General features: G+C 46.3%; 45 protein-coding genes (2 of these 45 only partly in view). 26 read left to right on the top strand and 19 right to left on the bottom strand.

Annotated elements, in window-relative coordinates; translation table 11 throughout:
- From DFR42_RS02630 to DFR42_RS02640, 3 genes are all read left to right on the top strand, one after another.
- A protein-coding gene (locus DFR42_RS02630) for a YciI family protein (RefSeq protein ID WP_110253384.1) crosses the window boundary here: on the top strand, window positions 1–113 show its end. 184 nt of this gene lie to the left of the window's left edge; only the last 113 of its 297 coding nucleotides appear in the window; its start codon lies beyond the left edge, outside the window; its stop codon occupies window positions 111–113.
- Complete coding sequence (locus DFR42_RS02635; protein ID WP_110253385.1) at window positions 110–718, top strand: DNA-3-methyladenine glycosylase I; 609 nt, start codon at window positions 110–112, stop codon at window positions 716–718. Before DFR42_RS02630 ends, DFR42_RS02635 begins: the two co-directional genes overlap by 4 nt.
- Before the next feature lie 222 nt (window positions 719–940).
- A complete protein-coding gene (locus DFR42_RS02640; RefSeq protein ID WP_110253386.1) occupies window positions 941–1,492 on the top strand; it encodes a 3'-5' exonuclease family protein in 552 nt (183 codons plus the stop codon).
- A gap of 490 nt (window positions 1,493–1,982) precedes the next feature.
- Here DFR42_RS02640 and DFR42_RS02645 read toward each other — a convergent pair whose 3' ends face one another.
- The 3 genes from DFR42_RS02645 to DFR42_RS02655 all read right to left on the bottom strand — a co-directional run bounded on the left by DFR42_RS02645 (window position 1,983) and on the right by DFR42_RS02655 (window position 3,928).
- Complete coding sequence (locus tag DFR42_RS02645) at window positions 1,983–2,567, bottom strand: hypothetical protein (protein ID WP_110253387.1); 585 nt, start codon at window positions 2,565–2,567, stop codon at window positions 1,983–1,985.
- A 142-nt stretch (window positions 2,568–2,709) separates the two neighbouring features.
- The gene (locus tag DFR42_RS02650; RefSeq protein ID WP_170133394.1) at window positions 2,710–3,072 is read right to left on the bottom strand and encodes a helix-turn-helix domain-containing protein; all 363 of its coding nucleotides are present in this window, start codon (window positions 3,070–3,072) and stop codon (window positions 2,710–2,712) included.
- 76 nt (window positions 3,073–3,148) lie between these two features.
- Entirely contained in the window at window positions 3,149–3,928 is a 780-nt protein-coding gene (locus DFR42_RS02655; RefSeq protein WP_110253389.1) for a metallophosphoesterase, read from the bottom strand.
- A gap of 536 nt (window positions 3,929–4,464) precedes the next feature.
- On the opposite strand from DFR42_RS02655, the gene DFR42_RS02660 reads away from it, so the two are divergent.
- Entirely contained in the window at window positions 4,465–4,671 is a 207-nt protein-coding gene (locus DFR42_RS02660; protein ID WP_110253390.1) for a hypothetical protein, read from the top strand.
- Between the two features lie 234 nt (window positions 4,672–4,905).
- Here DFR42_RS02660 and DFR42_RS02665 read toward each other — a convergent pair whose 3' ends face one another.
- From DFR42_RS02665 to imuA, 3 genes are read right to left on the bottom strand one after another with little or no spacing between them, the layout of a single operon-like run.
- A complete protein-coding gene (locus DFR42_RS02665) occupies window positions 4,906–8,049 on the bottom strand; it encodes an error-prone DNA polymerase (protein WP_110253391.1) in 3,144 nt (1,047 codons plus the stop codon).
- A 5-nt stretch (window positions 8,050–8,054) separates the two neighbouring features.
- Window positions 8,055–9,521, bottom strand: coding sequence for a Y-family DNA polymerase (locus DFR42_RS02670; RefSeq protein ID WP_110253392.1), 1,467 nt, complete (start codon window positions 9,519–9,521; stop codon window positions 8,055–8,057).
- Complete coding sequence (gene imuA / locus DFR42_RS02675) at window positions 9,454–10,188, bottom strand: translesion DNA synthesis-associated protein ImuA (RefSeq protein WP_110253393.1); 735 nt, start codon at window positions 10,186–10,188, stop codon at window positions 9,454–9,456. The genes DFR42_RS02670 and imuA overlap by 68 nt, the downstream gene beginning before the upstream one ends.
- Before the next feature lie 443 nt (window positions 10,189–10,631).
- Between imuA and DFR42_RS02680 the strand changes: the two genes are divergently transcribed.
- Window positions 10,632–12,296 carry a hypothetical protein gene (locus DFR42_RS02680; protein WP_110253394.1) on the top strand — a complete coding sequence of 555 codons (1,665 nt, stop codon included), beginning with the start codon at window positions 10,632–10,634 and terminating at the stop codon, window positions 12,294–12,296.
- Between the two features lie 121 nt (window positions 12,297–12,417).
- Here the strand turns inward: DFR42_RS02680 and DFR42_RS02685 are convergent, their stop codons facing one another.
- On the bottom strand, window positions 12,418–12,867 hold the full coding sequence (locus tag DFR42_RS02685) for a hypothetical protein (protein ID WP_110253395.1): 450 nt from the start codon (window positions 12,865–12,867) through the stop codon (window positions 12,418–12,420).
- 760 nt (window positions 12,868–13,627) lie between these two features.
- On the opposite strand from DFR42_RS02685, the gene DFR42_RS02695 reads away from it, so the two are divergent.
- On the top strand, window positions 13,628–13,954 hold the full coding sequence (locus tag DFR42_RS02695; protein WP_211324120.1) for a helix-turn-helix domain-containing protein: 327 nt from the start codon (window positions 13,628–13,630) through the stop codon (window positions 13,952–13,954).
- 800 nt (window positions 13,955–14,754) lie between these two features.
- Window positions 14,755–15,456 (top strand): hypothetical protein, encoded by a 702-nt coding sequence (locus DFR42_RS02700; RefSeq protein ID WP_146218775.1) that lies wholly within the window; start codon window positions 14,755–14,757, stop codon window positions 15,454–15,456.
- Window positions 15,457–15,576: 120 nt separating this feature from the next.
- On the opposite strand, the gene DFR42_RS02705 is transcribed toward DFR42_RS02700, so the two are convergent.
- Window positions 15,577–16,029, bottom strand: a complete 453-nt coding sequence (locus DFR42_RS02705; RefSeq protein WP_110253399.1) for an HAD domain-containing protein — start codon at window positions 16,027–16,029, stop codon at window positions 15,577–15,579.
- A gap of 1,124 nt (window positions 16,030–17,153) precedes the next feature.
- On the opposite strand from DFR42_RS02705, the gene DFR42_RS02715 reads away from it, so the two are divergent.
- Both DFR42_RS02715 and DFR42_RS02720 read left to right on the top strand, forming a co-directional pair.
- The gene (locus tag DFR42_RS02715; RefSeq protein ID WP_146218776.1) at window positions 17,154–20,798 is read left to right on the top strand and encodes a TniB family NTP-binding protein; all 3,645 of its coding nucleotides are present in this window, start codon (window positions 17,154–17,156) and stop codon (window positions 20,796–20,798) included.
- Window positions 20,799–20,920: 122 nt separating this feature from the next.
- Window positions 20,921–22,414, top strand: a complete 1,494-nt coding sequence (locus DFR42_RS02720) for a hypothetical protein (protein ID WP_110253402.1) — start codon at window positions 20,921–20,923, stop codon at window positions 22,412–22,414.
- Between the two features lie 224 nt (window positions 22,415–22,638).
- On the opposite strand, the gene DFR42_RS02725 is transcribed toward DFR42_RS02720, so the two are convergent.
- Entirely contained in the window at window positions 22,639–27,555 is a 4,917-nt protein-coding gene (locus DFR42_RS02725; RefSeq protein ID WP_110253403.1) for an NACHT domain-containing protein, read from the bottom strand.
- 458 nt (window positions 27,556–28,013) lie between these two features.
- On the opposite strand from DFR42_RS02725, the gene DFR42_RS02730 reads away from it, so the two are divergent.
- Window positions 28,014–29,555, top strand: a complete 1,542-nt coding sequence (locus DFR42_RS02730; RefSeq protein ID WP_110253404.1) for a bifunctional GNAT family N-acetyltransferase/class I SAM-dependent methyltransferase — start codon at window positions 28,014–28,016, stop codon at window positions 29,553–29,555.
- Window positions 29,556–29,822: 267 nt separating this feature from the next.
- Here the strand turns inward: DFR42_RS02730 and DFR42_RS02735 are convergent, their stop codons facing one another.
- The gene (locus DFR42_RS02735) at window positions 29,823–30,140 is read right to left on the bottom strand and encodes a PHP domain-containing protein (protein WP_342766837.1); all 318 of its coding nucleotides are present in this window, start codon (window positions 30,138–30,140) and stop codon (window positions 29,823–29,825) included.
- Window positions 30,141–30,989: 849 nt separating this feature from the next.
- Between DFR42_RS02735 and DFR42_RS02745 the strand changes: the two genes are divergently transcribed.
- From DFR42_RS02745 to DFR42_RS02755, 3 genes are all read left to right on the top strand, one after another.
- Complete coding sequence (locus DFR42_RS02745) at window positions 30,990–31,325, top strand: DUF3800 domain-containing protein (RefSeq protein ID WP_170133395.1); 336 nt, start codon at window positions 30,990–30,992, stop codon at window positions 31,323–31,325.
- Window positions 31,326–31,721: 396 nt separating this feature from the next.
- Window positions 31,722–33,863, top strand: a complete 2,142-nt coding sequence (locus DFR42_RS02750) for a cytochrome P450 family protein (RefSeq protein WP_110253407.1) — start codon at window positions 31,722–31,724, stop codon at window positions 33,861–33,863.
- On the top strand, window positions 33,863–34,807 hold the full coding sequence (locus tag DFR42_RS02755) for a hypothetical protein (protein ID WP_110253408.1): 945 nt from the start codon (window positions 33,863–33,865) through the stop codon (window positions 34,805–34,807). The genes DFR42_RS02750 and DFR42_RS02755 overlap by 1 nt, the downstream gene beginning before the upstream one ends.
- Before the next feature lie 194 nt (window positions 34,808–35,001).
- Here DFR42_RS02755 and DFR42_RS02760 read toward each other — a convergent pair whose 3' ends face one another.
- From DFR42_RS02760 to DFR42_RS02785, 8 genes are all read right to left on the bottom strand, one after another.
- A complete protein-coding gene (locus tag DFR42_RS02760; protein WP_110253409.1) occupies window positions 35,002–38,304 on the bottom strand; it encodes an ATP-binding protein in 3,303 nt (1,100 codons plus the stop codon).
- Between the two features lie 9 nt (window positions 38,305–38,313).
- Window positions 38,314–39,075 carry a DUF6602 domain-containing protein gene (locus tag DFR42_RS02765; RefSeq protein ID WP_110253410.1) on the bottom strand — a complete coding sequence of 254 codons (762 nt, stop codon included), beginning with the start codon at window positions 39,073–39,075 and terminating at the stop codon, window positions 38,314–38,316.
- Between the two features lie 583 nt (window positions 39,076–39,658).
- Entirely contained in the window at window positions 39,659–40,078 is a 420-nt protein-coding gene (locus DFR42_RS02770) for a DDE-type integrase/transposase/recombinase (protein WP_245936804.1), read from the bottom strand.
- Window positions 39,987–40,313 (bottom strand): helix-turn-helix domain-containing protein, encoded by a 327-nt coding sequence (locus DFR42_RS29470; RefSeq protein WP_211324189.1) that lies wholly within the window; start codon window positions 40,311–40,313, stop codon window positions 39,987–39,989. Before DFR42_RS29470 ends, DFR42_RS02770 begins: the two co-directional genes overlap by 92 nt.
- A gap of 446 nt (window positions 40,314–40,759) precedes the next feature.
- The gene (locus tag DFR42_RS02775; RefSeq protein ID WP_110253412.1) at window positions 40,760–41,305 is read right to left on the bottom strand and encodes a hypothetical protein; all 546 of its coding nucleotides are present in this window, start codon (window positions 41,303–41,305) and stop codon (window positions 40,760–40,762) included.
- Window positions 41,306–41,414: 109 nt separating this feature from the next.
- Window positions 41,415–41,684, bottom strand: a complete 270-nt coding sequence (locus DFR42_RS29090; RefSeq protein WP_170133397.1) for a hypothetical protein — start codon at window positions 41,682–41,684, stop codon at window positions 41,415–41,417.
- A 3-nt stretch (window positions 41,685–41,687) separates the two neighbouring features.
- Window positions 41,688–43,577, bottom strand: a complete 1,890-nt coding sequence (feoB, locus tag DFR42_RS02780) for a ferrous iron transporter B (RefSeq protein WP_245936805.1) — start codon at window positions 43,575–43,577, stop codon at window positions 41,688–41,690.
- The gene (locus tag DFR42_RS02785) at window positions 43,577–43,903 is read right to left on the bottom strand and encodes a FeoA family protein (protein ID WP_110253413.1); all 327 of its coding nucleotides are present in this window, start codon (window positions 43,901–43,903) and stop codon (window positions 43,577–43,579) included. The genes feoB and DFR42_RS02785 overlap by 1 nt, the downstream gene beginning before the upstream one ends.
- Before the next feature lie 262 nt (window positions 43,904–44,165).
- Between DFR42_RS02785 and DFR42_RS02790 the strand changes: the two genes are divergently transcribed.
- On the top strand, window positions 44,166–45,161 hold the full coding sequence (locus DFR42_RS02790) for a bifunctional helix-turn-helix transcriptional regulator/GNAT family N-acetyltransferase (RefSeq protein WP_110253414.1): 996 nt from the start codon (window positions 44,166–44,168) through the stop codon (window positions 45,159–45,161).
- Window positions 45,162–45,191: 30 nt separating this feature from the next.
- Here the strand turns inward: DFR42_RS02790 and DFR42_RS02795 are convergent, their stop codons facing one another.
- The gene (locus DFR42_RS02795; RefSeq protein WP_110253415.1) at window positions 45,192–45,698 is read right to left on the bottom strand and encodes a DUF1579 domain-containing protein; all 507 of its coding nucleotides are present in this window, start codon (window positions 45,696–45,698) and stop codon (window positions 45,192–45,194) included.
- A 99-nt stretch (window positions 45,699–45,797) separates the two neighbouring features.
- Between DFR42_RS02795 and DFR42_RS02800 the strand changes: the two genes are divergently transcribed.
- The 12 genes from DFR42_RS02800 to DFR42_RS02855 form a co-directional block, all read left to right on the top strand.
- Entirely contained in the window at window positions 45,798–46,763 is a 966-nt protein-coding gene (locus tag DFR42_RS02800) for a helix-turn-helix transcriptional regulator (RefSeq protein WP_110253416.1), read from the top strand.
- Window positions 46,764–46,855: 92 nt separating this feature from the next.
- Complete coding sequence (locus DFR42_RS02805) at window positions 46,856–47,173, top strand: hypothetical protein (protein WP_110253417.1); 318 nt, start codon at window positions 46,856–46,858, stop codon at window positions 47,171–47,173.
- A 449-nt stretch (window positions 47,174–47,622) separates the two neighbouring features.
- Window positions 47,623–47,856, top strand: coding sequence for a hypothetical protein (locus tag DFR42_RS02810; protein WP_110253418.1), 234 nt, complete (start codon window positions 47,623–47,625; stop codon window positions 47,854–47,856).
- Window positions 47,857–48,055: 199 nt separating this feature from the next.
- Window positions 48,056–48,616, top strand: a complete 561-nt coding sequence (locus tag DFR42_RS02815) for an HNH endonuclease (protein WP_110253419.1) — start codon at window positions 48,056–48,058, stop codon at window positions 48,614–48,616.
- 238 nt (window positions 48,617–48,854) lie between these two features.
- Complete coding sequence (hmpA, locus tag DFR42_RS02820; RefSeq protein WP_110253420.1) at window positions 48,855–50,072, top strand: NO-inducible flavohemoprotein; 1,218 nt, start codon at window positions 48,855–48,857, stop codon at window positions 50,070–50,072.
- A 120-nt stretch (window positions 50,073–50,192) separates the two neighbouring features.
- Window positions 50,193–50,672, top strand: coding sequence for an RrF2 family transcriptional regulator (locus DFR42_RS02825; RefSeq protein WP_110254205.1), 480 nt, complete (start codon window positions 50,193–50,195; stop codon window positions 50,670–50,672).
- 241 nt (window positions 50,673–50,913) lie between these two features.
- Entirely contained in the window at window positions 50,914–52,548 is a 1,635-nt protein-coding gene (locus tag DFR42_RS02830) for a response regulator (RefSeq protein WP_245936806.1), read from the top strand.
- A 79-nt stretch (window positions 52,549–52,627) separates the two neighbouring features.
- Window positions 52,628–53,323: a methyltransferase gene (locus DFR42_RS02835; protein WP_110253421.1), complete on the top strand. Its 696-nt coding sequence runs from the start codon at window positions 52,628–52,630 to the stop codon at window positions 53,321–53,323.
- Window positions 53,324–53,325: 2 nt separating this feature from the next.
- Window positions 53,326–54,561: a sulfotransferase gene (locus DFR42_RS02840; RefSeq protein ID WP_245936807.1), complete on the top strand. Its 1,236-nt coding sequence runs from the start codon at window positions 53,326–53,328 to the stop codon at window positions 54,559–54,561.
- Window positions 54,558–55,373 (top strand): arginase family protein, encoded by an 816-nt coding sequence (locus DFR42_RS02845; RefSeq protein ID WP_110253423.1) that lies wholly within the window; start codon window positions 54,558–54,560, stop codon window positions 55,371–55,373. The genes DFR42_RS02840 and DFR42_RS02845 overlap by 4 nt, the downstream gene beginning before the upstream one ends.
- Window positions 55,374–55,527: 154 nt before the next feature.
- A complete protein-coding gene (locus DFR42_RS02850) occupies window positions 55,528–56,571 on the top strand; it encodes an ABC transporter substrate-binding protein (protein WP_110253424.1) in 1,044 nt (347 codons plus the stop codon).
- 9 nt (window positions 56,572–56,580) lie between these two features.
- Window positions 56,581–57,671, top strand: partial view of a response regulator gene (locus DFR42_RS02855; RefSeq protein WP_170133398.1) — the beginning only. Its footprint extends 1,432 nt past the window's final position; the window shows 1,091 of its 2,523 coding nt (coding positions 1–1,091); it begins with the start codon at window positions 56,581–56,583; the stop codon falls past the right edge of the window.

The raw sequence follows: 57,671 nt of genomic DNA on the forward strand, positions 1-57,671 counted from the left end.
GCCTTAACCAGGATCCTTTTGTTATTCATGGCATTGTGACGGTCCAGATTATTGAGATCACCCCGTCCAAGACGGATCCGCGCATGGCATTCTTGCTGGAGAGCGTGGCATGAGCCAAATGTTTCTGGGTGCTGACGGACTTCCGCGTTGTAAGTGGTGCGGTGCTGCGCCTGAATTTCTTGAATATCATGACAAAGAGTGGGGCTTCCCGGTCTCGGATGATTTCAGGTTGTTTGAAAAAATTTGCCTGGAAGGATTTCAGTCTGGGCTGAGCTGGCGAACAATTCTTGCTAAACGCGAAAATTTTCGGGCCGCCTTTCTCGGGTTTGATTTTAACAAGGTGGCTTGCTTTGATGAGCAAGATGTGGCACGTCTGCTTCAAAACGAGGGCATCATACGGCACCGGGGGAAAATTGAGGCAACCGTCCACAACGCAGCACGTGCCCAGGCACTGATACAAGAAACTGGTTCACTTGCGGCCTTCTTTTGGCGTTACGAACCGGATGCGTTGGAACTGTCTGCGCCACAAACTGCGTCGACCTCCGCTGAGTCGATTACTTTGTCCAAGGAACTGAAAAAACGCGGCTGGAAGTTTGTTGGACCGACTACAGTCTATGCATTCATGCAAGCCATGGGCTTGATTAACGATCATGTTGCAGAATGTGTGACCCGGCTAACAGTCGAACAAGAGCGGGCTAAATTCAAGAGGCCATGCTGACTCAGGGAGGCTGGCCTTGAAATCAATCGCCAGGTTGACTGGGATAGAAGGCTGGCTAACCGATAATACTTTTGAATTTTACCAAGTATTTAAGGGCGTTATTCATATTTCTTTTAGATACAATGGCAATTGAAATTGCTTTTATTGTTCTATGGATTTTTGGCTGGGAAATCGTTACCACGCCAATTAAAGCGTTCAACGAAATTGTTTTAAGGGGTTCAATTGCAAGAAATTTATATCAGTACAGATGTTGAGACTGACGGGCCAATTCCTGGCCCCAATTCCATGCTCAGTTTTGGTTCAGCCGCCTACACAGCAGATAAGAATTTGATTGGCACGTTCACCGCCAATTTGGAAACATTGCCTGATGCTTCCGCTGATCCCGGTACCGCAGCATGGTGGCTTACCCAACCAGATGCTTGGGCGGCTTGTCGGTCAAATCTCGAATCGCCGATAGTTGCGATGACTAGGTACGTTGCCTGGATCAAAACGCTGCCTGGCAAGCCAATTTTTGTAGCGTTCCCAGCGGGCTTTGATTTTATGTTCGTATATTGGTATTTGATCCGCTATGCTGGCGAGAGTCCATTCAGTTTTTCTGCTTTGGACATGAAGTCGTTTGCTATGGCACTCATGAAGTCAGATTTCAAGAAAAGCGCGAAAAAATATATGCCTAAAGCCTGGTTTGATGATTTGCCTCATACGCATATTGCGCTTGACGATGCAATTGAACAAGGAGCCTTGTTCTGCAATATGCTGAAAGAAAACAGAAAGTAAAGCGCTGTTTTGATCTGAGCTAGTGCCAGAAAAGAAGAAAGCTCCCAGATAGTACCTGGGAGCTTTCGTCATACACGAGTTTTCTCTTGGTTATTCCACTCCAGGTGGAACCACAAGTATTATTTGTGGTGGCGTTTAGCTTGTTTCGATTCTCGCTAGCAGCTAAACCTTCCCGATGTTCCGGACTTTGGCAGGCTGTCGGCAAAAGACCTATGCGGCTTAAGTGGTGCAATCATAACCAGATTCGATCAGGCTTGCTAGTCTCTGCGGTTTCGAAAAGCCGATTTTTACGGTTTTTGTTTCTGATTCCCGATCAGTGTTTTCGCCATTTCTGTATTTTGCCAAGTGTATTTAAATCCGCTCGGTTCCTTTACCATCAATATTGCACATATCAAATTGCTTCACCCTTTAGTCCCAGACCAGGTTGCCATTTGATTTTTGCTAGTTGTGAAAGCAGCTTGGACATCGATACCTTAGACACTCAAGATTTTTATTTCGTCGTTAGTGCCAGCAATTTTTGCTTATATTTATTATCAAGATAAAAACCACCCTGACTGCAAGTCTCTACAGCAATCTTTACGGCTTCAGCACAAAAATCTTTTGGATGCTTACTAATCATGGAATTTGCAGTATCGAGCGCAGACATCGTTGGTCCATAGTAAAGCGCCTTTTGTGCTCCGAGAATAGCATCCATTTGATTACTGTATTCTTGCAAGGAACATGCCCTTATACCCAAAAGCTGAATATCTTGCGATTTTGGTGTGATTGGCCTACATTCGTTACCCAAGTTGGCGAATGAATTCATCGCTTCTGCATGAGCATTTTTTAAACTTATGTCGAAAAACGGGCTCTCAAACAGCCATGATGTGAAGCCTAAGACAGTGATACACGCTACGGATATTTGAAAGTGTACTTCAAAAACCGAGTCAAAAAAGCCAGTGAGAACTGCCAAGGAAAGATGAACGGCTATCCATAAAAGCGTTGTCCCCCAAATGAAGTTTCCCTCAAAAAAAGTCATCACCGATAAAATAGTGCATCCTATAAAAACCACCGGCGCTACGTATACCCGAATCATAGATACCTCCCAATTTAAGCCGAAAAATGACTCGTAAAATATAAACTTGTTCACTACAAGTTTCGCTCATCAGGAAGAAACTCGTGTCCTTGAATCAAGTCGATGATGTGCTGCGTTGGCATGTCTTGTCTAAAACGGATGCTTAATCCGGGCTACTTTTGAGATTTGCATCTTTTTCGTTATGAGCTTGCTTTTTCTTTTGCCCTCGGGGAGTGCGAATCAGCAGCTTCGCATCCTGGAGTCGTTGGCCAGTCACGTCATTTGCTGCTACCAGATCGAAATCTTTATCCATACCCAGGATACGGAGAGCCCTGAGATACCTTCCAATGGAGATGGATGCATCTCCCTTCTCCAGTCGATTCAAGGTATCGCGTGAGGCATCCATGCGCTCGCAAAACAGTATTGTAGAAATCCCTCTGCGCAAACGGGCTTCTCTTAGACGCTGCCCAAAGTTCTTAAGCTGCAGTTCGGTGGATGGAAATGGACGTGGGGTTTTAGTTTTCATGTCCGATAATTTAGACAAAATTGTGTTTATTGTCCATTTAAACGGACATAAAAACATCGGTATGACATGAATACCCCTACAACTCTATGATGAGGCCGGGATCGAAGTTTGTATTTTCTGGTGAACCTGCTTTGGTCTTATATCCACATGGATTGCAAACCACACGGCAATCACCAATCTGATAATCGAAGGATTCGTGCATATGTCCATGTATCCACAGATCTGCTTGTGAAGCAATCTCGTCCAGATTTGACGCATAGGCAGCGGACACCATGTCCTGTGCATAGCGTTCAGATACTGATTTCATGGAGGGAGCCATATGTGTCACGACCACCGTTTTTCCAATAAAGGGTTCATCCAGTTTTTGTTTTAGCCAAGATTTATGCAGTGAGTGAAATTTTGCCGTGTCTGCCGACCTGAGCTTGCGATATCCTTCTCTGGCCAGCCTGATGCGCTTGTAGTCAACCATCACAGCTTCCGCCTCACGCATGGCTATTTGCCGATCGCCGTCACCAAATAGGCGGAAGTCTGTCCACATAGTCGCACCGAGAAAACGCACGTTCCCGAGTGCAAATTCATTGCAGTTCAAGAAATGCACATTGCCTGCAACTGCGCATGCAGCTTCAATATCTTCCTGTACATGGTCCAGATGTTTACCATATGCCTCGTGGTTGCCATGGACATAAAGCACAGGTATTCCGGCAAATACGCAGGCAGCCCACTCAACAGCTTTTGCTCCAGTGTCAATATCCCCGGCCAATACAACCACATCTGGACGACTGGCCGTTAGGTCAATCATTGGCGCTGCTTCACGCCACAACTCTCGGTGCAAATCTGATAAAGGCAAAATACGCATGGTAACTACTGATAACTTTCGATTCTGTATTATGACTAAAAAAATCCTTAAAGTGCTGAATCCAGACAATTGAAAATAAATTGCGCTATTTGGGAGTGTCTAGAGATATGTACAGGTGTTGTAATGAGAAGTAAGAAATTTGAATATTCGCTAAGACGCTACCTTAGTAATTATTTGCAAGGTGGCTGCAACAAATGTATGCTGATGCCATTGTTAGGTCTCCTGCAATTCGCGCATTTGTTGAGGATATGACCGAGATGTGGTCTTCAATCAGTTGGGCAGGCAGAGTAATCGGTAACTCTGAATAGTGGGGCAACGGATTAACGTTGGTGCTCTGAACCAACCTTGTTAAAAGGGAAGCTAAAGAGAGGCATCGGACACCTTAGGATCTGGCAAGTTCTTTTATAACGGCCGCTTGCGATAGCGGCCGTTTGTTTTGCTATCAAATCATACGTTTAGATACTCGCTGTTTTTAATGAAGAAGCCTATTGTTGATACGGCACGAGGATAGCGATATGCGATTGCGGAGATAAGAAATGAGTAAAGTTGATGCAAAAATCAGGCACATCACCAAGTCCGACGCAAACGTTTTTGCTGAACTTGGTTTTCCGCCCAATGAAGCTAAGCGTTATCTTGCAGAATCTCGTGCTCAGATCCAGCACACTCGTTGTACTCAAGATTCAGTCGCTGGAGAAGTCGATGCCATTGGCCACGAGATTATTATTCCAGATGAAATTCGATGACTGAAATTTTTTGTAAATGTCGCCTACAAAGAAAAATCCGCCTGCTAGCGGATTTTGTCCTTCACTAAGTTGAAACGCAGGAGGCTCTTAACCGTCGCGATGGCCAGTCCTGTCCGGGAAGTCCATCACCAAAGTGTGCCTATTATAAGCAAATTAAGTACACAAATCGATACTTTGAATTCAAGCTATCAAATTGCTTCACCTTTCAATTCAAGGAAACTTAAGCGGGTATCTCTAACAAAAGTCTCTGCTCTTCGTTTCCAATTCTCCCAGCATGTGCGTTAAATCGACCAGGTGCATGCCGATCAAATTTTTTACTCCTCCCCGTGCCTGCCATTGTCCATAGACACCCAGTAAAGAGGCACCGTAAATTTCCTTTCTGAATTTCTCAACGATAGACTGCCAACAAATGACATTGACAGTCCCGGTCTCGTCTTCAACGGTCAAAAAGACTACGCCCTTTGCCGTTTGGGGTCTCTGGCGGCAAATAACAATCCCACATCCACGTACGAATTTTCGGTCTTCACAAACATCGAGTACTTTTGCTGAAAGAAATTCCTGTTTCTTTAGCTTGGCACGCAACAGCGAAAGTGGATGCCGCCCCAAGGTCAGTCCAATGCTGCGGTAATCAGCAACAATCGTTTCACCTTCTGAGGGCGCTTCTAACTCTACGAGCTCTTCGGGAATAATGGCATCGCGCAGCAAGCCTTTGTCTGGGATACTGACAGTGGATTGCCACAATGCCTGGCGCCGGTTTCCAGAAAGTGGCTCCAAAGCATCGGCCGCAGCCAAGGCTTTGATGTTGTGACTATCCAATTTAGCTCTGCTGGAGAGATCTGCCACACTAGAGAATGGCCGAATGGCTCTGGCTTCCTCTATCCGCCAGGCGGCCTCGCGTTCCATCCCGCTGATCAGATTAAGCCCGAGTCTGACTGCTGGCTGGCCAGCCGGGTTTGGTTCTAGACTGGCGTCCCAATTGCTTATCGTCACATCTATCGGCCTGACAATTAGTCCATGGCGCTTGCCATCCTGGACAAGTGAAGATGGTGAATAAAATCCCAAAGGTTGACTATTTAAAAGGCCGCACAGAAATGCGGCAGGTTCATGGCACTTTAACCAGCAACTTGCATAGGCTAACAATGCAAAGGAGGCAGCATGCGATTCGGGAAATCCGTAGGACGCGAATCCTCGAATTTGACTGATGATGGACTCCGCGAATTCCGCCGTGTAACCGCGCTCACTCATGCCAGCTCTTAGCTTTGCGTCGAATTGCTCAAGATTTCCTTTCCGCTTCCATGCCGCCATGGCTCTGCGCAACTGATCAGCTTCGCCAGGCGAGAAACCGGCTGCCACCATTGCAATCTGCATGACCTGTTCCTGGAAAATAGGTATCCCCAATGTCCGTTCCAGTACTGCTTCCATTGCCGGGCTGGGATAGCTCACAGACTCTTCGCCAGTACGCCTGCTCAGATAGGGCTTGAGCATGCCACCTTCAATCGGGCCTGGGCGGATAATCGCTATTTCGATCACGAGGTCGTAAAAGGTTCTTGGCCGCATGCGGGGCAACATGCTCATTTGGGCACGACTTTCAATCTGGAACGTACCAACCGTGTCTGCATCGCAAATCATGTCGTAGGTCAGTGGATCTTCCGGAGGGATATCTGACAATTCAAAGCGCTCACCACGTTGCTCTGAGATGAGCTCCAGAGTCCGGCGTATGCAACTGAGCATGCCCAAGGCCAGGATGTCGATCTTGAGAAGTCCGACGGCATCAATATCGTCCTTATCCCACTGAATGACGCTACGGTCTTTCATCGCCGCATTCTCTACTGGCACCAAGCGACATAATTTTTCTTTTGAAATGACGAAGCCGCCTGGGTGCTGCGACATATGCCGCGGAAACATCATCATCTTATCGGCTATGTCAGACCATGTATTGGCGATGGGAGAGTCTGGATCAAAACTGCAGTCCTGCAGTCGTTGTCGCAGGTCGGCGCTGCCACCCCAACCATGCCTGGCCTTGGCCACTTTCTCGACAATCGACAGATCGACACCAAGTGCCTTGCCAACATCACGCAACACGCTTTTAGGACGGTAAGAAATCACTACTGCCGTCAGCGCTGCGTTCAATCTTCCATATTTTTGATAGATGTACTGGATGACTTCTTCCCGGCGCTGATGCTCAAAGTCCACATCTATGTCTGGGGGTTCATTTCGCTCGCGGGAAATGAAGCGTTCGAAGAGCATGGTGCCGCGAGCAGGGTCTACCTCTGTGATACCCAGGCAAAAGCAAACCGTGCTGTTGGCGGCGGAACCACGTCCCTGGCAGAGGATATTCTGACTGCGCGCAAAACGGACAATGTCATAGACTGACAGGAAATACGGTTCGTAGTTCAGATCTTCAATCAACTTCAGTTCATACTCCAATTGCGCTTGAACCGATTCAGGTATGCCCGCCGGAAAACGCCAGTGCGCACCTATGTAACTTTCCTTACGAAGATAGCTGGTAACAGTGTCCCCCTTAGGGACAAACTCTTCTGGGTATTGATACCGGAGTTCGTCTAATGTAAAAGTGCATCGCTGGGCGACCCGAATTGTTTCATCGAGCGCAGCCCGGTCGTAGAGATTTCCCAGGCGTAGACGTGAACGCAAATGTTGTTCGGCATTGGAAGCCAGGCGATATCCACATTCAGCAATTGGCAATTTATGCCGAATGGCCGTCATCGTGTCCTGCACTGGTTTATAGGATCTGACGTGCATACAAACGTCACCAGTGGCTACGATAGGCAGTCCATACATTTCAGACACAGCACGAATCACCTCGGTATGGCGGTCATCCATTGATCGATTATGCAAAGTCAGTGCGATGCGGGCGCGGCCTGGCGCCGTGTGCACCAACCAGGCCGCCTGAGGCGACAAGGTGTCGATATCGATTCCATATCCGGGTGCCAGGATTAACTGGCAGTCAGGCATGCCTTTTAGATGACTCAAGTCTCCCTTGGGATGTGCCAGATCTTCTGGCTTGATCAGATAACTGCCTTTTTTGATGCGAGTGCGACCAACTGTAATGAGCTCGCATAGATTTCCGTAGCCATTTTTATTTTTTGCCAAAACAATCAAATTGAATGGCGGGCTATGGTTTTCAGGGGTAACGATCATCTGGCTGCCGATAATCAAATGCAGGCCGTGCTTTTTTGCCTCGACGTGTGCTCGGACGACACCCGCGACACTACATTCGTCTGTAATTGCCAGCGCTTGGTAGCCTAACTTGACTGCACGCTGTACCAGGTCTTCCGGCGATGATGCCCCCTTGAGAAAACTGTAGTGGCTAAATGTCTGTAGCTCGGCATATGCCGGCAGGATGGATGGGATCGACATGGGAGTCAGGCAAAAAAACCATGTAAAAACCAGCGAGGATCGTTGGTACGTTCAAGATAGATCCAGTAGACGGTGTCATCCTGACCTTGCGCGACATAATAGTCCCGGGCCGTCATCACTTCATCAAACCAGCCACATTCAATCCGCTCGGGACCTTTGATGAGCTGCAGCGGTGAACTGTAAAACGGGCGATTGTCACGCATCAGCAACTGTATCGGATTTTTTAGCAACCAGGATGGCCGTTCAAGATCCAGCGAGTCTGACACCTGTTTGGGACGTTTATCGGTCGCGGGCACCCAGCAATTGGCCACCTCAGGGCGATGGTCTTCTTTCACGGACAGTGTCAGGACATTTTCTTTCCCGAGCCTGGCTGTGAGCAATTCCATCAATTTATTCAGATCTTCTTTCGTGCCGCCAGGCTCGGGAAATAAAGAATCGGTTGGCGGCTGCATGTCCGATACCTGCACGACTTCAAGTCGCAGCGCGATAACGGGGCCTATGAGCTCGATGCGCCCGAGTCTCTCCTTCAATAGTCGAAGCAAATGATCTTCATGCCAGACAGGTTCCGCTAGCGCCACTTCAAGCAAAGTCGGTGGGATCGCATACCGGCCGCGTTCATGCTCAAGAAACAGAGTAAACCGGGTTACCGCCTTTTGTAATGAGACAAGCCAGCCTATAAGTTGCGCGATCAGGCTATGGGCACCAAGCATCAATGCTTCAGCATGTTCAATTCTGTCGTGGGTCTCCACCCTGGCGGAAAATGTCAGTGGCGTTTTAATCCAATTAAAAAGCTCTGGTGCTAATCCATAGGCTTTGTCCAACTCCAGTATCAGTTGCTCGTTAGTGCGACGCTGCAAAGCTGCTCGGGGATACTGGCGCAACTGACCGACAGACTGGCATCCGATGCCCTGTAACCAATCTTGCAGCTTGCTTGAGCTTGGCAATAATCCGACTGGAAGCTTGTCGACGGCCCGTTTCATCGTATCTACCTTGATGGTCCTGCGCTGGCGTCGCCCCCTGGAGGCAGGGGCACGAGAGAGCAGCCAGGCAGCCATTGCGGTTGGGGCGCAAGCCAGGCGGCAAGTGAGACCTAAAGAATTCACGGATTGTCTGATCAGCCGGCAAATAGACGGATGCCCGCCAAAAAGTTTCAGGCTGGCCGTGACATCGAGCAAAATGCAGTTATCAGCGGCGTACGTCACTTCTGGGGTATATCTGAGTAAAGCGAGGCCCAGGGCTTCAAAAGCCAGGTTCTCGCGGTCTGGATCACGATCCAGCATGATGACACTTGGAGCGACTGCGGACACGCCACCGCGGCGCATATCAAACCCAACACCTAAAGCAACAGCCTGGCGGCTGGCAATCAGCACACGCTCTTTATCGATGACCGCATAGGGGCCAGGCTCAGACCAAGAGGGTCTGAGTGCTTCGAGCTGCAGATATCGAAGGCATAGGCTGATCCACGTGCGCATTGTTGTGATCCGGTAAATGTTTGCTGATGGGCATATCAGGTAAGGTTAAATAAAGAGACTTGTCTGAGTGAGGGCCCCGTCGCTTGATAATTTCTACATTGACTCCGCCGCGCGCCGGTCGCAACACCAGTCTGAGTGGTGCCGGAGATGTGTCCCGTTGAGCTGCCAGCGGTCGCAGCAAAAAGAAACAGGTGTCTGTTGTTTGCGCGGCCAAGTTCAGGCGGCGCAGCGCCTCAGCCCGAATATTGGTCTGCCATAGCATGACCGCACCGAAACATCCATTTTTGAGAACCTGTTCGGTCGTCCATAAAGCATCAGCCGTCGAAGAGCATTTCATCCAGAACAGTCTGTCATCAGCCAGTTCCCATCTTTGGAAAGCCAGGCCGTTGGGAATATGCGGCGGATGGATGAAGGCAATGCGTTGAGTTTTAGCGATTTCGGCCAAAACAGGTTTTAACAACTGAAGTTCACCTATGCCAGCTTGCACCAAGAGTAATTCGATCAGCGAAGATCTTGGCCAACCGGCATTTGGTAATTCTGCATCCAGATCATCAAATCCAGACGATGTTGTGGATGCTTTGTAAACGGCGATCTCATTTGCGCGCCATATTGCATGGGGCATTTTGCCAATAACGCTTGAGATGGATGATGAAGATGCCGCTGACATGGTTTTATTGCTATGAAGTTGAATTTAAAATGGATAAATACTGATTGCATGTACAGTATATGCATAGAAAATTCAAATGTCATCTTCATTTTAGCGATGATGCCTTAGTGCCAAGAAAGCTTATGTCACGATACTTTTTCTTTTTAAGCAAGAAAGAAGTGTATTTTTACAACGCTTTTTAAATTATCAAAAGAAGTAACTATATTTATAACTTTAAAATATGAAGGACGGTAGCATTCAAATGTTTACTTTCATTAAAAATTTAATATTGAACTAGATGCAGACGCGGAAATTGGAACAAGCGACATTTCAGTCCGGAACTCAGTATTAAAAATCACTTGATCGTATTCAAACTCAAATTAATTTTTGAAGATTTTGGGCCTATATGTATTTGAAGCTAGGGCGAGATTTTTGATCAGCAAAACAACGAGAGGAAATTGGAAATGATAAAAGCGCCAAGAGGTATCGCATTATTGCTAAGCACACTAGCCTTGATTTCGTTGCATTCTTTTGCGGGAGATGGAGAGGATCCAGAAGCACGGCCCCCAACCAGGATAGTGAATGCGCCGACTTTAGATTCAATTGGCGGTGACGCTGTCGAAGTTTTCTTTTCCAAGTCTACCGCAGATGGAAACAAAACCTTGTATTACACCAATCCCTTTTTTAAAGCCGATTTCGTTAAATTCAAAAGCGATGTTGCAAAGGCTTGTACGTCTGGTGTGGCCGCATCAACTGTCAAAACTGTTGGACTGCCCGTTGCGTTTTGGTCGAACAATTATAAAATTGAATTGGCATCAAAGCTGTCTGCCGAACTGGGTGTGCCGATAAATCCAAATTCAATATTAGTTTACCCGCACTTCCAAATAGTAATACGACTTGTCATCGACGAAAAAAGTCGGATTTTATGGAAAAATCCTTCAGATCCGATGAATCGCGAGGCAGCTATGCCAAACCGAACAACCGTTGGATTTTCCTCTGAAATAATTAATGTTCGTGGAAACTGTTCAGAGTTATTAGAAATCGGTCAAAATCCACAATGGATTAAGGCAGATATGTACTCGAAGAACGATACGGCCACGTTGGATATGGTCTCAATCAAATACGATTCTGTAATTGAGAACTTGACGTCTTTAGATGGAAGCATTGATTCCAGCCAGGGCGGTGGCATCGTTGTCTCCACCAGAAGCGAAGGCAACTATGGCCGGTCTGGATTTTCGTTGCTTGGACCAGCCAGCAAAAATACTGGAGGCGGCTCAACGACAAACTCGACTACTTCCACCGATACTAGAACCAGATTTGTAAGTGAGTCATTCGTCAATTCCGTAGCAAGAAAAGCAGCAACACAATTTCAGGCCACCAGTTTCATTGAAAGTACGATGATGTCAGTTGGCGAAGTAAGCGATAAATTGGCTAAATTTGTATTAGAGAACGCAGTGGAAGAAAAGGCAATAATCAAAAAAATAGGGGAAGATCAATGGGCGGTAATTGTCCAAGGTACGACCTACGCATTGCCAAAAGATTCTGTAGATATTTTAATGAGTGGCAAACCTGGCTTTAGATCGAAACTAGATGCTACCTCGGATATGTCACTTGACTACGAAGGCGTTAAAGCCGGAGAAAAGCGATCCGAGGGAGCCGAGTTTGATACCAAGGATGACATTAGTTGGAAATTTACAGGCAACGATTGGGTTCCTACTACAGTACGCCTACGAGTTGTCAATCTTTCGACGCTCAGGTTGAAAACTCAAGCAACAGAAAGTGTTGTTCGGATCGCTCGTAAAACTCACCTCATTGCAACTGAACTACGGCCAATCGGTAATGTCGCTACAGAATGGCGAACCTGGGCTCAGCGGACAGGTGCAGCTGAAAAAAGAATTGACGAACAAGTTACAGCCTTGGAAGTGGAGCGAGGACGACTGAAAGAATTAAACGACAAGTATGCTGCATTGACTACGAGATTAGCCCAAGCCGAAGGTAGGATAATTCCATTGGAGAATAAATTTAATGCTGATAATGAGCTAAATAAGAAAATTGCAGCTTGTGGGGCAAACGGTCCACGCTATTCCTGGAACCGTGGCGAATGTGTATACACACCTAGAGATAGGTGATTTTCAACGCTATTAAAATATGCCGTACCAAGTTTTTACAATCTACAGTAGTGCCTTAGCTGAAAAAAAGCCGTCTAACGGGCGGCTTTTCTGTCTCACGCAATTTTTAACTCATATCACACTACAAATATGCTTGCACTGAAAATCGGGATTGGAGCTCCAGTGCATCCTCTATATCCAAATTGAGCTTGGTTTCGATCAGATGGCGGCCATCCTTGAGCGTATATATTTGTACCCAAGGTTCTTTCTGGCCAAAATTTCCAAACTGAACATCTGACAATTCGTTTAACTGCCAGCCTGTAGATTTATTTAACCAGTCAGGCGAAAGTAGAGAAATCTGTGTCAATTCCAAGTTGGCGTCACTACGGATGAGCTTGCAAATTTTTTCCAAATCGGAAAAATTGCTGACTATTTTTCTTCCGGTGAGGCGAGAATACTCCTCGATCTGCACGTATTCAACAAAAAAGTAAGGGGCATTTAATTCCAAATCAACGCAAAGCCAGTTGTAAACGGGGGAATCTTTGGAAGGAAAAATATTACGTGCTAGGTAGGAATCGTTCGTTGTAATCATAGATGCTATCAGCTACTTCAATGTATCAATGCAATTTAAGTTATTTTGATTCAAATTCAAAAATACACAGTTGTGCTTATAAAATGTAAGGCAAAGGATAAGAAAATGTTTTTATCGCTTTGGAGTAGGCTTTCGAGATTTGTTTCTGAAATATCGAATGATTTTTCGAAAAACCAAAAACCAAAGACCAAAAATAAAAATACTGACAATAGTGTTAATGACATTAACCCCATTTAGATCGAAATTCGGAAATGCACGTTGAAAAAAAAATACACCAAGCAGATACCCTAATGCAATCAGGCAGATCCAACCAAAACCCGTAATCTCCCCCCCAGTCTCATACATCACGCCGCCGCAGATTCTGCACTGGTGCTGAGTTTTTGAATACCGCAGTTTTCCCAACAAAAATGGACTGTAATGATATAGGTGCGGTAAACCCTCATGCTTGCAGTAGGGGCATTCTATTGTATCCAAGCGAACCTCCTATTTCCTAGGAATTGAGTTATGGGTGAATTCAGTCTGCAAATGATGGATATACCTCCAAGCGGCGCGCATCAATTGAACATGCAACTCAGATAGCTGTTACGAATAGAAGCTAAGAACGAGTGCTTCCATAAAAAATGCTTAATCAACTTTATTTTAAAAATAAAATTGAAAAGTAAACCTTGTACGTCCATTTTATTAAATTATAAACGCAATAGGAAGTTTAAAGAAGCCCTCAATGTTGATTAACTATCAGCAGTCAACTTTGGAGGTTTACATGAAGGACGTTCGGCACCTGGTTGGAGAGCGCGTACAGATTCTGCGCAAGCGAAAGCTGCTTTCGCAGGAAGAACTGGCTGGAAAAATAGAAATAGACACAAAGTCGCTAAGCCGATTAGAAAGGGGCCTGCATTACCCATCGCTTGAGACTCTAGAACGAATTCGGAGCGAGCTGGGAGTGGAATTGAAGGACTTCTTTGATTTTGATGGAGAGCCATCAGCTGAAGAGCTGAGAGAGTTCTTGTTACGAACTGCTAGCAAGGCTGACTATGAGTTATTGGTGAAAATGAGCAACGCGGTTAAAGATGCGTTGAAAGACCACTAAACAATAGCACCATTGTCCCGCATAAATTCCATTAACGTGCCGCCACAAACCCGAAATCTGATTTGATCAAGTAAATTCATCCAAACGTGGAATGCGCAAATTAGCAATGACTAAGCTTTCGTATTCAATCTTGGTCCGACAGCAACTGGGGGACGAGTTAAAGCATTCACATGCCCGAAAGCAGCTCACCACAGACCGACGGTATCGAGTGTTGTACAGTTAGTCAGCAACAGGCATAGCCTATACGGAATGACTGCATATCTTAGTGTTCGTCAAATCACTCCAAAGCTTTTCTGTTCAGTTCGCTTGTGCAGGCTTACATAAGCCATTCACTTACACTTCATCCACGGACGCTCAGTAAAGTTTTCCGCAAAGCAGCTTGTGTCTATTGCCGAAATTCTAGTAACATCAAGTGTCTAAATTTTACTTCGACCAATGTCCGACGAAATCTATCACCGGCTTGCCACTGGCCAACCGAATCAAGACTTCCACACCGCACTTAGCCAGGTTTCGACTGGGGAAGTATGGGGCGGGGTTTCGATGTTTGGGAGCCGCTTCCCGACCGTTCGAGCTTTCAGAGGCCCATTGCCCGATGGAATGGATGGGGTTGAATTTTCGACACCTGTGCCGCCAACACCTGGTTCTTCGACTCCAACGGAAGTTTATTGGAAACTCCATGAGCAGAGCCCCAAAGTATTGCCATCATCCGACGGTGATTTCGCCCGGATCCGAGCGACAATACACAAGGTCCGCTATACCAAAGCGGGAAACCTAAGGCCTCGCTGTGAATGGATCCGATCATGAGCAAATCAAATTTCATGCTAGTTCCGCACGATATACCACCCGAAATAGTCGAGTGTCCACAAACTTTTCCGGACGTTGATCTATATCCAGCAATAACTTTCAAGGCATCGCGATCAAAGGTGGCAAAGGACTGCGGAGTAGTCAAGCAAAAAGACGAGCTAGGCATCTGCAGTGTCGCACAATTTAGGGTGATCCACACCTTGGTAATGCTCTATCAAAGCGCCTTTGATCCAAAGGATCACTGGACCGTTTTCGTGGACATGCATGAATGTGTAGGTAGCAAACAGGTTCCGACCCTTCTGGGCGCATCGGTGGTCCGTTACTTGACTGGAGGTGATGTCAAGCCAGATTGGCTCAATGAAGATGCTGATTCAGTATACCGCTCCAGACTTAGGAAATTATCTCTAATCGGCGAAACGATCGTCATGTCGGGCGTCACAACCAAAAATAAATCGTCGCCCTTGACAATAAGGACGACACGCCCGCTGCGCGAACCAACCTTCCAAATCTCAATGTTTGGGAAAGAGCCTAAATCTTTGCCTGGCAGGAAGTTGGCCGCAGCAAATGCCGCAAAAAAAGGCAAGGAAAAGGTCGCGACTCCCGTGAAAATTGCAGCGAATAAATCCATGGTATCCGCTCCAAAGATGGCCGCGGCCAAGGCAGCTGCACCTAGGAAAGCGCCACTATCAAAGAAATAGCGACTAGCAAATGACTAGCGATTTCAAAACGAGCATATCAAGTCCTGCTTTGTGCCAGTACTGCACAAAATACGGGTAGCACTTTAAACTATTATAACTAAGCACGGAACCGTAAATGCGCTAACTACGTGCTTTTTCAAATCTCAGTCGCAAATCTAGTTCTGCACACTCATCTAATCCTTTTGCAGGATTAGTTTTAACCAAATTCTGTAGAAATGGTTTAAAGAGATATGCCTTGTCATCAATGGCCACCCAGTCTTGCCAAGGTTCTCCGGAGTAACGTAGCCATCCCTCAATTTCCGCATGCCGTTTATATCCAATAACTTCCGTAATATCTGGAATGTCGTTCCATGCAGGAGTTACACCGATAATGCGAGCGCTGATATCGTCTGAAAAATACGATCTTATTTCAGATATTGAGCGACCTTCACGCCAGGTACTCGAAATGACAATCTGGACAGCCGGGTAATCTCGAAGAATTGCCTCAAGTCGAGGTAAACATGAAAATAGTTGAACCTCATTGTGGCAAGGCTCAGGATGCAGGACACCATCAAAATCCAAAAAGAGAATCATATGCCACTGCAAGTGAGTAATTGTCGGGGCGCGCATCCTACCTTATTTGAGCCGAAAATGAAACAGCAGATATTGGATTAAGCTGGGACGGTTCAGAATTTACCTAAATTTGAACTTCCAAATTACAATTTCGACGCAATGGTAAGTTCGTGGTGAAATTCAGGGGTTGCATAATTTTTCGAGGGTGAAGAAAGTCTTAAAAGTAGACGCCACAACCAAGATGTACGAGTCATTCGAACCGTAACAATAGACCCAGGAATACGACCGTGGATTAACTCTGTGAACTGTTGGAGCCTTGCAGAATCGTTTAAATGAACGGATGCAAATTTTATACTGTCGTATCCTCGCGCAAGAACGTCTTCAGTGAAATCGACAGTTTCCCTTAACAGTTTGCGGGAAATTCTGACAGACCGTAAGTGATGCTTTTGCGGATTACAAAACCTTAAGACTATATTTACCAATATTGCTAGCAGCCGATGGTGAATAGTAACTTGCCCAGGATTTTCAGATGTAGAGCGATGCCAAGGAAAAGTAATAAGTAAAATTCTCCTAGACGGCCGATACGAACGTAAGCAACCTAGAAAATAAATTACTAAAGGCAGCATAGATAGACCAACATTGATTAGAAATCTGTCCCCATATGAGTTAACAATTAAAGATAAAGTGATTAGATATAGCATCAACGGGATTAGAATATGACCGACTATACCCAAACGGCTGCGAAAATAAAATTTTGATGGCACAGCAAAATCTCCAAATCGAGTAACGTCCAAATAATAATGGAAGTGTTTAAGACTAGGTAAATTTCAGTTTCACCTAACTGATAAGTTAAAAGAAACAATAAAATAATTTCGATTGTTGATTTTATTTTAATTAAATACATAACTAAAAAATCGACAATCAATAGAACTATTGAATAATGAAATTCCTTGTAGAAACCTTAAAGTAAAGTTGAACATAAAAATTTAACCTGCTTTCACGTTCAAATCAAAATCAAATTTCTACTGCCATTTAAGGGGGATTTTTTGAAACACTCATTGGTAAATATCGCCCCCGAAGTAATCGAGACCCTAAATCCTACAAACGGAATTTTACTAATGCGAAATCTGTTGTGGAGCGAGGCGATGCGTCAAAAAATTCCGCTTCATAACGTAATCATCTCATCAGATATTAACGTGTCCGATGGCGGTATTGATGCAAGCGTCAATACGCAAGACAGTCATGCATCGATCCTGTTGCGGGGAAACTCTTATTATCAGGTAAAAACGGGGAAATCTTTTAAACCATGGCAAGAAGCTCAAATTTCAAAAGAGCTTTTTGGCAAAAAACCTGTTGCACAAGAAAATCTCGGCACTGCTGTTCTGAATTGCTTGGAAACTGGCGCTACATATGTAATGGTAACAATGGGCCACGATCTGACGACCCAACAAATAACTCAAGCAAAGAAATTATTAGCAAATTTTTTTGAGAAATGTGGATTTGCTAAAGCAAATATAGAGGTTTTTGGAATAACCCAAATAATAAGCCAGCTAGTAATTCATCCATCACTCTGCCTGGATCTAAATGGGCTGGGTGATCTAATGTTTCAGTCTACGTCTTCCTGGCAGCGCAATTCGGATATGACGGCGGATATCGCGCTGGGAGATTCACAAGAAGAGTTTTTATTTGATCTGGAACGTAACCTGAATGACGAAGCAATTCAACATATACGAGTTGTAGGTGAACCAGGTATTGGTAAGACCAGATTGGTATTAGAAGCAGTGCTGAAAAATCCAAAATTTTCGTCGGATGCAATCTATATAAGGCAAGCCAGTGATTTTCAAAGCAGCTCCTTATTTAACGAGTTGTTGAAACAAGGACGGCAATATTCTGTGCTGTTGGTGATTGATGAATGTGATGACGCGGATCGAATCACAATATGGCGGGCGCTAAAAGGTCGAGAATCAATCAAATTGCTAACGATTGACCATGGTCCAGAAGCGAGTAGCGGGTCAGGAATGGAAACATTACGTGTCCCTCTACTTGAAGACGATCAAATCGAAGAAATTTTAAAAACTTATATCACAGGTGCAAGTCACTTGCCAAACTGGGCCAAATGGTGTGGTGGATCGGCCAGAGTGGCACACGCAATAGGTCAGAATTTAAAGGAAAATCCAGAAGACATTCTGAAACCACCAGGGTCTGTACCGGTATGGGATCGATTCATCTCAGGATACAGTGCACATGCATATGATGATCCAGGACGAATAGTCTTACGACATATTGCTCTTTTCGAGAAATTCGGGGCGCGAATACCTGTCAAAAACGAGGCTGACTTCATTGCAAAACTTGTTGAACAAACAGATCCGTCTATTACGCGGGCAAAATTTGATAGTGTCATTGAATACTATAGAAAAAAACGGATACTTCAAGGTGATCGTACACTTCGAATAGTACCAGCTGCACTTCGCATCCATTTATGGCGCGATTGGTGGGATAACTACGGGAACAGTGCAGATGTGAACAGTATTTTAAAAGAGATGCCTATAACCCTCTACAGATGGTTTATTCGTTCATTCGCCTACGCCCATAGCTCAGAGTCAGCTAGAGATTCAGTTAAGCAGTTGCTGAACCCCCAGACCGGCATCCTAGCAAGAGACGAATTCATAATTTCGGATGCAGGGTCGGCATTTATTAATGTTTTGGCAGAAGCCGATCCAAAGGCTGTACTGACGCTATTAAAAGCGAAGGTTTTAAACTGGAGTGACGAGGTACTAATTGGTCTCGGTAATGCACGTCAGAATTTGGCGAAGGCACTAGAAAAAATTGCCGTTTGGGGCGACTGCTATCGGCAAGCCTTAAAAATATTGGCGAAACTAACTTTGGGAGAGAACACAACTCACTCCAACAATGCGCAAGGGAGTTTTCTTGATTTATTTCGGACAAATGCTCCAACCCAAGCCACTTTTTCGATGCGTATGGAGCTGGCCAAAGAACTGCTATTTAGTAATAGTCCTTTTGAACGTTCTTTGGGATTAGCAGCAAGCAGCCGCTTATTGTCCAGGGAAGGGAGCTACCGAATTGTAGGCATAGAATTTCAAGGACTGCGGTCAGAAATAATGTTTTGGACTGCCAAGGAATGGTCAGAGTTGACTGAGCCTTGGACGCAAATGCTGAGTCACCTCCTAGTATCACGTCTCAAATACGATGAAAATTGGAATATAAAGGTTGACGAAGTATTAATAAGTGCCATTGAGCAAATGGCGCGCACAAACGTATTACACGATCAGTTAATTTCGATAATAAAAGAGCTTTCCAAGATTCCTAGAAATTACACTGCCATTACTAATCTTCTGTTGAATCGACTGAGATATCCATCAGCTACTGAACCACCAGAATTTACAGCAACGTTGAAGAATATTTCTGAGGAGCTTGTCGGGACAACTTTCCTCGAGCGCTTGCGGCGTTATGTACTCGTCGATATTTGGGATGATGATTATCCCAGTGAGGACGACAACCTTGATCGAACCGAAAATATAGCCGCAATTCGGTCTAACTTAGCAAACGAGGCCGCGCAAAACACACAAGAATTTTTATTGGCTTTGCCATACTTGTTTAGTTGCGATAGTACTCGGGTAGAGCAATTTGGATTTGGAGTAGCAACTGCACTTATCGACGCGCAATTAGACGAAGAAATTTTAGAATGGACTTTTAATGCCCCTGACGAAACAAATTATAAATTCCTTTGCGGTTATCTACGTGGAATCTATAACGGAGACAAAGTACGTTGGGAGAACTTATCTGAAAAACTATTACAACAACGCCGCCGCTGGATTGTCGGAGCTGTCGTGTGTTCTGGAATGACCGAAAAAATACTTTTTCTGACACTGGATTTATACACATCTGAGGTAATAGACAGCCAATATCTATATCCGTTTTGTATAGCACGCGCAAACGGAGAAGTAAATACAGAGTTCGTGCATAAAGTCCTTACTGCAATATTAAAGCGCAGGGAACCAGGCTTTTATGAAACTGTAATCGCTATAGCAGAAAGTGCATTGTGCAAGTTATCGCAACCCATTGAGAACGAAGAAGCACTTGCCTTGGAATTGCTTACGGACCAAAGTGCAATGTCGAGTCGTTTAAGTACAATGGGAGAGTACTACTGGGATCGTTTGGCTAATAGATTTATCAAGCAATTTCCGAAGTCAAATCTTGGTTTCCTGAATTCTTTGATAAATTCGTCCACTATCTACACCGGATTTGGACTGGCCGCCGCCTTTCCCAAGGTCGCGAGTACGCTATGTGCCACCAGCCCTAGTGAAGCCTGGAGACTGATCTCTGATGAATTGCTTGGAGATCGGAAGGACCTAATATTAAATTGGCTTGGCGACTTAGGGTCGCACGCACGACCTTGTGACCCTGCAATATTGAGCTTTCAATCCAGCGATATATTCACATGGATTGATCAAGACCCAATGGCAAGATCATCATTGATAGTTGAAGCAATCTATCCTACTTTCGAAAAAGGCCCTGCAGGCGAATTAACAAAAACATTCCTCGAGAAATACGGACATATCGAATATGTCGAAAGCTGTTTGATTTCAAGGTTTTATTCAGGCAGTTGGACTGGATCAAGAAGTCAACATTTAACCGGAATGCGCGATCGCGCCAGAAAATGGTTAAAAGAGGCCGAATCTTCAGTCGTGCAAGACTGGCTGACATTGTATATCGATGGACTGAATACTCAAATTGAGAAGGCATTAATTGGCGAGGAACGGGAGTTTTAAATTGTCCGGTTGAAGGCTATTTGCTAATTTTTCTCCCCCAAGCCTATTGGACAGAAATTTTAAATTTTGAAAGCCTGGGGTTTGAAGTTGTCTTCGTAAAGCAGTAAGAAGGAGAGCAAAAAATGAAAATTCTTAGTCTTTTTGAGCAACAAATAGGAGCCTACAGAGGAAGCACGATAGAAATGCTTTCCAACTTCGAACCCACAACTGCGATTTACGGTTGGTTGGAAATAGTACGAGGAATAGAAGAGATTATCAACATCCCTGGAGCAGATAGAAGTGTCCTGACTGCAGAATTCCTTGCAACTCCATTGAAATCAATTGTTGAGAATTTAGTTTTACTTTACAGGGCTCAAGTCAAAGTCGAATCACGCTTTGAACGAGCTACTGGGCAGCGTTTTATTCGAACCATACTATATGCAGCTAGTTTGCAAAAACAGTTACTCGAAAATGGTAATGCGCATGCAGCAAGGACTTTGATAACCGTCCATGACTCAATTTCATTTTTTCAATCGCGTAGACGTCACATGGTCACTGTTCTTCAACTATTGCCAAGTGTTTGCCGTGGTAAAAAACGATTTAGCGCAAATGACGATGCAATTGCGTTTTTACAAGCCGTAGAAAATGAAGTTGCTATAACCGGTTTTAGACACAAAGCAATGCTAGCGACAGTCTTTTCCGATTATAAATTAATCAAAGAAGAGGATGGCTTACGAGGAAATTACGAATATCAACCATTAGACGATTTATTTCTTGAACCAGAACGGACATCATTAACCGATCTTAAAAACACCGACCCTGGCTCAGAAGAAGCATTCACAAAAGAGGCCTTGGATAGACGAAAAATATTCTCCGCCGCAGAAGTCCGAAATAATATTCTTTACATTAAAAATGCTTACAAAGAATTTGATCTCTCTGAAACAAATTTTGGCATTGTGGCCAACATATTTGAGAAATTACTTGAGCATTGCAATGACGATTTTATAGTTACAATTTCACCCGAACAGATGCGAGCAGCGACCGCCGAATTCAAATCCCCAGAGGAATTTCAAAAATTATTGATACATTCAAGGGCGGAATGCACAGACAATGTGGATGATTTTCCACCATTTGTCGACGCCAACGGAGCCTACATTACTACTATCAATTTAATGCAGCGATTTCTCTACAACTACAAAAACACTTGTTTGAATAAAAACAAGCGTTACCAAGTCCGAAGTGGTTTTATTTTTGAAAATAAGGTCAAACGAGAATTGGCCAAACAAGGGTTTACTATTTCAGATATAAAACGAATTCACCACAAGGAATTTGATGTAATAGCACTCAAAGATGGGATTATCTATAATTTACAATGTAAAAATAATCTCGTTGATTTAACTCGGATAGATTGCAATCTCAAGTTGTTCGTGCGATATAACAGTCAACTTGTTCGATATTATCAACGCGCGCTCGCGAAGGAGGAAGGGAGAGTCGAATTGCTGGGCGAAAAATTCGGATTTACGAAAGTACGGCATTTTGTAATTAGCGGGTTTTCTGTGGCTACATCAAATCAAAACATAGTCTCATTTGCTCAATTAGGAAAATTTTCAACTTTAGTGCAAAACTTGGAAGATTAATAGAATTCTGGCTACCGAAGCCACAATTTGCAAATACCTCTCACAAGATTTTGAACCTTGCTGTCCAGTCGAAAGCCGGCCTTTGTATGCGCAATCTTGCCAAAGGCGCTAACCAAAAGTTCTTTACAGGCGTTTATTTCTAATTTCTCGGAAATTCAAATATAAAAAGAATTAAAACACACGAATTTCTTAGTAGGGCAATTAAACAACTACGAATTGACAGACTAACTATCGATCCCGGCTGAGATAGCGTCTAGAAGCGTTGCACGCACAGCTCGCCATTGGTCGGCTATTGCGTCATATCCTGTGACTGGCAACCGTTGCTTACTTTGAAAATCTTGAAGAAGATTAACTGTAGTACTGCGTACCTCAGTACTCAATTTGCCTGCTGCGGCCAAATAACGTGCAAAACTGCCGCTGACGCTTGGATCCACATCAATAGCTATTTTTACACTCATCATTGCTTCGAGATCAGTATCTCGCTGAAGTCTCTCTCCGACCGCGAGATTGGTGATGTGCTGAGCATCGAAGTTCGTAAGTCGCGGTCTGCTCACCATAGTCTCAAGCAGATTGCAGAATGTAGCACTATCTGCCCGAGAAACCGCTTTATGTACCGCAACTGCCCAATCAGCTAGTTGATGTCCAAGACCATCGAAATTACTGGAAAAACGTAATTCCGAGGATTCGGGTGCAAAGATTGCCAATGAGATTTCCGTTTCGGCGGAAGGTCGCTTTGCAAACAATTCGACAAGTTTCGCCCTGACGTCTTCGTTTCCAGCAAAGTGCTCACGGAGAATTAGAGCTACCTCAGAGTTGATCAATGCGGTGTCATTGCGCCGATCAGAACGCTTGAGCGCATCAAAACAACGGAAGAGCAAAAGCTCGCTGCTAGGACGCTCAACTGCAAGTGCCCGCAGGGCCTGTGGGGTGCGCGGAATCTCACCACGCTCAGCATATGAAAGAAATGCGGCCCTTGCGGCTGGCGAAGCGCCTGGCGCCACTGACAGTATCTCGGCGACTCTCCTTCCATTGCTTGAACTTTCGAATCTTTCTTCAAGACTGTCGCCAAAGGCGACCTGAAAATCGGAAAATCGTTCGCATACTAGACGTTGTACAGAAACAATTCCGTCAGAAAGATTGCTAGTCCGAATCGCAACTGGTTTGCCAACGTCTTCTAGCGAAGCCAGTGAGTCTAGAGCGCCAATTGTAGCAAGTCCGGCCAACGCAGCGGCACGAAATGATTCATAGTTTGGTCCAATAGATACTGCTTTTGAAAGTAGAGCTGATTGTGCTGTACTACGTTCCTCTAAGCGTAGGGTTCGATGGTGAGCAATAACCATTTGCGAACATAGCTCTGGGTCGTTTTCCAACATTCCCTGACTCAGCACCATCTCAAGTGCAGTTCCTGGTGCGCCTGAGCTGGCAATTTCAATGATTTGGGTACGCAAATCAACTGGCAAAGGTGTGGCAGCGTCAAATATTGGAGCGACGAACTCTGGATCGTTCGCATAGGCTGTAGCAATCGAGGTCAGAGGGCCATTCAATTCACGAACACGTTCCAAGGCAAAGGCTCGCACATCTGCATGCGCGCCAAACGTGGAAAAGAATGCTGTCGAGTATGAATATGGGCCAAAAAAACCTTCCGGAAAGGCCAAAATCGATGAAACTGCTTCGTTATCGTTGGCACCACAGCCGCATGCAGCTAATCCGGTAGTAAGCAAATCGCGCCTCACTTGTTTTTGCGTTCCCAATCGAATCAATCTTTCCCGAGCTACTTCTTGGTTGGAAATAATCTGTGGCACCAAAGAGGCAAGATCAAACAGTTCTTCGTCTGATGCCGCGGCGAGAGCATCGAGAATTGGTTTAACGGACGGATGATCTCGCCCCCATCCTTTAAGTAGTGCAGTCAGCGCCCAATAGCGGCCAAATCGACTTTTCAAGTCGGCTAGAACATCAATGAGAATCTTTAGAATCTGTTCGTCAGCGACATTTTCAACATAGCCAGGCAAATTGTAAATGTAAAAAGTAGCGCTATTAGATTTACACCAGTAAGCTGTGGCTGCTGCACGAACCTCGGCATCTACAGCGGCGATTTTGCCTACCTTCACCCAACTTTCTAAATCTCTCCCTGTATTGAAAGGATGGTCGTTCCTAAGTTCCTTGAGGATCCAATTGCGGACGTCAGCATTTTCAATTGGTGATTTCATCAGATATGCAAATGCCGCATCGTATTCCCAAAGGGTACCATTTGAATGCGATATTCGCAGGAGAGCACCTTGAAGAAGTGATTCGTCTCTTGGCCAATATTTAATCAGCATCTCAATTGCGAGATTACGATACGCATAGGAAAGGCCCGAATAATAGCTTTGGCTGTGCAAGACAAAACCTCTTTCCTCATCAGAAATATTACCGGATATCGCGAGTCCAAGGGTGCCGATCAGACGAAGCTCAGATGCTTGAGATTTCCTTGCCTCTTCGAATAACGGTAGCACTTCCGCCACTTTAGGCCAGCCAAGCGCGAGACTTTCAAGCATCGCTGCCGCAGTGATGCAATCGCGTGAACGGGTTAGCCCTACAAGCAACCGCTGAAATGCATCTACGCTAGAGGAAAACACATTAGCGAATGCTGCAGCACCAGCTCGCTTAATGTTAGGGTCTGTGTCATGCATCGCTCGAAAGAAAAGATCTTGTAGCTCTTGAGATGGTTGCCAAACACTTAATATCTCTATAAGGGACGAACGATATGAATACCGATCAGGTAACCAGCGGCGAAGGCGCTTCTCGACATCTGTTTTTAGCATTGGATCAGACAATCCTTTCAAAACCGATGCGAGTGCCTCACGCCTTGCTGGTAGCCAGTCTTCTATCTCTACTCGTTCCATAGCAGCAAACGCAAGTCGCCTATTTGTATCAGGAGACCTCATAGTCGTTCCAAACGCAATATCGCCAAGTAAAGTTTGGCGTTCTATGGCAAGGAGTTCATCATTTGCAGGCTCTTCGATGATTTCTATGAGCTGATTGAATTCATCGCGCCTCTGGATAAAACCAAGAAGGTTCGTTATTACGTTCCTCCAGCGACTTTCACCAGCATGCGTTCGCACAAAATTTTTGATGTCTTCAAACGGTAAGCCACTAATATATTCTGCACCGAGGTACTCTTCGAAACTTGCATGGACGAAACCAACCTCGCCTGGTGCCTTCTCGATGATTAGTCCCTGGGTCTCGGAATTGACGGAAAGAATTTCGTTGGCGGCTGCACCAGCAAAGTTCTCCACAGCATTGAAACCCTCCGGCGAGAGAAAATACTGGCGCAGAACCTTTAATGCATCATCTTTCGGAATGCCTGCACCACCAGCCTGTTCTCGCACTGCCAGCGCAAGTCGTGAAATTGCCGCACGCCTTAAGCCAGGCTCGGTAGCGTGCTGGAAACGAGGGACAGTGTTTCCCGAAGCTACGGCACGGTTTTCAGGATGTACTTCGAGCAAAATAGTTACTAGTTCGTCATATACCTTTCCTCGCGTTCGCGGAAGTATTTGCCCTCGCAAAGCAAGAGTTATCAAACCAACAAGCAACAATGGGACCGATGCTAGCGCTCCTAAATTGGCATCGCGCGCCAATTCGGCGATAAACCGGTTAGTGCGAAGAACGCCTTCGGATATGTCTGAACTATTTGACGTCGCTGTCGCATAGCGTTCGAACCAACTGTTGGCAATTTTGAACTGTTGGAGTTTAGACAAAGGAGCAACTGTACCGCGCCTCCATTCGGCAGGCAACCCACCGATACGATTCAATCCACGAGGCCTGCCAGAAACAACAACTGGAATTCCATGGGCCTGAACCAACGTCACAAGTGCGTTAAGAGTTACCTTGGCCGCCTGTACATTGCTCCACTCATCAAGTCCGTCTATGAGTAACAGAATGCGTCGGTCGTCGATACTCCGGTCCAGTAAATCTGCAATTGACGTAGTGAGAAATTGATCAAGCGAACCTCTCACAATCTCTTTAATACCGATTGCATTATCGTCCCTAGCAACTAACGCTGACCAACGCGCGAAAGGAATATAGATAGGAATGTGCTGACCCCAGCGTTTTGCCAACTCTGAAAAATGCTCTTGATGATGTAGCAAATCGAGCGCAATAACACGTAGCAACGTACTTTTGCCGCTTCCGGCTTCACCAAGCAAGACCAGTCGCTGTTGATCGCCTAGCCATTCTACTAAAGGTAATCTTCGAGTGCGCCCGGCGCTTGTTGGATCAGTCCGGTTGCTGTTGGGTTCCATCTCCAGTTGCGGTGTGCCTTCAATTCCTCGAGTCATTCGCGAAGTATTGTTGGGGTCAATATTTCCACTATCTATTGTCTGCAGTTTCTCGCGTACCAATATGTCTGGTTTGAAGAACCGATTAAGCAAAGCTAATGATGAACCAACATCGTCATCTATCGAACCAAAGCTACCTGGATCAATAGTGTGAAATTGAGCTTCGTAAACCTTGGCTAGTTGCGAGCGGACCTTTGCGAACTCAGCTCCATCCAAACGGGCACCAAGGGCGTTTGCGACATCCGTTCCGAGCAGTGCAACAACCCAAGGTCGACCAAAAAAGTCGTCGACTAATGTCGGATGCGCTCGCAGCCGATCAGTTAGGCTTTCAGCGTCAAGCGCATCGAAAGCAATACCCCGGCCATTGAGTCGTACTACTTGCCGTTCTATTTCTTCTTGCAAAGCGGTAGTGCGAAGTTGCGCTTGGACCGCGATAGTAAAGCGTAAAGCTCGATCGGCCCAACTGCCCCCAAGAAATAAGTCAACTGCATCACAAAGTTTGGCCGGACCGAAACTGCTATGGCGCTTTGCCTGTACGCAATGGTAGCGGCCATTAGCGAGACGAGCGTAAATATCGATACCTTCCTGCGCTTCTCCTTGCTGACCGTATCGTGCGCAATATTCGACGTCGCCATCAAGAGCCGTCAGTCTTTCGCAGAGTTTTTCGAAATTCTGCCAACTCAATGCACCAAATGGCAGAAGCAGGTCACGGGTTGTTACGGGAGGGTCTGACGGCACTGCATCAGGCGGGCTGTGAATGTTAAGTGGTTCGGGGGCAAGTGGTGAGATTTGCATATCTATATACTGCCACAGCGCCAATTTCATCGCAACGGCAACAAAAATTTTTCGCTAATATAGTTACGTATTTTACAAAAGCACCTCAGGATCTGAATTATCCGACGTTAGCGAACTATGAAAAAACACTTTCTCTTAACATACTGTTCCCAATTAGATGCAACTAAAGATATTCAAGGATTGCGTAAGCCAAATTTTCGATATTTATGTGCTACGGCAAATAAGTATTTTGACGTCAAAACCGTCCTCAACATCAGTTCACTTCAATGTTTTTCAAATTCAATTTGAAGATTCATTGCAACAAACGATAGCGCCAAAAAAATGCTTTAAGTTAAAAGGCCGCGATGACCGTATAAACACAATGTTGCATTGCGGTACAATCTACGTATGCAACCACAACTGTAAAGCTTAGCGGCACGACTATCAGCCCTCAAGATCCTGCTTATAGTTCACCTAGAAATGCACCTCGTACTTTAATTTGGGTATTTATGTTAGATTCAAAAATCATTTGGAAACGTGCTGGCAGCTTGACAGAAAACGATTTGGTCGAATGCGCGACATTATTTTCAGCACATTATGGAATATGGGCAGAAGGAGCTGGAAATAGAGCAGGCAAGCGCGTTAGGCAAAGTGCTGGCACATTGAAAGATAATTACCTTCGCGGACCCGAATCGTGGGCGGCCCAAGCATATCACGGCAATGAATTGATAGGTTATGCGTTCTACCAAAGATCGGATTTGGCCGGGAAAGGCCACGTCACTTGGGTAACACAGTTCGTGGTACACAAGGACCATCAAAACAAGGGACTAGGTACGCGAATTTTGCGGGCGATTTGGAGTCAGTCCAAACAGTATGCTTGGGGGTTAGTAACTGCAAATCCCGCGGCGGTACGTGCATTGGAGAAAGCAACATTGCGTAGGTGTGAAGTAACGATGATCCAGAAAAACTGGTCAGCACTTAAAAACCTGGTCTCATCCGATTTGCCATACATAGCAGCAGTATCTAAACCGATGCGAGAAGGAACTACCGCAGTCGATACAAATTTTCCATTGGATCGGACAGAATCAAACGCGACAATGGACAGCTTGATGAGTCGAGGACACGATTGGCAGTTAGGAATTCTTGGTCCTTTGGAAGAATGGGCAGCATTTACCTTTTCAGAACAGGCATATTCAACTGAAGCGAGCTCCTTGGTAAGGGAATGGATTGCTGACTGCGATTCAACAGTAGTTGATGCATATCAGGGCATGGCACTTGATGCTGATCATAAGTGGCAGAGCAAAACGAAACATGAAGTAGATTATTTTCTTAAGTCTATCGAGTCTCCATCGAAAGCAAAAATATTTGATATTGGATGCGGCACAGGTCGGCATTCAATAGAGTTGGCTGCTAGAGGCCACAATGTAGTGGGTGTTGATACGGGATCAGCACTATTGGAAAAAGCGATTCACTCAGCCAATTCAATCTCGAATATTAAGTTCGAATGCTGTGACGCAAGACTATGGAGACCAAACGAGAAATTTGATTGCGGCATCTGTCTCTATGACGTCGTGGGATCATTTGCAGACGATGTTGAAAATGCCAAGATATTGACTACAGCTTATTTTTGTTTGAAGCAAGGTGGATATTTCTTATTAACCGTTATGAACGGCGAATTGATGGATTCAATAGCACAACATCGCACAGACAACGAAAATTTACCTATGAATTTGCTGAGTTTGGAGCCTTCGCCAACTATGCAGGATACTGGCAATATTTTTTCACCTAAGTACGTATTGTGGCATGACGAAAAGGGTGTTGCTTATCGGCGTGAACTGTTTGAAAGTGAAAAAGTTGCCCCCTGTGAACTAGTGGTGAGGGACCGAAGATATTCGAAGCAAGAGATCAAGCAATTGTGTGAAACGGCGGGCTTTGAAGTTGTTGATATCCGGTATGCAAAGTTGGGTGCGTGGGGAAATGAAGTTGGACCTACTGATTCCAGCTCAAAAGAGATTATTATTTTGTGCAAGAAGCCTAGCGAATCAGTATGACAGAGTTAATATATCATTAAGTTGAGCTGTACGGATGTTTGCCTATTGAAATTTGGCTCTGACATCCTCATTAGTTTCCAGTACATCGAACCTAATGGCCAACTATTAGCGAGTTAATATGAATTGACCATTTTTCATACCGCCAGAGCCGCCTTCCAATTCAGCATTTAACTCCTTGCGCAAAATGGCGATACAGTCTGCAGAAGGAAATCCTGAACAGTAATTAGTTTTTCAAAATTGAATTTGTCAGAAGGTATGTCCATTCATTTACAAGTTAGATAGACAAAATTTTTCAATTGATGTTCTAATAGTTGTATATGAGATTCGAATGTCCATTTTTTCTGAACTTAGAATTACAGACAGGTTGCCATAGCCATTTTTATTTTTGGCCAGCACAATCAAATTGAATGGCGGGCTATGGTTTTCAGGGGTAACGATCATCTGGCTGCCGATAATCAAATGCAGGCCATGCTTTTTCGCCTCGACGTGCGCCCGGACGACACCGGCAACACTACATTCATCTGTAAGGCCAGGGCTTGGTAGCCTAGCTTGACGGCACGCTGCACAAGGTCTTCCGGTGATGATGCCCCCTTGAGAAAACTGTAGTGGCTAAATGTCTGTAGCTCGGCGTATGTCGGCAGGATAGATGGGATCGACATGGGAGTCAGGCAAAAAAACCATGTAAAAACCAGCGAGGATCGTTGGTACGTTCAAGATAGATCCAGTAGCCGACCAGTCCCTCGGTGGTTCCACGGCTAACGGAAATCCAGGCGAACGGGACGCCGTCATTCGGGCGTCTGGTCAAGAATTATCCATCTATGAGGCATTGGTGTGTTCTAACCTAGATAAGGCTTACACAAAAAAGCACTTTGACAAGCTATTGTCGTATGGCCTCTGCGATATCTATTTCCACGTCACTTACTCATATGCAGAAAAGATCGAGACACTACTCAACTATGTCAGAGAAATGCTGGAATACGAGGCCCCAACCGGACTCACGTACAAAAGGTGTGAACTTCTTGGAACACCTGACCACGAAACAAGCGGTTATATTGCGACATATAGCGCAGGGCATCGTGAGGTTGCGGTGGTGTTCTTTATTGCAGATTTAAAGGTACGGAAGCAATTATCTTGTTGAACGGAAAACAGGATTGGTTGACTTTGTATTCCCAAGTATTATTCGGGGCAGACAGATCCATGATCAGATTCCAATGCAGCACATCGCTAAACGACTAGGCGCTGGTCGCGCTTGGAGTGATGTGCGTATTAAATACGGATTGGGCTTAAATGCGCGAATCAGCATTTCAATAAATCTAAGATATTAGAATTATAGATAAAATCCGCCCATGTTTTTTAATAAATTCTGCAATAACAGAATTTTAGGAAATGGATGTCGACATTTAAGTCCGGTGCTTTACCGCTTAGGAGATCTGTGTGCACATATTTTGCGACGAATCTGGCAACACGGGCAGTGACCTCCTGAACAAGGAACAGCCTCTTTTTTCCCTTGCATCAACCTGTCTTGACGCTGATGTTGCAGCAGGACTTGTCGGGCCTCTCCTTTGTAGAGGTCAGACCGAGGCGAAGTATAGCAAGCTAAAAAGTAGTGTTTCTGGCCAAAAAACGCTCATCGAATTCTTTATGTCGCCAGAATTATCAAGCCTGACCGGCAAGGTTTTGCTTGCTGACAAACGCTCGCCGGAGCCGCCATTGATGCGTTACTTGCTTGGTCTGGCAAACGGCCTGCACAGGTATATCACGAGAATTTAAAAACAACTCAACTTCAAAATATGATTGAAGGCGGGGTGTTACCAACCGCCAAAATGGAGAAAAGCGCGCCGCCAGTGCCTGGAAAAAAAGTCTAGTCGATGGCTCAGCGGATTTCCTCCAGGAAATTGGTTACCGAGCATAAGCGAAGAAGCCGGAATCGAGAACTCAGCGTTTTAATATTTGAGCTAAACGAGCATCTCTCGCATACGCCAACTGCACTCCGAAGTCACAGAGCCAGCCTGTCCAGAACGACAAATAACTTGTGCTACATCGGTACATAAGGAACTTTCCATGTTAATCTTTAGATATTGCGGGCCCCATCAAGAATTCGCCAATAGACACGGAATCTGACCGGGGTATTTATGGAAAATGTACCATTTACATTGAGAGCTCCACATGGAAGTCGGTCCGGTACTCGTTTTCCCAAAGTTCACTTCGGTATCGCTGCCGGTGAGTGGAGTCATTCTCACCATTCCTGAACAGGATACATTCGTACCGCAGGCGCGAGACGAAGTCACCGACTGGGCAAGCTACTCGGCCTCGTACTACACGATGCGTACAGCTGCTAATGCAGTCCGAGTGCTCATTCAATCAGAGACTCTAATTAGCGAACGGAATCAACTGTTGCGTGAGTTGTCAGAGCGCATGGAGAGCGCAACGAAATTCCGCCAAAGCCTTGGTGCTAACCCATCGAACTCGCCAATTGAAGATCCGTTTTTGCCTGCGCCGCCGTTCCCGCGTACCCAAGAACGTGTTGTCGATGCACGATTGGCTCTATCCTCTCTTTTGCACGACGTCGCCGTCGCAGATCTGAAAACTCAGGCGGCGCCAGCGCTCCCAGTCGCCTTGGAAAGCCGTCTCTCGATACCTGTCGAGAAAGTCAATTTCTGTTCAGCGCTTTTGAACCTCGATGTTCGCGCCACTCAGCGTCTTGCCTGCGAAGGAATCGCGACGCAAATCCGCCATGATGCAGAGATCTTCGTTCCAGAAATAGAACATCCGGCGTGTCCTTTTCAACGGATTCGATTAAACGATCCTGTTCTCTACGCTGGACATCAGATCACCTCGACAAAAGAAGAGTTCGAACAATTCTTGGCAAGATTCGAAGACGCCGCCCGAACCTATTGGGGAGGGCTCGAAGTCGCGCAACTCTGGAACCAGAACGACATAGACGCCCTTATTTCTTGGGGTGTCATCTTGCCCGAAAAGATCAGAGGGCGATTAGATAACGATGGCCCCGACATCGAACTAGCAGAAGTCCGTCTAAGCTGGCGGGAGAGAGTTGATCTGATTTCAAAGCAATGGAAGGAAGTCGCGGAACGCATATCGCAGCACCAAAAAATGCTACAAAGCATCGGTGCCAACTTCCTATCTTATTTTACCAACGGATGGCCAACGACTGCCCCCGTTAATGCAGAGGATAGAGGGATATGGATCGCCCAAGAGGCAGCTAAGGCACTGTATGGAGACATGTCCTTTGCACAAGGTCTAGAGACTAGCTTGAGCAAATTGGGACCGATAATTCTGAACTATTTGTACCTAGAGGCGAGCAAGGAAAACGAATTAGGGCCTCCTGTCGATATCAAGGTGCGCCTCAAGACTTCTACGATGGCCGTAGTCACTTATGCTGTAAGCGAACTTATGGCCACGCAGTTCGAGTACCGAATCGGCGAACTTGGTGGAATTCGATTTCAGTTCGGAAAGCAGTCTCTGCCCAAACTTTCGCAAAGAGATTTCGATATACTTGATCGACTCGAACCCGGCAGCCTACCAAACGGCCGTGATCTTGGTGTCCCAGTTACTTTTCAACGAGAGGCCCTCAGAAATCCTCGGGCACTGGATACGCGAACTCAAGATATAGAGCAATGGCGGATGGATTTCGAAGACTTCCTGTCCCCAGTTCAGCTTAAGGATGCTCCACTGCGACTTTACAGAAGGATTTACGAGCAAGTCGCACAGGAGGTGGGCCTGATCCGAGCCGGCGCGGAAAATATTGCGAAGATCAATGACCTCCAGTCTGCGGTCGAAGCGATTAACGGGAGGCTCGGCGTAAACTCCGAAAGCGACCCCGGAGTTACCCTTCCAGGCGATAACCGGGTAATTGCCGTTCACGTTTCGAGCGGGGAATTCATCGGTAGCGGGAGGCCGGTTCTGACATTGCGCGAGGCATTTCGTGTAGATGCCAAGGTGTTCATCGATATCGACAGCTATTCGTCGATCACGATGCCGCCATTGACAGTTTGGTTGGTGTCCATAAACGGAATTGCCCAGATCGAAACAAAGGTGCAGTTCGCTGCAGTAATTGGAACGGCTCAAACGCAAGACGACAAGACATTGTTGGTCGACACGGAAATCTTCGCGGTCATAAATTCCATGCCGACAGGTATTCCCAACCTACCTGAGTTTCTACCCCTGTCATCTCGATTTCTTGAAGCCGCATATACAGGCGTTACGCAGGACATTCTGGATCGTACCGAGTTCTTGTTGACGTCTATTCGCGGCAAGGCGTCGCTGGAACTTCTCCGGCGGATCAACTAATGGCGACCTACACCTTGCTCGGGCAAAGCCGCATTCTTCAGAATGCAGTACGAACCACTACGATGCCTTACAAACTAAATTATAGAGAAAACTACTCGATACCGACAGTCGATGCAGTTCCTCTGGTGATCGAGAATATGGAGTTTATTGATCGCGTCGAAGCTACATCTTCCAAATTTACGGCAAATGGCGTCTGGCTAGATGCGGTTGCAGAACGTAAGTTTCACACGGGCGACGACGAGGCGTCGCGTAGAGCGGGTGCCGATTGCCAGCCCGATTGGAACTACAAGGCTCAGAACGACGGGCGAGCCGCTGGCGAGGGAGAGAAACTCGGTAACTTCAATTATGGCGCCACAGGATATTTGCGGGTCTACGACCTGCTAAAGTTAACGGGACTTCCGATTGAAATAGCTTCTGAAACCGCCCGGTGGATCGTGAGATTCGGTGGCGGTGGGTACCAACTTTTCAGCGATGCAGGTAAACTCTATCGTAATGCAGAAAAAGGGCGTTGGGGTCTAGTCTGGAATACTAATTTTTTTTCAAAGCAACGCACATTCTATGGAGAGGACCAGGGCGACGTTGCCAACGTTGAGTCAGGTATCAACTTCGGCGAATTCCTTCGTCTAAGCGGGATCGCACGCCAGGCGGGTGTTCGTTTGGATCGAGAGAATTTTGGTTTCAACGAACCTGAAACGTCATCGTGGTCTGGAACTTTGCTCGAAAAGCCTTTGGATGAAAGCGGACAGTTCCAACAATGGAGCACCAGAGTTTTAGACGATATAGAACGTTGGAGAACTGAAGTGTCGGCTCGTAATTTCCAAACGGAGAAAGCGCAGATCTATGAACGCGCCCAGAAACTTCGTCGTGCCGAGCAACAGAGCGAAGAAGAATGGACCGACACAGACGATTTCCCGTTAAATCCTGTGGACACCGAAGGGCCGTAAACGCGGTTTCTTGGATACGTTCATTGCCACTGAGTCTGTGGTTGGCATTTTGAACGAGGTAGGTAATAATTCTCACTCGAAAGTTACCTTCCTGACTTACGCCGATGCCAGTGGCGTATCGCTTGCTGACTTTATCAGATCCAAGGTAATAACGAACCCATAGACTAGGTTAGTTTCGGCACCCACACTGCGCATCAATAGACTGCAATATCTGCGATCTCTGGAGTTTCCAATACTGCAACTGGACCATTAAAAGAGAATCCAATAAAAACGTGAATTACTCCTGACGCATTCGTCTTTAAAGGAGCGTCAATTTGAAGCTCAGGAACACTAGCCATTGCTCGATTGCCGACCAATCGAGCATTACATTGAAAGCGCCTTGGATTACCATTCTTGTCTTGAAAGATCGCTCGGATTGAATTTGGTTTGTGGTTAGTAGAGTTTTCTCGACGCAATTGGGCAAAGGTGGCATTCGCTTCGGTTGTATTATTGAGATGAAAATATGCAACTGCTAAATAGAATCGCTTCAGTACATCATTCTCGAACTTTGGATCTAGTAACACTTCAAGCAAATCATCACAAAATACATCCCAATCAACCTCCTTAAACCCCTGTATTTTCCATCGCACAACCAGATCGACACGGATACTCAAAAATTCTGTGGTTGGTTTGCTTCCGCCTAACTCGATGAGTGCGAAACATTCCCGCAGATAACTATTTAGCTCGTTGTAGTCCTTCCCCTTGCCAGTTTGGCTGGCCTCGACGAGCTGTCGCCGTGCGGCCAACGCGAACCCGCTTTGTCGCGCCGTCCTTTTGAATAATTCAACTGCCATCGATTTGAGTCGGTCTGAATCTGGAATAAGTCCTAAGATTTTGCGTTGCAGGTCTTCCAACATTCCGATTGTTTTATTATGTTGAAAAGATGTTCGTGCTTTTGCTCCAACGGTTTGATATGCTCGTTCTATTTCCTCGAATGCCCTCAGGGTAAGTTTGTCAGCAATCTCTCCGTCTTGCCGCTGTACTGCAAGTTGAGCTAGCTCAAACCTGAGGTTTGCCGCTACGTGCGATGTGTGGGCATTAAAAAATGTCGGCGAAGCGGCAAGGCTTAAATGATGTTCTACGGTTTCCGCCCCCATAGTCCATTCCACCGCACCGTTGCGAACTTGTTGAAGCATTGCAGCAGCCATCGACGCATGAATATGCTCTCGCGGGGCATCCCGATCAGAACCGCTAGAGGCAGCACTACGAAGAGCCTTTTCCATTTGACGATATGCAGTTCCGTCTTTAGGACCTTTATCTTGAATCCAGATGCCGAAGTGATGCTCGAGCAGTCGATCTTCAAACGGCAAGTTGTCTAAAGCTGCTTCGTACAACTCATATCCTTGTTCGTATGAAAAGAGATCTCCCAGTTTATGTCTCGCGCGTACTAGTACGTCTATCAAGAAGCCTCGATAAGGCGCGGAGCCGTCTTTGCATGCTACGATCAGCTCTTTCAACACTCTTACTTCGCCCATATGACCTGCCAAACCACCATTTACAAGGTCAATTAGTACCTTTGTGACGACATCATTCCGCGTAAAGTACATTACCGTCGTGCCGTCGTCAGACATATCGTCATATAACAATCCCCATAGCGGTCTGCCATTTTCAAGAGACCCTATCCATGCAGCGTAGTCGATACCTAGCGCGTGGACTAAAACTTCTACGGGGAGCCCAATACCGAGTCTGGTACTGACAGTGACGTACTCGTAGGCCTTATGAGCCTGTTTCCCACTTACCACTAACGACTGCGCGAGTTCCGGAATATTTGCTACGTCACCTAATCTGAAATACTCGTCCTTCAAAGATTCGGCAAGTTGAGATTTAGTTTCGGGGACCAAATACCAAAGACTGCAGAGTATGTCTCGCGCATTCTTAATTTGAGCGGTCTGTACAAGGCTCATGGCCTTCTCTACCGTGGTAACGGCGCCGATCTTCAATAACATCTCTGACATCTGCTCCATCTCTCCGTCAGAGAGTTCAAAAGGAATATCGATTTCCTTATGAGCGATCGTCGATGTGGTCGCGGTCCGTAACTCAGAGAGATAGCGATCAGTATTTCGCAACGTGACCACCAAAGTCGTCGGAATCGGCGATTCTTCCAACGCGACAAGAGCGTCAGCCGAGTCAATTCGTAAAGCCCAAGGATCGTCGCAGAACAGTATTAGATTTTTGAAGTGCTTGTCGTGAGACTTCTTCAACTCGGTAAACAACTCGTTGACCCACTTCTTAAACGAACGCAGCCACAGACCAGATGTGACGCGACGGCACCATAATACTAACGTTCCGTTCTCAGATACTTCGAGGGCGACCCTTTTTGCGATGGTCGTTTTGCCTACTCCCGCGTCTCCAACTAACAATACGACGCGCGGCTGCTTAGGGCGTGCGAGTGACACTTGTAAGCGAATTTCGTTAGCGATATCGCTAACGCAATCGCGTTTCAAATCGAGATTCGCTTGAAATGGCCGCCAGTCAGACGACGCAGGACGAAACAGGCTATCGATGCAACTAGGTTTTTCCAACGGGCTCAGTTGTAACGTTGTTTCTTCAGCTATGGGGACAACAGCAACTGGGCTGTCGTAGTTGCTTGCGAAGTCTTGCACCAGACGAAATGGTGTTTTTAGCGGAGCGAGGGTTATCGCAAGACTTCCAAGGCTGCGTTGCTTCGAAACTAGTTCAGTGAGGTCTCGCTGAGAGCCATCAACAACCGCGACGTCGAACTTCTTTAAGATCGCCCTTATAGTTGGATCCTTTAAGCAGGGATCACCTTTCAAAAACCGAAGTTTTGTGATTCGAGGGCTGCTTTGCGTAGCAAAGAGACTTAAGACGTCTCTCAAACGTTGCAATGCTGACTCAAAACCTAATACGACGAGTGGCGCATCTCGCAGGTAGTTCGATAGACTGTTCATCATACGCGACCATGACTGCTTGCGTAGGAGGGTGTCCGCATCGGATAAACAAACGGTTCGCTCCTCCTCACTGTTATTTAGATTGCCCAAGAGTTTGTATATTGGGTAGGATCTACTAGGGGGTTCAACGGAAGCGTGATCGACAATTGTTACCGATTTCGATGATGGAACGCCATCAGTGTAATTTCTCAGAGCCTCCTCTAATATCAAATCTTCAGTCATTGCGACATAGGCAGACCATCCCGCTAATACTATGTGTGGAACTTCAAGCGAGGGTTTTAGTCCCCGAAGCTTTTCAATGAGGGCATGGGTCAATAGATCATGCTTTTCTGGGTGCAATTCGAAAGCCGCATCGACCGCCGCCGGATAATCTACATCTGAAGCATCTGATGCGAGAATGCCAGAGAAACCAAGCCTAGCAAAAACATCATAGAACGCCTCGGCAAGCTCTCCTGGCACACGAGTAACGCCTGGTCCAAACAGGAGTCCCGGCCTCAGAGTTAAACTTGACAATTCCTCTTTGAATAATTCTAGGTCCATTTCACGCATCAGAATTCCTTATTCGACGAATTTTTCGAGTCTTGTAAACGAACCACTTGAACCCCACTCTTCGAAGCCACTTAATGCTAGCCCGCCTAACTGAGGGGCGATGGCTGCAAATAAATCACAGAAGCCACAGGCAAAAGCACGACCGCACCCATTAAAGGCGCTAATCTTAATCTTGCCACCGACGACGCGAGGAAACGCTAAAAAATTGTTACCTAAGATCAAACAAGTTGGCAGGCAATGGCTACTCTCATTTAGTGGGAAATGAGTCTTGAGTACTTCACCGAGTGTAGATATCGCACTTTCAAGGTCACGGGTCACGGGCATTTCGTAAAAAATAATTCCACTCCAAAGATTTGGCAAAGTAAGTGTGCGGCCCATCGCCACTGATCTGACTTTCTTCACGTTCTCTATCGCGTCATCCAAAGTCTCTTTCGAGAAGTTAGATTTAACTTCTATTGTTGCCAGCATGGACGCTGGATCTATAATCGAAACGCCCCCTTCGCAAAAATATGGCAGATGCATGCGTCGATTGAAGAGCAAGATGTCAATCTCAGGTGAACAACCTTCTTGATCATTTACGCTTCGGACAAATCCAGTAGAACATTCACATTCATTTGGCAGATAACGAATAAGAAAATCTCGAAGAATTGCCTCTTTGTGGTGCCCATCTGTTAGCCAATGAGCCGATCCGATTAGTTGCCTAACCCGGTCTTTTCGTGCTTGCAGCTCAGCTCCCCAAGATTCCAAATATGCCGCAATATCAGGCTTCAACTTCGTTCTCCATTGTTTTTTTGAATTATTGTGGCGCTCTATTTATTCTAAGCGGCTTGAAATTCAAAATGCGAAAGTCTGTGTTCCTTGACCAGTGTTATCAGAACGTAACTAACCGCCCACCGCGGTTCTCACTGCTTATTCGCATGCTAATGCGAGAGACACTTAATGTCGAGGAATAAACTATCCTTCCAATTGAAAATTGAACTAGTGAGAGTTGCTGTTTGTTAAACCCGCAATTGGGGGGTAGGGGGGCGCCGAGAAGGCGCCGTTTAAGAATCCAGTGTTCTGTCAGGAAATTTTCAAACTAGTTGTCGCCTGAGAGTTGCATTTGTCTCGCTTTTTTCAGTTCCAGATCATCCTCCTTGCTGTTGACGACTTCTTTGACGCCTTTTCCTGGGTTCAAGTTCACGACGGTGATCGGTTACCAGTTGCGTGTGGCGCCACTCCCGCGCCGCGGATGTCGTGCCTTTGCCGTTTTGTAGAGTTCGGTTCGTTTTCCCAGAAGTTCGTCGTCCTGTCCCACATGACGTTGCGATGGCGTCACGAATTGCACGGCGCTGTGGCGGTGCTCCTGGTTGTACTAGTGGACGAACGCGCCTACCCATTGCCGGGCCGTCATCAGGCTGACGAATGGGTTTTTGGGATAGGAGGGGCGGTATCTCGTGGTCTTGAAGATGCTCTCGTTGTGCGGGTTATCGTTGCTGCATTTCGGACTGCTAAACACCGGCGTGACCCCGAGTGCCATCAGCGTGGCCAGCATCGTGGCGCCCTTCATCGTGCTACCATTATCGGAGAGTAGCACTACCTGATTCGGTACGATCTGCTCACGTTGGCAAATGTCGAACATAACGTCGCTCGCCAGTTGGCCGCTTTCGCTGTCATAGACTTGCCAGCCGACTATCTTACGGCTAAAGATATCCATGAACAGGTATAGATAAAAATAGATTCCCCTGACCTGCGTCGGCAGGTAGGTGATGTCCCAGGAGAACAATTCGCCCAATGTCCTCGCGCATAGCGCACGCGGTTTGCGCCGCAGTTTGCGGAGGCTTGTTGGCACTACGGTGTTTGAGCTGGTTCGTGGCATTGAGCACGCGATAGATCGTCGACTCCGAAGCCACATACTCTCCCTGATCGGGCAGCCGAGGCACGATCAGGCTGGTCGGCAGGCGACCGAATTCTGGCGAGTTGGCGACCGCCAACAGGTTCTGGCGTTCGAGCTCGCTCAATTGATTCATGGGCTGTTGACGCTGATGCCAAGTTGATCCCTGTGCCGAAATTTCAATGACCCAGGCTTCTGTCGCTTAAGTTATTGAGTTAATGGATTTCTAGAACGTCTTGGTGTGGCAGTGGCACTTCAACGCCTGGGTCAATTTAACTTCAGCGCCAACAAGTATGGACATTAGGGGTGTAAATGGGTGAAAAAGTGCAAAAAGTCGTGGACATTGAGAAAAGTGAGAATATCCCCGTGTTTATTGACTATTCAGGAATGTCCATTGGTACTAAACACATACTTACCTGAGCAGCCAGGGTATTGAATAAAAGTAGGTTGAATAAAGAAAAAGCCAGGGTGACCTGGCTTTTTTTGCATGCGTAAATTTGGGCAGCTTTTGGTGACTGTTTACTATTTATATGGCCAGCGCTTATTTAACGATTACTCAACTATTACGCAACTGCTCCTCAACTATTTGCCCAATAACAAATCAAGTCTGTCGCTCAGGCTGCGTGCCATTTCTGGCCCCTTGGCTTTTTGTACTGCTTCAACATAGGCCTGGCGCAGGGCGCGAAAATCATCAATATTTCCGGCGCGTTCCACTTTGAGTTGTAGCCCGTAGCCACGCAAGCCTATGGCACTCTTGATGGTCTCATTGTAGAAGTTGTAGAGTGCCTGAAAGCGTTCGGCATCTGTCATTGCTGGTATTTCAGGTTCTGGGGATTTTGCTGCAGCAATCAGGCCGGGTTCACTGCTGTTCGCGGGCGTACTTGATTCTGTGATGTCCAGGTCGATGTCGGCTTGAGCAGCAATTTCAATAATGAATTCCTGCTCCAGAAGCTCTTGCAGATTTTGTTCTGTTAAACCCAGAGCGGCCACTTTTTTCATGATCTCTGCGGCAGTTTGTTTGCCATCTATCATGACCAGTAAAGTACGCAATCTGGATGCCAGTTGATACTTTCTGGTAGTAATTTCTTCGCGACCTTTTTCGGTTTTGTCGTAGACGCTTGCATTCATATCCAGCTACGGCCTTTGCTTGTCTCTATATGTCAGAAATTGTTTCTGTTTTTTTGAGGATACAGCAATTCCGCCTGACTGCCAATGAAATGCAGGTATATGCTGGCTCTTATCCGTGATTGGCTGCGTTGCGTACCAGTTTTACAGGTTTTAATTCGGAAGTAGATGTGCAGGTGTCATTCGACGAAGATGAACAACTGCTGCAACCAGATCCACAGCCCGCTGTTTGTTTGATTACTTTGGACAGCAAGGGGGTAAGTGCAGGAAAGTGAGCGAGAACAAATATCCTGATCTTTTCCCTTGCCGCTGCAGGTATCCATTTCAATAATAGATAAGCTGAGGCCAGGCTTAGTAACAAAACTGCGATCAGGTTTTGCATGTCTTATCTCCCAAGGAAATAACTGGAAATATGGTAAGTCAGGAAAGAGGCACAATATGCCAGTGCAAATAAATAGGCTGCCATGATGGTCGGGTAGCGCCAGGTATTGGTTTCTCGCTTAACGACGCTCAGGGTTGCTACGCATTGCGGTGCAAAGACATACCAGGCCAACAGGGACAGGGCAGTTGGTATGCTCCAGGAGTGCGCAATCAGCGGCTCCAGGGCGCTATTGAGTTCTTCGCCAGACTGTGACAGTGCATATACCGTCCCCAGGGCTGCAACGGCAACTTCACGGGCAGCCAGTCCTGGTACCAGGGCAATGCAGATTTGCCAGTTGAAACCTATGGGGGCAAAAATCACTTCCAGCATCCTGCCCAGATAACCGGCAATGCTGTAATAAATGGGGGGCTGGCTTGCATTCTCAGGCGCGCCTGGAAAACTGCTGAGGAACCATAGCAATATCATCAACGACAAAATAATGGTGCCTACGCGACTGATGAAAATCTTGATTCTTTCCCACAGGCCCAAAAACAGGTTGCGCAGATTTGGCCAGCGATAGTCCGGCAACTCCAGCATTAAAGCCTGTTGATGTACTTCGCTACCCCATTTCTTTTTAAAGAAATAAGCAACCAGCATGGCAGATACGATGCCACCCAGATAGAGCAGGAACAATACCAGTCCCTGTAAATTCAATATGCCGAGCACGGATTGATCGGGGATGAAGGCAGCGATGATGAGTGCGTATACAGGCAGACGTGCAGAGCAGGTCATCAAAGGTGCAATCATGATTGTCACCAGACGATCGCGCGGATTTTGTATGGTCCTGGTGGCCATGATGCCGGGGATGGCGCAGGCAAAACTGGACAACAAGGGGATAAATGCGCGGCCAGAAAGTCCGACTTTGCCCATGACTCTGTCCAGCAAAAAGGCAGCGCGCGGCAAATAGCCAGAGTCTTCCATCACCAGAATGAAGAAGAACAGGATCACAATCTGCGGCAAAAATACCAGCACGCTACCGGCGCCACCTATCACGCCTTTGACCAGCAAACCTTGCAAGGCGCCGGGATCAAGTGAAGATTCGACCATGGTACCAAAGGCCTCCATCGTGGACTTGATCAATTCCATCGGTGCCTGCGCCCAGGCAAACACAGCCTGGAATACCAGAAACATCAGGGTAGCGAAAATGACAGGGCCAATCGCAGGATGCAAAATCCAGCTATCCATACGATAACTCAAGCTGGTAGCCCTGTCGCTGGCAGCGTCAGAATGCTGGGTAACGCAAGCCGCCAGCACTGCATTGGCTTGTTGTTGCAGACTTTCAGGACTCTGTTGTGACAGTGCATGAGGCGTGACGTTGCCATTAGGTTTTAGCGTTTGCGCCAGGTTTTCCAGTTCGCTCAATAAGGCATCAACCCCTTTGGGGTCAACGGCAATTGTTTCAACGACAGGGATTTTCAGCGCGCTACTTAGCGCGGCAATGTCAATATGGATATGGCGCTTTTTAGCGATATCCATCATGTTTACTGCCAGTATCAAAGGCTGACCAAGTGCCAATAATTCAAAGACTACCCGCAGGCCGCGCTTCAAATTGGTGGCGTCCACTACGCAGACCACGGCATCAGGCATGGTTTCATCCGGGCGCTTGCCAGTGACTACTTCCTGGGTAATTTTTTCATCGGGAGTGATGGCATGCAGGCTATAGGTGCCAGGCAAATCCAGTACTTGCCATTGACGTCCAGTGTCAGAGCGAAATTTACCTTCTTTTCGTTCTATTGTGACACCTGCATAGTTTGCTACTTTTTGCCGCGCACCCGTCAATCGATTGAAGAGTGCAGTTTTTCCGCAGTTAGGGTTACCGACAAGAGCAATGAGCGGAGAAAACAATTCTTTCACTATGTTCCTACTTTTCCTGAGTGAGTAACGCTAATGGGAGCATGGCCGGGAGTGACCCCAATCAGGGCTGCTTCAAAATTTCGTAATGCAAAGGTTGACTGCCCAATCCGGACAGCCAGTGGTTCTCCACCAAAATAACCTTTGTGCAATATCTTTACGGATTCGCCTTTGACAAAACCTAATTCTTTCAGACGACGGGTAATATTGAACAGGCTTTCATCCTTTGCATCGCCTTGTTCCTGCACATCTTCAACGACACCAGAATCACCGACTTTCATCAGATTCAATGTGGTAGAAATTGCTTGCTGTAATGGCAAACTGCTCATTGCTAAATTCCCGTGGCAAGAAAAATATGTAACTCTAAATGATAATGAGAATATATATCAATAGCGATTATGTTTCAATCGCAATAGGTGGCTGAAAGGGGCTGCTTTGCGCTTACTCATACTTAAATTCAATTATTTTTCTTTAAGTAACAAATTTATTTTTTTGTTAATTTCCCTCAAGATGCCAGTGCCCAAATCAGTGCTTGCGTAAATGCTGTTGTAAAGAATATAGTTGCAATGTACAACTATATTCTTATTGATCATGCATAACTCGACATCTGCATTGCCTGTTGAAGCAATTCGCGATGCATCTCGCAGACTGGTACGTGAACTTGGCTTCATGAAGCCGACATTGGCTGGCACCAGACTTCCTGCCTCCGCAGTACATGCATTAATCGAGATTGGTGACCATGGAATACACAGTGCCAGCGCACTTTGTGAGGTTTTGCAACTTGAGAAGTCCAGTGTCAGCCGGATGGTGCGCAAGCTGATAGAGGCCGGTGAGGCAATGGAAACCAGCAGTCAACAAGATGCACGGGAGAAGCAGCTTGCGCTGACAGTAAAAGGCAAGCAAACCCTGGCGGCCATAAATCAGTTTGCCCGGATACAAGTCTGTCGTGCTCTGGAAAACATTCCCTCGTCAACGCATGGAACAGTAAAAGAGGGCCTGGGCCTGTATGCAGAAGCCCTGGCAACTGTTCGCAAGAATGTGTCTCTTCCTGTTTCTACCGTATTTAATGACCTAAGTATTCAATGCGGTTATTGCCCGGGTGTACTTGGACGTACTATAGAAATGCATGCACACTATTATTCCCGCAATGCCGGATTTGGACATTTCTTTGAAGCCAAAGTGGCAAGTGGCATGGCAGATTTTATGGGGCGTCTGGATGCTCCGCGCAATCAAATTTGGTATGCAATCAAGGATGGGAAGATTGTCGCGACTATTGCAATCGACGGTGAAGATCTGGGCAGCAATATTGCCCACCTGCGCTGGTTTATTGTTGATGACGGATTGCGGGGCAGCGGTATGGGCAGGCGCTTGCTTAAAGAGGCGGTGTCATTCTGTGATGAGCAGCAATTCAGTGAAATTCAATTGTGGACGTTTAACGGGCTGGATGCCGCACGACGTCTGTATGAGGATGCAGGTTTTGCTCTGATTGAAGAGCTGACTGGCAGGCAATGGGGGGAAGAGGTTATAGAGCAAAAATTCTCCCGCCCACGTCCGATAACTCTGTCGTCAAGCTATAGTGCTGAATAGCTATATAGCGATAGCAGATTTGAGTGCCTGTTATTTTCTTCGAAAATCCATGACCCAATTGGTTTCCCATGTGATGCCGCCATCAACTGAGAAAGCCTGCTCCCAGCGTGGTTGATCTGCGCTTGGTATGCTCCACAAAAAACGCACACGTATCGCCTGGCCAGCGAAGGTGTCATCAGCATAAAACTCACCAGTGCCATTCTCAAACCGGCCTTGCATAGGTACGTCCAGATGCGTGGGGTAGCGGCCATCCAGCCACCAGATTGACCATATGCCTTTGTCCGCATCATATGAGCGCAAAGTGGCTGCGCGATAGGTTCCACCTGGCATGTCCAGCAGGTTGTCATCCATATTGCCTGCGCCGCCCAGAATACTAATGACGGATGTGTGGCCACTAAACTCCAGCCATTCATCACAATTGGCAAGCCTTTCCTTCAGGCGACGATGCTTTACCTGCCAGTTACCGATAAAAAAATCAAAATCACCGACGCCGGAGAAGTGGGTCGCGTTGTTTATCGAATTGTTTGCTGAATTCATGTTTTCTCCTGAATAGATTTGCTCCGGTTGAAGCAATGTCGGTGAGAATACTGAATATATAGGGCATAATTTATCCTATTAAATGTGTAAACTTGGCCTATGTCTCACAGTTATCATCCAACCACACGTGTACTGGCTTTGCTGGAGCTCTTGCAAAACCACGGGCAGCTTAGTGGTGGTGACCTGGCGCAGATGCTGGATATTGACCGGCGCAGCCTGCGTCGCTATATCGTCACACTAGAAGAAATGGGCATACCCATCATGACTTCCCGGGGACGTCACGGTGGCTATTCCATCATGCCTGGTTTTAAGTTGCCACCCATGATGTTTAATGAAGAGGAAGGATTTGCTATCTTCATCGCACTGTCTGCCGCGCGCCAGATGAAGTTGCTGGATGTTGCATCTTCCATAGAGAGTGCACAGTCAAAACTGCAAAGAATCTTGCCTGAAAAAATCAGGCAAAGACTGTTGGCAGCAGATGTGGCGATAGAGTTCAATCTCCAGTCAGCAGCCATTCCGGCTGACAAGGAAATGTTGGCGATGCTAAGCCATGCCATCGCTCATAAGCAAACCGTCCAGTTTCGATATCGTGGAGCAAATGAGGTGGAAAGCGAGAGGGCGGTCGATGTTTACGGAATGGCATTCCATGCCGCCTGCTGGTATTTCGTCGGTTTTTGTCATTTGCGACAAGATATACGCAGCTTCAGGCTGGACAGGCTAGGACATATTGACTTGCTTAAGCACGACTTTGACGCTCCCGTCAATTTTAGCGCACTCGGTTATTTGCGCAGCACAGTGGCGACCATTCCACGAAACTACAGTGTGGAAGTGTTGTTGAAAACAGATTTGCAAAGCGCGCGCAAATATCTGTCTGATGCCATTGCCGTGCTGGAGCAAACGAACGAAGGAGTGCTGCTATACAACCAGTCAGAAGATTTGAGCTGGTTTGCAAGACAGCTGGCATCCCTGCCTTTTGATTTTGAAATTCGCAAACCTGCAAAATTGCAGGATGAGCTCAGGAGATTGGCGCATCATTTATTGGTGCAATTCTCGTCAGAAATCTAGAGAAAACGCTACACACAATACAATTTCCTCTTTAAATGAAGAATTTATTCTTATAAAGACTTGTTAATTGCAGAAAGTTATGACAAGATGGCATGGTGAAAAATAAAGAAGATTTTCAAAGTAGCAAATATATGAACATCCAGACCACTTATCAACCGCTGAATCAAACAAGCTTGAGCCTCGCGGCGCGGGCAGGGCGTTTGCTCGGCAAGTGGATGGAGGTAAGTGAAGTGAATGAGCCGATTGGCGCCGTAGCTGATGGTTTTTCTGCAGAATCAATGGAGTCAATTTCTGCACCCCTGACGGCGAGTACGACAGCGGCAGATTTTTGCGACCAGGATCAGGATGGTGGCTGGGAGCTGGCATTTCACAGGACAATCATGATGGACATTCGGGGTGCTAACCCTTGAAATCAGAGAAGCAGACAAGAGGCTGCTTACTGAATCGAGAGCTGAAAAGCCCGGATGCCTGCAAAGCTCCGGGCTTTTTGCCTTTTATGGTTTTTAAAATTCATGCTTGGAAAGATGCGTTTTACAAGCCCAGTAGTAAAACCCGCCGTTTGGCGGTCGTGCCGGAAAACGCCGGATAACACGGGATTCTTTAACAATTCGGGAAGATGTATTGATAGACCTTGACACTCGTGCTCATAGCATGCAGTGGTAAGGGATGTGCTGTGAATATCCTTTGATATTCACAGCATGTTAAAAATGACTTGAGATCAGGTTATTTTTAACATGCTGTTGCGTTTCATTTTGTGATGAAGCCTATACTTTGAATATGGGTAAGTTATCGGGAAAAATATCCATGTCAGATTGACGCATGTAATTTGTCATCCTATAAAAACAAGAAAAATAGAACTATGTTTATGATTTATTGGTCCATCTCGATTGATGGACAAGAGCAGGCATGCTCCAGAGAGTTTGCCAATGACCGCATGGTGGATGCATTGCAGTTCACCGAATCTCTACGAACAGAGCAACGACAGGGTGCAGCAATTCGCCATATCACCATGTCCAGTGAAAACCCAGATTCGGTGGGTCATGCAGGTGTTGCAGATCCAGGGCCTGAATACTCATGGAAAAAGCGTCGCTAGACGCAACTATGCACCTACACAAGCATGTAATTCAAATTCCATTCATGCGAATTGGACGAATTTAAGCAATCATGCCTTACAGCATCAGCAATTCGTGCCTACAATGAAAGAGCAGGTCATCATAGCGGTGACAGGTTCAGTGAGTTTTATCAGTCCTTCTTCCCAAATTGGAAAAACATCCCATATAAACAGGTGATGTATGCAACAAATATTGGTTTTGGATATAGCAGGAGTACCTTATGACTGGATAAGTCAGAATGATGCTGCGACTCAGTACGCCGCAAAAAAAGTGGCATGGGATATTGGTGACCAGGTCTTCATGCTGCGCGGTGGCTATAACAAGGATGGTGAACAGTCAAAAATTTTGATCAAACCCATCATCTCCATACGTAATAGTGAACGCATGTCGAGGAATAGTCGTCATCAGATTCCATTGGGTGATGGCAACCGCCTGCTATATGCCAGGGACAGGCATATCTGTGCCTATTGTGGTGAGACCTTTCCTTATCAGGAACTGTCACGTGACCATATTCTGCCCAGTTCTCGTGGCGGGAAAGATGTCTGGGAAAACTGCGTGACTGCCTGCAAAGATTGTAACCATGCGAAGGGTAACAAGTTCGTACATGATTTCAAGCCTTTGATTTATGTGCCATATGCACCTTGCCGTTTTGAGCATTTCATTTTGAGCGGCAGGAATGTGATTGCCGATCAACTGGAATATCTGTCAGCAAAGTTACCCAGACACAGTCGTTTGTTGTAAAAATGTTGTAAGTAGCAAAGCATGAGTCCTGCGGCACTTTGCGGGATCCATGCTTTTTCATACGAGTCATTCGTGAACAGATTCTCAATCTTATGCCTTGATTTAAAAATGTATTTACAATACATGTTATAAGCTTTATGATGCTGCATATCGCAATGAACTCCCCGGTTTGTTTAAAGCTGATTAGCCATTAATTTAACTTTAAACATGTATTTTATATATATCTATAGAATTGAATATGTTAGACCTTCATACAAGAAATCTAGTTAAAGCCACAGTCCCTGTATTGAAAGAACATGGCGTTACATTGACGCGTCATTTTTATGCACGCATGTTTGCACATAATCCCGAATTGAAGCCTGTTTTCAATCAGGGTAATCAGCAAGCGGGCAGTCAGCAACAAGCACTCGCAATGGCAGTACTGGCATATGCGGAGCATATAGATAACCCCATAGTGCTGATGCCCGTATTGACCCTGGTTGCCAATAAGCATGTAAGTGTAGGTATCAGGGCTGAACATTATCCAATTGTAGGTATGCATTTGCTGGCATCGATCAAGGAAGTATTGGGAGATGCTGCCAGCGATGAGCTGTTGGCAGCCTGGGCTGCAGCATATGGGCAACTGGCAGACGTTCTGATTGCGCAGGAAGCGGCAATTTATGCAAAAGCAGCCATGACACCCGGCGGCTGGACAGGATGGCGCAGTTTCGTCATCAGCAAAAAAGTCATTGAAAGCGAAGAGATCACTTCTTTTTATTTACGACCTGCGGATGGCGGCTCAGTACCGGATTACAAACCTGGCCAGTACATCTCGGTCAAAGTCTTTGTGCCAGAACTGGGCATGATGCAACCACGCCAGTACAGCCTTTCTTGTGCTCCGGGGCAGGAGTATTTGCGCATCTCAGTCAAGCGTGAAGCAGAAATGGCAGAAAAACCTGCAGGCCTGGTATCCAATGTGCTGCACAGGGATTGTCAAGAAGGCGCAATACTTGATGTGGCACCGCCGATGGGTGACTATGTCTTGCATGAAGACCGGGACACGCCTGTGGTATTGATCAGCGCTGGCGTTGGCGTAACACCCAAGCTGGCTATGCTGGAACATTTGCTGAAACAAAACACGGCACGCAAGGTTCGCTTTGTGCATGCCTGCCGTCACGGAGGCGTACATGCCTTCAAACAGCAAGTGCGGGAAATGAGTGAGCAACATGCGCAAGTCAAATCACTGACCTACTATGAAGTGCCGCGTGCAGAAGACCGGGCGTCAGTTGATTACGATCAGAAGGGCAGACTGGATTTGCAAGCGGTAGCAAGTGACTTCATACTTCCCGACGCTGATTATTATGTCTGTGGGCCGCGTTCATTCATGCAGGCGCAAATCAGCAGTCTGCAAAACCTGGGAGTTGCACCAGCACGCATACATAAAGAAGCTTTCGGTAGTGGTGGATTTGCTCACTGATCAGACTATTCAGACTATTCCCAAGCCATGGGTCAGAAGACCTGTGGCATTGCTTTGCTGCATATCTGTATTAATTGGTTTAACATGGGCAAGCTACAGGGAAACATCAGAAAATTATTTATGCAATTAACTCACTTTACCGATTTAGGTTTGCGCGTACTCATGTATCTGAGTCACAAAGACAGACAAGAGCCAGTCACAATAAGTGAAATTGCCAGCAAATTTTCTATTTCCCGCAATCATCTTGTCAAGGTAGTGCATTTTCTTGCGCAAAAAAACTGGATTATCACCACCAGAGGCAAAGGCGGGGGCATGACCCTGGCCCGCGATATAAAAACGTATCGTCTGGGCAGCATCATCCGGGAACTGGAGGGCGGGGATGCACTTATCGATTGTGCGACGCCCCCTTGCGTATTGCGTGGTAACTGTCAGCTCAAGTCGGTGCTGGATCGCGCCATGTCAGTGTTTTACAATGCGCTGGATGAATATACCTTGCAGGATGCCGTTGGTGGCAATACGCAGGAAGCCATCATCATGCTGCATCGCTCAGGCATTGTTGATCAATCAAAGCTTCCATATCTGAGCCATGCTCAGAGCTGATACCTGAATTACTTCCTGTTTTTCTCCATGTAATTACTATTCACTGGCAAATTTCCCGCATTTGCCCAGCTATTGTTTAATCTTTATTATTGTCTATTAAAAATGTTAATATGCTTATAGAGTAATGTAATCTCAATAAACAACGGTGGCCTTCAAGCGCTGTCGAAACCGGTTTTGCCAGAATGATAGTTCGCTGGTCAGGGTGTCGATGTTGAGCTGTAAGCCAATGCCAGGAGTTTAAATGACATTGTCCCAAATGCAGGCACGCATTTTGATCATTGACGATGAAACAGCACATTTGCAAGCCTTATGTGACCTGTTGCGTGACCATAATTATGTGACTACCGGGTTTGCCAATGGCATTGAAGCACTCGCTTGTTTGCGTAGCAACAGCTTTGATTTGTTGCTGACAGATCTGATGATGCCGGGCATCGATGGTATTGCCATGGTTGAGGCCGCGCGCAATATTGATCCTGATCTCGCATGCATAGTAATGACAGGCGAGGGTAGTATCGCCTCTGCAGTCAAGGCGATGAAAGTTGGTGCGCTCGACTACATTATCAAGCCTTTTAAAATATCTTCTATATTGCCGGTACTGGCGCGTGCCATGGAAACGCGTCAATTGCGCATGGCAAATGCCAAGCTTGAACTCCAGTTGCGCGAGCATACAATAGAACTGGTCGCGCTCAATAAAGACCTGGAGCAAGCCAGGATGCAAGCCGATATAGCCAATCGCGCGAAATCTACTTTCCTTTCCAATATGAGTCATGAGTTGCGTACCCCACTCAATGCAATACTGGGCTTTGCTCAAATTCTGGCATCTCCCAACCTGCAAACCAGCCTGGAAGAAAAAAAGGAATTTGCTCAGCATATAGAAGAAGCTGGCAGTCACTTGCTGACGCTGATCAATGAAATTCTTGATCTGGCAAAAGTGGAGTCTGGCTCGATGAAGTTGGCTGTCGAGGTAATCACAATAGATGATATTTTCGCAGAATGCAGCACCATGATAGAGCCACTGGCGCAAAAACGTGGAATCAGTGTTCATTTTGAAAAAGATACACATTTACTGGTGCATGCAGATCGTATTCGCATCAAGCAGGTATTGATCAATCTCTTGTCGAATGCGATCAAATACAACCGTGACAACGGTCAGGTGAATGTCGCAGCGCATGTCGAAGCAGATAATATTGTTTGTATCCAGGTGATAGACACAGGCATAGGTTTGAGCGCCATGCAACTGGAAACCATTTTTCAACCTTTTAACCGGCTTGGAAGAGAGGTTTTTAATGAAGAGGGGACTGGTATAGGCTTATCTTTGGTCAAACATTTGGTGGAGGCAATGCAAGGTAGTATAGGTATACACAGTCAGGTAGGCGTGGGCAGTACCTTCTGGGTTAAGTTCCCCGGTACTACGTCTTCTGGAGGCAGGCCACCAAGCCCCAGGGAAGTGGTTTATGACACCACTGTACCGAAAAAGACTAAAAAGCATAAATCCCTGCTGTATGTTGAAGACAATCCTACTAATTTGAGATTGGTCGCCGAGTTGATACGTCTGCGCGCTGACGTGGTGTTGCTGACTGCAACTGACGGTTTGTTGGGCATAGAGCAAGCACGCCTGCATTTGCCAGATGTTATTTTGATGGATATTAATTTGCCTGGTATTGATGGAATAGAGACTCGCCGGTTTTTGTACGATGACCCTAGAACCAGACACATTCCCGTCATAGCAGTGACAGCAAATGCGATGCCTGCCGACCTTGAAAGAGGAAGTGTTGCAGGTTTTTTTTCTTATATCACCAAGCCCATCGATATTGAGCAATTTGGCAGCGTGATAGATAAGGCGATGGAGTTTGCTGCAAATAGAAAATTGAATTAATGCTCCAGTACTTGTCTGCGAACTATGTCCAGTAGTGTTTTTGTCGGTATTTCTGTTATCTTTTTAAAAAGGGACTGCCATGGAACAAACATCAGCACCTGGCCTTGCACACATAGATCGTTGGCAAAAAAATCGGCAAAAAGCATTTAAGGCAATCCCGCCTACAGGCAAAACGGTGAAATATCTGGGGAAAGAGTTCCTGGTATTTCCCGAAACATTTTGGCCATTCACGGACAGCCAGCCATTGGTCCAAAGTTTTAAAATCAACAAAGGTGATAGCGTTCTCGACGTGGGCACTGGTTCTGGTGTTATCGCCATTTTTGCTTGCTATGGTGGCGCCAGCAAAGTCACTGCGGTAGATATCAATCCGGCTGCAATTAAAAGCGCCAGACATAATGCCAAATTGCATGGTTTTGACAAGCTGATGACTGTCAAAAAGTCCAACCTCTTTCAAGCGCTTAAGGATGAGCAGTTTGATGTGATCACGGCCAACCTGCCATTTCGCAACAAACCTGCACCAGATGTGGTAGCGCGTTCGCAGTGGGATACTGATTTCAAAACGAACACCCAGTTTTTTGCAGATGTGGGCAAGCATTTGAAACCTGGCGGGCGTATTTATTTTGCCCAATCCAATTTTGGTGCCATTGCAGAGATTAAGGCTCTGGCCAAAGCTGCTGGATTTAGCGTCAGAACAATGGCAAGTGCCGCTGCCGACAAGGCAGAAACCAGAAAGTTTTATGCCTTCGTGATGAGGCGTGCACAGCCAGCGGTGTAATGATGAACATCATCGACACTGTTAATGATCTGCGTCAGATAGCGCACACAGATATTGCCTCGCAGGTCAAACATGTAGCTGTCATTCTGACTGCACCCAGATCAGGTTCCAGCCTGTTAAAAAGTGTTTTGTCTGTTCATCCCGATATTGCTTCCCTGGATGGCGAGATGGAACCATTTCTGGCCTTGAGCAGAAATGGTTTTGGAAATAATGCAGACAGCGATGCCTTCAAGCAACTGAATAACCGGGATGTATTGCTGGACAATATCTTTGATGATATGACTTTGCCTGCCGGGGGCAATCCTGAATATGATTACCTCAAAAATCGATGGAGAAAACGCTTGCTACTGCAATTCCCGGCTTTGTTTTCTGAGGCTGGCGTATATGCGCAACTTCTGCAGGATCTGGATGCTATTTTCGATCAAGCCAAAGAGCAGCAAATCCAGGGGGAGGCAATGTTGCAGGACCTGATACTTGCCAAGGTTTTCAAAAGTCAAACCTGGCGACTGGATTACTATGATGGTAAAAAGAATCCTTTGGCAAATCACTGTTTTAATGAATCGATGAAATTAGAGGAGCCTCCGTTTGTACTCCCGCGCCATTACCGGCGGCAATTCAGATCTTGCGATGCGGAAGAAAAGACTTTGCTCTTTAAAACACCTCCAGACGTGTATAGGCTGGGGATATATGAACAATTATTTCCGAACGCACAAATCAGGTATCTGCATCTGACCAGAGGTTACGCGCAATCAGTTAATGGGCTCATGGATGGCTGGTTATCACCTGTTGCTTTCTTTTCACGCGATATGGAAAATGCTGGCGTCAATCTGTCCATCAAGGGCTATTCAAATCTCGCTGGCTTTGGTAAACGCTGGTGGAAATTTGATTTGCCACCTAACTGGAAAGACTATACCAACGCCAGTCTGGAAGAAGTTTGCCTGAATCAGTGGTTGTCTGCCCATCAGGCTATTTTTGCTAGCGGGGTTGGCGCATTGTCCGTTTCTTTTGAAGATTTTTTATCAAAACCGGCAGCGGTCATCAAACAAATAACTTCCTATCTGGGTTTGCGCGAAATGCCTGGTTTGCCTGCGTTTCCAGTGACTATGGCGACTGAAGCGCCCCGGATAAGGCGTTGGCAAAAGCGTGAAGAGAGTCTGATGCGCCTGGGGGAAAGAGTAGATGTAAAAAAAATGATGGGCGAACTGGCTTATGAAATGAATCCCGATACCTGGTTATGAACACGTATCTGCTCATCCCATTTTTAACAGGGCAAAGACGGGATGGACTGGGGCGCGTCAACGATGTCAGTACCCACCCATGGGAAATAGTTGATATCCCGCAATTCAAAGAAACTTCGATCAGTGATGCAAATGAAAAGTTGCACAGGATGGGCCACATCTATGCATCACTCGCGGACAAGGTACAGCAAAGCATTTCACTTGGAAACCGTCCGGTTTGCATTGCTGGCGATTGCTTTTCGGCCTTGGGCGTACTTGCCGGATTACAAAAGGCTGGGGCAGCGCCAGACCGGATTGTCTGGCTGGATGCGCATGGAGACTTTCATATCTGGGGTACGACAATAAGCAAGTACCTTGGGGGTATGCCTTTGGGTATGATGGTAGGTAGACGAGACCGGCGTGAAGGTGGTCGGGACTCGGTCGGAGCCTTTATAAATACAATTGGCCTCACCGCTTATCCCGAGGAAAACATTGTACTTTCCGATGCCCGTGATCTTGATCCCGGAGAAAAGGAGGCGCTGGAAAGCTCGAATATTGTCACCTGCAAAATTGAGAATATCCATCAATATCTGTCTCATCGAGAAAACATCCATCTGCATTTTGATACGGATGTGATTGATGACAGGGCAAAGTTGCCTGCATTAAAGTATCATGTAAACCAGGGGCCCTCGAGAGAGGACATATTGTCGCTTTTCCGCACTTTACGCCAATACAAGCTGACAGCCATATCGGTTTCAGCCTGGCATGAAGAACACGATATGGATAATAAAACTGCAATTTCTTGCCTAAGCTTACTAAAAGAACTAGAATGAAAGTTATTATTTTATACACTTTTTGGTAGGAATGCTGTCAATCGAATAGTTCCTCACACTACACATATGTTAAATCACCTTGGTTTCAGCGTAGCTGTAGCACATCTCCACTATTAAAAAGAGCTTACTGAGCAACTTAAATGAGGAAATCAGCATGACGAGTGTGAAGTCCGGGCGATTGAATTTCAAGACTGTTGTGGTCTGGTTTGCTTGCCTTCTTTTAGCAGTGCTTTTGTCTGGCCTGATTTATCTTGGGCTGACACGCTCAGCAACTCCTTCCGGGTCGCCATTGGAACAAGTCATCATCGCTACCAATACTGAATATGTAGGCACATGTTCGATTACTACTGCCAGGGAAAGAGGATATTTCGCTAAAGAAGGGATAGTCGTTCTGATCCAATCGCATTCCACAGGCAAAGCAGCGATGGAAGCAGTCTTGCAAGGGCATGCAAACCTGGGGACAGTTGCGGATATTCCCGTTATGTTTGCAGGCCTGGACCAAAGGCCAGTCTCTGTCATCGCCACTATATTTAAAAATGAAAAAGACCACGGCATTATAGGGCGTCGGGACAGGGGCATACTCGAGCCAGCGAATCTTAAAGGCAAGCGAGTTGGCGTAACACTCAGTACATCAGGCCACTTTACCTTGAGTGCCTTCTTGAATCGTCAAAAATTATCGGTCAAGGATGTCACCATGATCAACTATAAACCTGAGGAATTTGCCGATGCCATAGAGCGTGGTGAGGTTGATGCTGTAGCATCCTGGGAGCCATTTTTGAATACCATGTTGAATCGTCTGGGTAGCAATGGCGTGGCTTTCTACGGCAAAGATGTCTATGAGAGTTTATATAATGTCGTTGGCATGCGCAGCTACATATCCAGCCAGCCAGAAACCATACGCAAAGTACTACGCGCACTGGATCAGGGCAGTCAGTATTGTAATGAAATGCCAGATGCTGCCCGGGCCATACATGAATCGGGCAAAAAATCCAATACCAAGGACCAGAAAGCTGCCTGGGCTACTTACCGCTTCGAAATTGGTCTTGACCAGGGTTTATTGCTGGCGTTGGAAGACCAGGCAAGATGGGCTATCAAGAATAAACTGACGAATAAAACCGAAGTACCTAATTATCTGGACTATGTTTATCTGGATGGCATGGAAAAAATTAAACCGGCGGCAGTGACCATCATACATTGAGATTCCAAAGTGAAAATTTCAACTCGTCTGAAATTTGCGGAATTAATTTCTTTGGCAATCGTTGCCATCATCGTGGTGATTTTGTTGTCCACTACCTTGCAGATGAAAAGGGAAATTGCAAAAAATGAAGCCGCAGGCGAGTTACTGCAGGCAGTGACTTCCTTACGTTATCTGACGGTGGAATATGCATTGCGCCATGATGAACGCACCAGAGCGCAATGGCAATTGCGCAGCAATTCGCTGTCCAAACGTCTTGCCAGTACTGAAGAATTTACTGGTCCGGCAGAAACAGAAAGCATTTCAGATTTGAGAAGTGCCAACGAAAATATAGCGGCATTGTTTACCCTGCTCGTCAACAATCACCATGAACTGTTACGCGAGCGTGGGAAGGAAGAGATACTCGAAGAACTGGAATCTCGCCTGATGGGGCAAATCACCAACAAAACTCAGGCCATGATATCCGAGGCACTGAGTTTGTCTGATCAAAGCCGTATCGGGGCCTTGAATGCGCAGCAACGGGCTTTCAATGCAGTGATACTGTTCGGTGGCATTGTCGTACTGGTTGTGACCGTCACTATCTATATTACGCTTAGAAGCGTCAGTCGCCCGCTGGAAAGAATGCGGGAGGGGACGGCTATTGTTGGTGCTGGCAATCTCGATTTCTCACTGGGTTTTCAAAGCCAGGATGAAATAGGGGATTTGGCCCGTGCCTTTGATGGCATGACAGAAAAACTTAAACTGACAACGGTGTCACGCGATTCGCTGGCAGATATCAATGCTGCCCTGCAAGCAGAAATCATTGAGCGCCAGCAGATTGAGAAAAAAGCTCAGGCGCAGCTTGCCCGTCTGAACTTGTTGCATCAGATTACCCGCTCCATAGGAGAGCGACAGGATTTGCGCAGTATTTTTCAGGTGGTCATCCGTAGCCTGGAAGATCATTTACCTGTCGATTTCAGCTGCGTCTGCCTGTATAACCAGGAAACAAATTTGCTGCTGGTTACCAGTGTCGGTCTGCACAGTGAAGCTTTGGCACAGGAATTGTCGATGACAAAAAATTCCCAGGTATCAATTGATGAGAATGGTTTGTCGCGCTGTGTCCA

The sequence above is a fragment of the Undibacterium pigrum genome (genome assembly GCF_003201815.1).
Classification (GTDB): Bacteria; Pseudomonadota; Gammaproteobacteria; order Burkholderiales; family Burkholderiaceae_D; genus Undibacterium; species Undibacterium pigrum.

What these genes read in the sequence shown, in the direction of transcription:
- DFR42_RS02805 (WP_110253417.1), top strand. Translation starts at nt 46,856, where the DNA reads ATGGTGAAAAATAAAGAAGATTTTCAAAGTAGCAAATATATGAACATC.
- DFR42_RS02730 (WP_110253404.1), top strand. Translation starts at nt 28,014, where the DNA reads ATGTTAGATTCAAAAATCATTTGGAAACGTGCTGGCAGCTTGACAGAA.
- DFR42_RS02800 (WP_110253416.1), top strand. Translation starts at nt 45,798, where the DNA reads ATGTCTCACAGTTATCATCCAACCACACGTGTACTGGCTTTGCTGGAG.
- DFR42_RS02810 (WP_110253418.1), top strand. Translation starts at nt 47,623, where the DNA reads ATGTTTATGATTTATTGGTCCATCTCGATTGATGGACAAGAGCAGGCA.
- DFR42_RS02670 (WP_110253392.1), bottom strand. Translation starts at nt 9,521, where the DNA reads ATGCGCACGTGGATCAGCCTATGCCTTCGATATCTGCAGCTCGAAGCA.
- DFR42_RS02720 (WP_110253402.1), top strand. Translation starts at nt 20,921, where the DNA reads ATGAAAATTCTTAGTCTTTTTGAGCAACAAATAGGAGCCTACAGAGGA.
- DFR42_RS02850 (WP_110253424.1), top strand. Translation starts at nt 55,528, where the DNA reads ATGACGAGTGTGAAGTCCGGGCGATTGAATTTCAAGACTGTTGTGGTC.
- DFR42_RS02840 (WP_245936807.1), top strand. Translation starts at nt 53,326, where the DNA reads ATGAACATCATCGACACTGTTAATGATCTGCGTCAGATAGCGCACACA.
- DFR42_RS02665 (WP_110253391.1), bottom strand. Translation starts at nt 8,049, where the DNA reads ATGTCGATCCCATCCATCCTGCCGGCATATGCCGAGCTACAGACATTT.
- imuA (WP_110253393.1), bottom strand. Translation starts at nt 10,188, where the DNA reads ATGTCAGCGGCATCTTCATCATCCATCTCAAGCGTTATTGGCAAAATG.
- DFR42_RS02660 (WP_110253390.1), top strand. Translation starts at nt 4,465, where the DNA reads ATGAGTAAAGTTGATGCAAAAATCAGGCACATCACCAAGTCCGACGCA.
- DFR42_RS02750 (WP_110253407.1), top strand. Translation starts at nt 31,722, where the DNA reads ATGGAAGTCGGTCCGGTACTCGTTTTCCCAAAGTTCACTTCGGTATCG.
- DFR42_RS02715 (WP_146218776.1), top strand. Translation starts at nt 17,154, where the DNA reads ATGCGTCAAAAAATTCCGCTTCATAACGTAATCATCTCATCAGATATT.
- DFR42_RS02775 (WP_110253412.1), bottom strand. Translation starts at nt 41,305, where the DNA reads ATGAATGCAAGCGTCTACGACAAAACCGAAAAAGGTCGCGAAGAAATT.
- DFR42_RS02760 (WP_110253409.1), bottom strand. Translation starts at nt 38,304, where the DNA reads ATGCGTGAAATGGACCTAGAATTATTCAAAGAGGAATTGTCAAGTTTA.
- DFR42_RS02685 (WP_110253395.1), bottom strand. Translation starts at nt 12,867, where the DNA reads ATGATTACAACGAACGATTCCTACCTAGCACGTAATATTTTTCCTTCC.
- DFR42_RS29470 (WP_211324189.1), bottom strand. Translation starts at nt 40,313, where the DNA reads ATGAATCAATTGAGCGAGCTCGAACGCCAGAACCTGTTGGCGGTCGCC.
- DFR42_RS02835 (WP_110253421.1), top strand. Translation starts at nt 52,628, where the DNA reads ATGGAACAAACATCAGCACCTGGCCTTGCACACATAGATCGTTGGCAA.
- DFR42_RS02825 (WP_110254205.1), top strand. Translation starts at nt 50,193, where the DNA reads ATGCAATTAACTCACTTTACCGATTTAGGTTTGCGCGTACTCATGTAT.
- DFR42_RS02695 (WP_211324120.1), top strand. Translation starts at nt 13,628, where the DNA reads ATGAAGGACGTTCGGCACCTGGTTGGAGAGCGCGTACAGATTCTGCGC.
- DFR42_RS02650 (WP_170133394.1), bottom strand. Translation starts at nt 3,072, where the DNA reads ATGAAAACTAAAACCCCACGTCCATTTCCATCCACCGAACTGCAGCTT.
- DFR42_RS02680 (WP_110253394.1), top strand. Translation starts at nt 10,632, where the DNA reads ATGATAAAAGCGCCAAGAGGTATCGCATTATTGCTAAGCACACTAGCC.
- DFR42_RS02845 (WP_110253423.1), top strand. Translation starts at nt 54,558, where the DNA reads ATGAACACGTATCTGCTCATCCCATTTTTAACAGGGCAAAGACGGGAT.
- hmpA (WP_110253420.1), top strand. Translation starts at nt 48,855, where the DNA reads ATGTTAGACCTTCATACAAGAAATCTAGTTAAAGCCACAGTCCCTGTA.
- DFR42_RS02655 (WP_110253389.1), bottom strand. Translation starts at nt 3,928, where the DNA reads ATGCGTATTTTGCCTTTATCAGATTTGCACCGAGAGTTGTGGCGTGAA.
- DFR42_RS02815 (WP_110253419.1), top strand. Translation starts at nt 48,056, where the DNA reads ATGCAACAAATATTGGTTTTGGATATAGCAGGAGTACCTTATGACTGG.
- DFR42_RS29090 (WP_170133397.1), bottom strand. Translation starts at nt 41,684, where the DNA reads ATGCAAAACCTGATCGCAGTTTTGTTACTAAGCCTGGCCTCAGCTTAT.
- DFR42_RS02645 (WP_110253387.1), bottom strand. Translation starts at nt 2,567, where the DNA reads ATGATTCGGGTATACGTAGCGCCGGTGGTTTTTATAGGATGCACTATT.
- DFR42_RS02795 (WP_110253415.1), bottom strand. Translation starts at nt 45,698, where the DNA reads ATGAATTCAGCAAACAATTCGATAAACAACGCGACCCACTTCTCCGGC.
- DFR42_RS02755 (WP_110253408.1), top strand. Translation starts at nt 33,863, where the DNA reads ATGGCGACCTACACCTTGCTCGGGCAAAGCCGCATTCTTCAGAATGCA.
- DFR42_RS02830 (WP_245936806.1), top strand. Translation starts at nt 50,914, where the DNA reads ATGACATTGTCCCAAATGCAGGCACGCATTTTGATCATTGACGATGAA.
- DFR42_RS02700 (WP_146218775.1), top strand. Translation starts at nt 14,755, where the DNA reads ATGAGCAAATCAAATTTCATGCTAGTTCCGCACGATATACCACCCGAA.
- DFR42_RS02785 (WP_110253413.1), bottom strand. Translation starts at nt 43,903, where the DNA reads ATGAGCAGTTTGCCATTACAGCAAGCAATTTCTACCACATTGAATCTG.
- DFR42_RS02790 (WP_110253414.1), top strand. Translation starts at nt 44,166, where the DNA reads ATGCATAACTCGACATCTGCATTGCCTGTTGAAGCAATTCGCGATGCA.
- DFR42_RS02725 (WP_110253403.1), bottom strand. Translation starts at nt 27,555, where the DNA reads ATGAAATTGGCGCTGTGGCAGTATATAGATATGCAAATCTCACCACTT.
- DFR42_RS02635 (WP_110253385.1), top strand. Translation starts at nt 110, where the DNA reads ATGAGCCAAATGTTTCTGGGTGCTGACGGACTTCCGCGTTGTAAGTGG.
- DFR42_RS02705 (WP_110253399.1), bottom strand. Translation starts at nt 16,029, where the DNA reads ATGATTCTCTTTTTGGATTTTGATGGTGTCCTGCATCCTGAGCCTTGC.